This is a genomic window from Micromonospora ferruginea (assembly GCF_013694245.2).
Lineage (GTDB): Bacteria > Actinomycetota > Actinomycetes > Mycobacteriales > Micromonosporaceae > Micromonospora > Micromonospora robiginosa.
Genome location: NZ_CP059322.2, coordinates 3893723 through 3951393, shown reverse-complemented (window position 1 = coordinate 3951393; position 57671 = coordinate 3893723). Strand labels below are relative to the sequence as shown.

Here is a 57671-nt window from a genome sequence, read left to right as displayed (position 1 = left end):
TAGCCGGGCACCGTGGCCCTGATCCTCGATCTCATCGGCGCCTCACCCGTCGCGCCCGGTGGGGACGCGACGCAGCGGACGAGTCCACCGACAGGTCGTCGGCCGGGCAACCCGCCCAGGCAGCGAGCCCGAACATCCTGCGCGGCTGCTCCCGGCTCCCTGGCTGCCCGGATGCCCGGCTCTTGAGCTTCGGGCTGTCGGGCCTCGTGCTCTCGCGTGCTCGTGCTCTCGCGGGCTCGCGTGCTCGCCTGCTCGCCTGCTCGCCTGCTCGGCCCCTCGGCCCCTCGGCCCCTCGGCTCAGAGATCTTGGTACGAAATGGCCCCTCCGGGGGCACTTTCCTACCAAGATCTCCACCCCTCCCACCCATCGGAACGCTGCTCCCAAAAACACCCCGGGTCCCATGCCGATCTTGGAGTTGTGGCACCTCCGATAGGGGAGTGAATCCGGCAAACGGGGCGCCACAACTCCAAGATCGATGAAGCCGGGGCGAGCGGGCGGCGTGGCGATACAGGACGTGACGGGAGTTGCTCGACGGCCGAGTCGTCGGGGTCACGCCGGGGGTGCGACGGGGCGGTGGCGGTCGATCGGGTGGACGCCGATGACTCGGAGCGGGCTACCGCCCTGGGCCGGGTGCCGCTCGCTCCGGCCGGACGGCTCCTCAACGACGGAGTGATGCGGGAGCACGCGCTGGTGACCGTGCGTTACGCCGAACGGCACACCGGTCGGTGTGCCGTTCGGGTGGTGTTCACTCGGACTCGGCGAGGATGGCGTACAGCTTGCGTCGCGTCTCGTCGAGCACCTGGGCGGCGCGGGCGCGCTGGTCGTCCGTGCCGGTGGTCATGACCTGTCGCAGCGCGTTCATCGCCTGCGCGCCGGCGTCGCGGATGTCGTGCCAACTGTTGACGGTCTGCTCGGCGAACTCCGCCCAGGGCGGGGTCTGCGCCGCCTCGGTCGCCTCGGCGCGCCCCTGGTCGGTGAGGGCGAACCGCTTACGTCCGCCCTCGGAGTCGGGGGCGGTCGCGATGACGCCCTCGTCCTCCAGCAGTTGCAGGGTGGGGTAGATCGAGCCGGGGCTGGGGCGCCAGGCCCCGCCGGTGCGGGAGTCGATCTCCTGGATCATCTCGTAGCCGTGCATCGGCCGCTCGGTGAGCAGGGCCAGCACGGCGCCGCGGACGTTCGGCCGCCGGCCGCGCCCGCGACCTCCCCGGCCGCGCCCGTGGCCGTGTCCGAACGGCGGCGGACCCGGGGGTACGGGTGGGAAGCCGAAGCCGCCGTGGCGGTGCATCTCGTCGCGCAGGGCGTGTACGTGTCGGTGGAAACCCATCGGGCTCTCTCCTCCTGTTGGAGCATCGCTGATGCATCAACGATATATCGGCAATGCATCGGCGACAAGGTGTCGAGTCGGATCGTCCGGGTGCCCGGTCGGCCCGCGCGCGTCGGGGTGCATCTGGCAGGCTGGTAACCGTGCTCACGATGCCGGTACGCCAACTGGGGGAGTCGGAGCGTCGCGCGGTCGAGCGGCTGCTCGACCTCGACCCGTACGCCGGCGCGCAGGTCGCCGAGCGGGTGGCGGCGCGCGGGCTGGCCTGGTGGCGGGCCGAGGCGCGGATCCTCGGCTACGGCTCGCGCCGCAACCTGGAGTCGATCTGCTGGCTGGGTGGCAACCTGACCCCGGTGCTCGCCTCGGAGTCGGCGGTGGCCGCGTTCGCCGAGCAGTTGGGCGAGGAGGAGCGGCTCTGCTCCTCGATCGTGGGGCGCGCCGACGCGGTGCTCGGCCTCTGGGACCGCCTCTCCGGGCACTGGGGGCCCGCTCGGGACGTACGCCCGAACCAGCCGTTGCTGGCCACGGACGCGGTGCCGCCGGTGGCGCCCGACCCGCAGGTGCGTCGCGTGCGCGGCGGTGAGGTCGACCGGCTCTTCCCGGCGGCGGTGGCGATGTACACCGAGGAGGTCGGCGTCTCGCCGATGGCCGAGGACGGCGGGCGTGGCTACCGGCGGCGGGTGACCGAGCTGGTGCGCGCCGGCCGGGCCTACGCGCGGTTCGTCGACGGCCGGGTGGTCTTCAAGGCCGAGCTGGCCGTGGTGACCCGTCGCACGGCGCAGGTCCAGGGCGTCTGGGTGGCCCCCGAGTGGCGCGGGCGGGGGATCGCCGCCGCTGCCATGGCCGCGGTGGTCCGCGACGCGTTGTCCCGGGTCGCGCCCACGGTCAGCCTCTACGTCAACGACTTCAACCTGCCGGCCCGGCGGGTCTACGAGCGGTGCGGCTTCCGCCCGGTCGGCACGCTCGCCACCGTGCTGTTCTGAGGATCACCCTCTCCTCGCGTTGCGTCGAACCGGACACCCGGCGCTATGCTGGTCACGTTTTTGTACTGACCAGTCAGTCTAGAAGTCGGAGCGGGTGGGAATGAAGATCGTCGAGGCCAGCGGCCTGGGGCTGCGGACCCGGCGCGGCTGGGTCTACCGGGACGTCGACCTCACCGCCTCGGGCGGTGAGCTGCACGCGGTGACCGGGCCACCCGGCAGCGGGCGCACCTCGCTGCTGCTCGCCCTCGCCGGCCGCTTCCCGCACAGCCACGGCGAGCTGCGCCGGCGCGGCCCGGCCGCGCTCGGCCAGGTGGCCGGCGTGCACGAGCCGGACCCGACGCTGACCGTCGCCGAGCACATCACCGAACGCCTGCTGCTGCTCGGCCCGGTGCCGCGCCGCCGTCGTCAGCTCGTCCCGGTGGCCGCGCTGCGGGCCCGCCGGGCCTACCGCCGCGACGCCTACGCCGCCGCCATCGCCGGCGCCGGCTTCACCGACGCCCCGCTCGACCCCGACCGGTACGGCCGCGACCTCACCCCGGTCGACCGCCAGGTGCTCGGGCTGGTGCTGGCCAGCCTCGCCGGACCCAGCCTGATCGTCGCCGACGACGTGGACGCCGGCGCCGACCGCCCGGAACGGGAATGGATCTGGGCCGCGCTGCAACGCCTCGCCGGCCAGGGGTACGCGGTGATCGCCAGCGCCCGCGCCGTCGAGGACGGGGTGGCCGCCACCGTGCACCGCATCGGCGACCCCGCCCTGCCCGTCCCCGCCCTGCCCGCCGTGGAGGTGCCCGCGTGAGCGTGCTGCGACTCGCCCTGTTCGAGCTGCGCCGGATGACCCGGGGCCGGCTGCCGCGCGCCGCGCTCGCCGTGCTCACCGTGGTCCCGCTGCTCTACGGCGCGCTCTACCTGTACGCCTTCTGGGACCCGTACGGGAAGCTCGACCGGATCCCGGTCGCGTTGGTCGACGCCGACCGGCCGGCCACCGCGAGCGACGGCACCGAGGTGCACGCCGGCCGGGACCTCGCCGACGAACTGATCGACCGCAAGGTCTTCGGCTGGACCGTCACCGACCAGACCGACGCCACCGCCGGCCTGCGCGACGGCCGCTACCACCTGATCTTCTCCATCCCGGAGGACTTCTCGGCCACCCTGGCCGCCGGCCCGGAACCCGATCGGACCGCCCGGCAGGGCGAGCTGAAGGTGGTCAACGACGACGCCACCAACTACCTCTCCGGGCTGCTCGCCCGCTCGGCGTTCAGCGAGATCCGGGCCGCCGCCGCGGAGAGCACCGCCGCCTCGTACTTCGACAAGATGCTGATCGGCTTCACCGACGCCAAGGCCGAGACCGGCCGCGCCGCCGACGGGGCCGGCAGGATCTCCGACGGGCTCGGCACCTCGCAGCGCGGCGCCGGGCAGCTCGCCGACGGGCTCGGCGACGCCGAGAAGGGCGCCGGGCAGCTCGCCGGCGGGCTGAACCAGTCGGTCCAGGGCGCCGACAAGCTCGCCAAGGGGCTCGACCAGTTGCAGACCGGCGCGACCCAGCTCGCCGACGGCGCCGGCCGGGCCGCCACCGAGACGAAGGCCGCCGCCGCCAAGGTCGACGCCGCCGCCGACAGGTACGAACCGGTGCTGCGCCGCAACGCCGACCGGATCCAGCAGGCCGCCACCGCGGTTGCCACCGGCGCGCAACAGCTCGCCGACGGCCTGGACGCGCTGCCGGCCAAGGCGGACGAGGTGGTCGGCCTGGCCGAGGAGATCTCCGACCGGCTCGACGCGGTCGCGAAGGAACACCCCGAACTGGCCGACGACCCCGACTTCGCCGCCGCCCGCAAGGCCGCCGGCCAGGCCGTCACCCAGGCGAAGGCGCTGGGGACCGCGCTGGACAAGATCGACCTGGCCGCGTTGAAGAAGCAGATGACCGAGGTCGCGAAGACCGCCCGGGAGGTGGCCGCCGCCGCGCCGCACCTCGCCGACGACGTCGCCTCGGCCCGCGCCAAGGTCGACGAGCTGGCCGGCGGGCTCCAGACGCTGGCCCAGGGCAGCGCCAAGCTCCGCGACGGACTCGGCGACGCGTCCACCGGCGCCGACCAGCTCCGCGGCGGGCTCTACCGGCTCTCCACCGGCGCCCGGCAGCTCGACGGCGGCCTGAGCCAGCTCGGCACCGGCAGCACCAGGCTGGCCGACGGGCTGACCAAGCTGGAGGGCGGCGCCGGCGACCTCGCCGACGGGCTCGCCGCCGGGGAGAAGAAACTTCCCGGGTACGACGACGCGGCCAGTCGCGCCGACGTGCTCGCCGACCCGGTCGGCCTGATCCGCGACTCGCAGCACCCGGCCGGCTCGTACGGGGTGGGCTTCGCCCCGTACTTCCTGGCGCTGGCGCTCTGGGTCGGCGCGATGATCACGTACATGCTGTTGCGGCCGGTCAACCGGCGGCACGTGATGTCCGGCGCGCCCGGCTGGCGGGTGGTGCTCGCCGGTTGGCTGCCCGCCGCGGCGATCGGCCTGGCCCAGGTCGCCGTGCTCTACACCGTGGTGACGCTGGCCCTCGGGCTGGACCCGAAGCACGGCGCGGCGACGTTCGGGCTGCTCGCGCTCGCCTCGCTGGCGTTCACCGCGATCATGCAACTGCTCGGCGTGGCGCTGGGCCCGGCCGGCCGGCTCGCCGCGCTGGCGCTGCTGATGCTCCAGCTCACCTCGTCCGGTGGCACCTACCCGGTCGAGACCTCGCCCGGCTTCTTCCAGGCGATCCACCCCTGGCTGCCGATGACGTACGTGGTGGGCGGCCTGCGCCACACCATCAACGGCGGCCCGGCCGGACCGGTGGTCACCGGGGCGCTGGTGCTGCTCGCGTTCGGCCTGGGCGCGCTGGCGCTCACCGTCGGCTCGGCGCGCCGGTCCCGCCGGCTCACCCCGGCCAAGCTGCACCCCGAACTGACCATGTGAGGATGGGCCGGTGACGGACGGACGGACGCGCCGGCGGGAGGACACCCGCCAGCGCCTCTTCGTGGCGGCGGTGGACCTCATCGCCGAGCAGGGCTTCTCGGCGACCACGGTGGACGACATCGCGGCCCGGGCCGGGGTGGCGAAGGGGACGGTCTACTACAACTTCGAGTCCAAGACGGTCCTCTTCGAGGAGCTGCTGCGGCACGGCATCGGCCTGCTCACCGCCGAGTTCCGGGCCGCCGTCGACGGGCTGCCGCCCCGCGAGGCGCTCGCCGCGCTGGTCCGCGCCGAACTCGACTACATCCGCCGCTACCGGGCGTTCGCCCAGCTCCTGCTCTCCGAGATGTGGCGCACCAACCGGGAGTGGCAGCAGACGCTGCGGCTGCTGCGCGGCGAGGCGATCGAGGTGATCGCCGAAACCGTCCGGGCCGGGGTGGCCAGCGGCGACCTGCCGGACGACCTGGACGTGCGTACCGCCAGCTCGGCACTGTTCGGCGTCGGGCTGGTGGTGGCGGTGGACTGGCTGGTCTTCCAGCCCGACCGGCCGATCGCCGACGTGCAGGAGTCGCTGCTCGGCATCGTCCGCCGGGTCGCCCAGACCTGACCGGAACGCGGTAATTCGATTGAACCGTGCCGGCCGGACGGGAAGGCTGGGCTCACCGCCCCCACCCGTCCGAGTCCGGAGGACCGTCCTATGCGCCTGCTCCGAGACCTCTGGGCCACCGCACCCCGGCGGATGGCGGCCGTCCTGCTGCTCATCGTGCTGGGCGCCGGTGGCCAGGCCGCCGCGTCCGCGCTCGCCGGGCCGGTGCTCGTGCACCGCTCGTCCGGCTGGTTCGTCGCGCTGGCCGTGGCGCTGGTCGCCGCGGTCGTCACCGACCTGCTGATCGGGCTCATCATGGCCCGGCTCACCGCCGACTGGTCCGCCGACGTCCGCCGCCGGCTCTGCCGGGTCGCGCTCGGGCAGGAACTTCCGGCGCTGGAGACCACGCCGGTGGGCGAGCTGCTCGACCGGATCGACAACGACGTCTACCAGGTCGCCGCCGAGATGCGGAACACCGGCGTACGGCTGGCCCAGGGCATCGCCGTCTGCGTGCTCGCCACGGTCAGCGCGCTCGTCGTCTGGTGGCCGGCCGGCGTCGGGATGGTGCTGCTCACCGCCGTGCTCGCGGTCGCGCTGCGCCGCCCCACCGCCCGCATCGCCCCGGCCCGGATGGCCGAGGAGGAGGCCTGGTCCGACCTGGCGGCCGTGATGGAGGAGGCGGTGCACGGGCAGGACGACGTGCGGACGAGCCTCGCCCGGCCGTACGTGCTGCGCCTCTACGCGCGCCGGGCGGCCGAGGTGATCGCCCGGTGCGGCCGGGTGTTCCGGCTCTCCGCCCGGGTCACCGCGGTGGCCGCCGGCGGCGTCCGGGTCGGCATCGTCGGCGTGGTGCTGGCCGGCGCGTGGGCGCTTGCCACCGGGCGGGTCGACGCCGCCCGGCTCACCGCCGTCTGGCTGCTGGCGATCGCGTTCGGCGCGACCGTCGAGCACATCGCCCGCTGGGTGCCGCACCTGCAACAGGCGTTCGGCGCGTGGGCCCGGGTGCAACTGCTGGCCGGCTCGCGGCAGGAGCCGGTGGGCGGGGTCGCCCCGGTTGACGGCGACCTGACCGTGCGCGGGCTCACCTTCCGCTATCCGGCGGCCGGCGACGAACGCGGCCCGGCACTGCGCGACGTCCGGCTCGACTTCACCCGCGGGCGCTCGTACGCGCTGGTCGGGCGCACCGGCTCCGGCAAGTCGACGCTGGCCAAGGTGCTCACCCGGGCGGTGGAGGTGCCCCGCGGCACGGTGTTCCTCGGCGAGGTGGACCTGGTCGACCTGGACGTCGAGGAGCTGCGCCGGTGGATCGCCGTGGTGCCGCAGCGCACCGAGATCCTGGCCGGCACGCTCGCCGAGAACGTCGCATTGTTCGACCCGGAGCTGCTCGGCGCCGCCGAGCGGGCGCTGGCCGAGCTGGGCCTGGCCGGGTGGATCGCCGAGCTGCCCGACGGCGTGCACACCCGGCTCGGCGAGGGCGCCCACGTGCTCTCCGCCGGGCAGGAGCAACTGGTGGCGTTCGCCCGGATCCTGGTCCGGGACCCGCACGTGGTGATCCTCGACGAGGCCACCGCGCGGCTCGACCCGGTCACCGAGAACCGGGTCCGGCAGGCCACCGAACGGCTGCTCACCGACCGGATCGGCATCGTCATCGCGCACCGGCTCTCCTCGGTGCGCCGCTGCGACGAGGTGGTGGTGATGGCCGACGGGGCGGTGCTGGAGGCCGGTCCGCTGCGCGAGTCCGCCCGCTTCGCCGAACTGCTCGCCACCAGCCACGCCGGGGCGTACGCCGGCACCGGCGCCCGCCGCGGCGGCGTGGAACTGCTCGACGCGCCCGGCTGGGCCGACGAGCCGGTCGTCGCCGACGCTCCGCCGACCGGTACCGCCGCGTCACCTCGTGCCGCCGTGGCCCGGGTCGAGCCGCCGCCGGTGCCGCCGTCGCCGCGCGCGCGGACCATGCGGGAGATCCTCCGGCTGGGCGTCAACGACCCCCGGTTCGGCCTGGTCTCGGTCGCCCTGTTCGTCGTGATGACGCTGCTCGGGCTGGACGGCGCGGTGCTGCCGTGGCTGTGGGCCGACGTGGTCGGCGGCGGCGACCCGTGGCTGCCGGCGCTCGGCATCGCCGCCGCGCTGCTGCTGGTGCTGCCGCTGCCCTACCTGACCAACCTGTGGTTCCCGCAGTGGTGGATCCGGCAGATGCTGCGGATCAGCGCCCGGCTGGTGCACGGGCAGACCGGCGCGCGCCGGGTCAGCGGGCACACCCCGGCCGAGGTGGTGGCGCAGGGCGGCGACACCGACCGGGTGGTGCAGCTCGCCGACAACCTGATGGACCAGTTCATCTCGCTGGCCATCGTGCTCACCATGACGCTGGTGACCGGCAGCTTCGTCCCGGCGCTGTTCTTCGTCGGCACGATGGTGGTCTCCGGGTTGGCGGCGACGCTGTTCGGGCCCCGGCTGGAACGCACCGCCGCCGGCACGGTGAAGGCGCGGGCCGCGTTCGCCACCGCGCTGGTCTCCTCGCTGTCGGCCGCCCGCACGGTGAAGCTGGCCGGCGCCACCCGCCCGGTGCTCGACCATCTCGCCGGGCTCGACGTGGTGCGCAGCGAGCGGCAGCGCCGGGAGATCGCCATGCAGGTGTGGGCCCGCTCCACCCCGTCGATCGCCAGCGGGCTGCTGCCGATCGGCGCCTGGGCGCTCTACCTGGCCGGTGGGCTCTCCGCCGGCGCGACCCTGGTGGCGGTCTCCACGCTCGGCGCGGCCCGCTGGTTCGCCTGGACCACCGCTGCGCTGGTGTCGCAATATCCGTCGGCGCGGGTGTGGACCCGGCGGACCGTGGCGATGACCGGGATGAGCACCTACTCGGCGGCGGTGCCCGGGCTCGACCTGGCCGCCGGCACCGCGCCGGCGCCCGAGCCGCCGCCCCGGCACCCGCTGCGCCGGCTGGAGCTGGCCGGCTTCGGCGCGCTGCACTCCGACGGCACGCTCGCCGTCCGCGACGTCGACCTGGTGGTCGAACGCGGGCAACTCGTGCTGGTGGTCGGCCCGGTCGGCGCCGGCAAGTCGTCGCTGCTGCGGGCGCTCGCCGGGATCGTGCACCATGTCGGCGCGCTGCGCTGGAACGGCGAGCCGGTCACCGAGCCGGAGCTGTTCCTGCGCCCCAACCAGGTCGGCTACGTGGGCCAGCTACCCCGGGTGCTGTCCGGCACGGTGGCCGAGAACATCGCGCTCGGGCACCCGGTGGACGCCGCCGGTGCGGTGTCCACCGCCCAGCTCGACCACGACCTGGCCGCCGCCGGCGGCGGGCTCGGGCTGCTGATCGGGCACAAGGGCACCCGGCTCTCCGGCGGCCAACTCCAGCGGCTGGCGCTGGCCCGGGCGCTCGCGCCGCGTACCGAACTGCTGGTCGCCGACGACGTGTCGTCGGCGCTGGACGTGACCACGGAGCTGGCGCTCTGGGCGGCGCTGCGCGAGCACGGGGTGACCGTGGTCGGCTCGACCGCCAAGCGGGCCGCGCTGGTCCGCGCGGACCACGTGGTGGTGCTGGTCGACGGCCTGGTCGCCGACCAGGGCGCCTGGTCCGACCTGGAGCCCCGCTGGAACCACCTGGCCGGCTGACCTCCCGCCCCGCCCCGGAACAGGGCGGGGCGGGAGACCGTCAGAACGCGCGGGCGTACTGGTCCGGCCAGGACGGGGTGGCGCCCAGCTTCGCCGCCGCACGGCGCGGCCAGTACGGGTCGCGGAGCAGTTCCCGGCCCAGCAGCACCAGGTCGGCCTCGCCGCCGGCGACGATCTGCTCGGCCTGCTCGGGCTCGACGATCAGGCCCACCGCGCCGGTCGGCACGCCCGCCTCGCGGCGGATCCGGGCGGCCAGCGGCACCTGGTAGCCGGGGCCGACCGGCACCGACGCGTGGGCGGACGCGCCGCCGGAGGAGGCGTCGACCAGGTCCACGCCGGCCGCGGCCAGCTCCCCGGCGAGCACCACGCTGTCCTCGACCGTCCAGCCGCCGTCGGTCCAGTCGGTGGCGGAGATCCGGGTCAGCACCGGCACTGCCTCGCCGACCGTGGCGCGGACCGCGCGGGCCACCTCCAGGGTGAGGCGCATCCGGCCGGCCCGGTCGCCGCCGTAGCCGTCGGTGCGCCGGTTGGTCAGCGGGGACAGGAACTCGTGCAGCAGGTAGCCGTGCGCCGCGTGGATCTCCACCGCGGCGAAGCCGGCGTCCAGCGCCCGCCCGGCGGCGGCGGCGAACGCGTCCACCACCGCGGCGATGCCGGCCTCGTCGAGCGCGGCCGGCGTGCGGTAGTCGGGCACGAACGGGTCGCCGCCGGGGCCAACCGGCGTCCAGCCGCCCTCGGCGTCCGGCACGCCGCCGCGCCGCTCCGCCCACGGCCGGTACGTCGACGCCTTGAACCCGGCGTGCGCGAGCTGCACGGCCGGGACCGCGCCCTGACCGGCGACGAACGCGGTGACCGGCCGCCACGCGTCGACGTGCGCGCCGGACCAGAGGCCGACGTCCTGCGGGCTGATCCGCCCCTCGGGCACCACCGCGGTGGCCTCGGTGAGCACCAGCCCGGCCCCGCCGACCGCGCGGGAGCCGAGGTGCACGCGATGCCAGTCGGTGGGCAGCCCGTCGGGGCCGGCGCTGTACTGGCACATCGGGGCCAGCGCGATCCGGTTGGGCAGGGTGACGCCGCGCAGGGCGAGCGGGCCGAACAGTGCGCTCATGCGGTGTTCCTCCGGTCATGGCTCCGGGTGCGCCCGCCGACGACGGACGCACCCGGGATCCAGGTTGGTCAGGCGGGTACGGGGGCGAGGCGCTCGTGCTCGGCCGGCTCGACCGGCTCGATCAGATCACGCTTGCCGGCCGAGTCGTACGCGGCCCGGTCGAGCGTGCCCTCCCGGGCGGCCACGATGGTCGGCACGACGGCCTGCCCGGCCACGTTGGTGGCGGTGCGCATCATGTCCAGGATCGGGTCGATCGCCAGCAGCAGGCCGGCGCCGGCCAGCGGCAGGCCCAGCGTGCTCAGGGTCAGGGTGAGCATCACGATCGCGCCGGTCAGGCCGGCCGTGGCGGCCGAGCCGACCACCGAGACGAAGGCGATCAGCAGGTAGTCGGTGACGCCCAGGTCCACGCCGAACACCTGCGCCACGAAGATCGCGGCGAGCGCCGGGTAGATCGCGGCGCAGCCGTCCATCTTGGTGGTGGCGCCGAACGGCACCGCGAAGGAGGCGTACTCGCGGGGGACGCCGAGGCGCTCCACCGAACGCTGGGTCACCGGCATGGTGCCGACCGAGGAGCGGGACACGAAGGCCAGCTCGATGGCGGGCCAGGCGCCGGCGAAGAAGCGCAGCGGGTTGAGCCGGCCGGCGGCGACCAGCAGCACCGGGTAGACCACGAACATCACCAGGGCGCAGCCGACGTAGACGGCGGTGGTGAACTTGGCGAGCGGGGCGAGCAGGTCCCAGCCGTACGAGGCGACGGCGTTGCCGATCAGGCCCAGGGTGCCGATCGGGGCGAGCCGGATGACCCACCACAGCGCCTTCTGCACGATCGACAGCACCGAGCGGTTGAGCTGCACGAACGGCTCGGCGGGCTCGCCGACCAGCAGCGCGGCGGCGCCCACCACCAGGGCGAGGAAGACGATCTGCAGGACGTTGCCCTCGACGAACGCGCCGACCGGGTTGGTGGGCACGATGCCGGTGAGGAAGTCGATCCAGGAGCCGGTGGTCTTCGGCGCGCTGGCGCCGGCCGGGTTCAGGTTCACCCCGCGGCCGGGGTCGGTGAGCAGGCCGAGGCCGATGCCGATGCTCACCGCGATCAGCGCGGTGATGCCGAACCAGAGCAGCGTCTTGAGCGCCAGCCGGGCGGCGTTGGCCACGCCGCGCAGGCTGACCACGCTGACCACGATGGCGGTGAAGACCAGCGGCGGCACGGCCAGCTTGAGGAGCTGGACGAAGAGGCCGCCGACGGTGTCGAGGGTGCTGGTCAGCCAGGCGAGGTCGTTGGCGCGGGCGAGGAAGCCGAGCGCCACGCCGAGGACGAGGCCGAGCAGGATCTGCACGGAAAAGGGAATCTTGCGCAGGGCGGAAGCCATGAGAGCGGGTCCAAGGTCTGGGAGAGGGAGCGGGGGTCGTCGGCGGCGGAACTAGGCCGGACAGACGCCGCTTGCCTGCCGTCGGAGGTCGACGTACAGGCGCTCGGTGAGGCACCAGACATTGGTCATCGCCGGCCCACGCTACTCCGGCCCTCGCGTCACCGGAAGGACCGCTCCCCGTGACGCCCCTTACAGGTAAGGCGGGGCCCCTTATTAACACCCGTCTGTTAAAAGGGGGCCCCGCCTATCGCCCAGGCGTTAAGAGGGGCCCCCGCCTTACCAGCAGCACGGCGGTGGACAGCCCCCACGCGGCGGTCACCGTGAGCAGCACCCGCTCCAGCACCCCCACCAGCGCGCCCCGCCCCACCAGCACCATCGCCAGCCCGACCGCCCCGGCCAGCGGCAACGCCAACGCCGCGCCGACCGCGGCCACCCGCCGCAACGCCCCGCCCGCCGCCGGGCAGAACACCAGCGCCAGCATCGCGAACACCACGGCGGCGGTGGCCGCGATGCTGGCCCCGCCGTGCACCAGGTCGGCGACCGTGGCCGCCTCGAACGGCGGCAGCGGGCAGCCGGCGCTGCACGTCACCGTGCCGGAGAGCACGGTGGCGACCGCGCCGACCCCGAGCAGCACGGACGCCGCGCGCGCCGCCGCGGGCAGCGCCCCGGCGAGCAGCAGCAGCGCCGCCGCCAGCGTGAAGATCCCCATCCGGTACGCCCCGGCGTACCCGCTGTCGGTGACACCGGCCTCGCTGACGTACCCGGTCGGGCCGGGACCCGGACCGGCCACGACGGCGACCGTCACCGCGACCGCGCCGGCCACCACGCACCCGGCCGCCCCGGCCGCGGCGACCCGGCGCGCGAGGCGCTCAGCCACGCCCGTGCGGCGTGGTCCAGCCGGCGAGGTCCGGACCGAGCGGCACGATCCGGGTCGGGTTGATCATGTCGTGGGTGGCGTAGTAGTGCCGCTTGATGTGGTCGAAGTCCACCGTCTCGCCGAAGCCCGGCGTCTGGAACAGGTCCCGCGCGTACGCCCACAGCACCGGCATCTCGGTCAGCTTCTGCCGGTTGCACTTGAAGTGCCCGTGGTAGGCGACGTCGAAGCGGACCAGCGTGGTGAACAGCCGCACGTCCGCCTCGGTGATCGCGTCCCCCATCAGGTAGCGCCGCCCGGCGAGGCGCTCGCTCAACGCGTCCAGTCGGGCGAACAGCGCGGTGTACGCCTCGTCGTACGCCTCCGGCGAGGTGGCGAAGCCGCACCGGTAGACGCCGTTGTTCACGTCCCGGTGGACCTCCGCCATCAGCGCGTCCATCTCCGGGCGCAGCTCGACCGGGTAGAGGTCCGGCGCGTCGGGCGCGTGAAACCGTCGCCACTCGGTGGAGAGGTCGAGCGTGAGCTGCGGGTAGTCGTTGGTGACCACCCGCCCGGTGAGCGTGTCCACGAGCGCCGGCACGGTGACCCGGCCGGTGTAGTCGGCGTCGGTGGACAGGTAGGCCTCGGAGAGGAAGCCGATGCCCAGCACCGGGTCGAAGCCGTCCGGGTCGAGCGCGAACCGCCAGCCCCGCTCGTCGCGGATCGGGTCCACCGTGCCCAGCGAGATCACCTCGTCCAGGCCGAGCAGGCCGCGCACGATCCGCGCCCGATGCGCCCACGGGCAGGCCCGGCACCAGATCAGCCGGTAGCGGCCCGCCTCCAGCGGCCAGCGCCCCTGATCGTCGGGCCCGCCGCCGTCCGGGGAGGTGGAATGCGGGGTGACCCGCCCGGTGAACCGGTTGGGCTGGCGGACGAACGCGCCGCCGCCACTGGTCTCTGCGCTGAACTGGGCCCCGGCCATGCCGCCAACCTATCCGCTCCGGGCGCGGATATCCTGGCGCCGGGCGCCCCCGTGACCCGGCGGGCGGCCCGCCGACCGACCCCTTCCCACCCCCCGAAGGACGTGCGTTCGATGACCGTGGCCTACCTCGTTGCCGGAGTCCGCACCCCGATCGGCCGGTACGCCGGCGCCCTCGCCGGGGTCCGCCCCGACGACCTGGCCGCGCACGTGGTCCGGGAGTTGGTGGCGCGCCACCCGTCGGTCGACTGGGCCCGAACCGACGACGTCATCCTCGGCTGCGCCAACCAGGCCGGTGAGGACAACCGCAACGTGGCCCGGATGGCCGCCCTGCTCGGCGGGCTGCCGGCGGAGGTGCCGGGCACCACCGTCAACCGGCTCTGCGGCTCCGGCCTGGACGCGCTCGCCGCCGCCGCCCGCGCGATCGTGGCCGGCGACGCCGACCTGGTGGTGGCCGGCGGCGTGGAGAGCATGAGCCGGGCGCCGTTCGTCATGCCGAAGGCGACCACGCCGTTCGCCCGCACCGCCGAGGTCTACGACACCACCATCGGCTGGCGGCTGGTGAACCCGCTGATGAAGCGCGGCTGGGGGATCGACTCGATGCCGGAGACGGCGGAGAACGTGGCCGCCGAGTTCGGCGTGGACCGCGCCGCGCAGGACGAGTACGCGTACCGCTCGCAGCAGCGGGCCGCCAAGGCGCAGGCCGACGGCCGGCTGGCCGAGGAGATCGTCGGCGTGACCGTGCCGGCCGGCCGGCGGGAGACGAAGCTGGTCGAGGTCGACGAGCACCCCCGCGAGACGTCGCTGGAGAAGCTGGCCGCCCTGCCCACCCCGTTCCGCGAGGGCGGGACGGTGACGGCCGGCAACTCCTCCGGCGTCAACGACGGCGCGGTGGCGCTGCTGGTCGCCTCCGCGGCCGCCGTCGACCGCTACGGCCTCACCCCGCTGGCCCGGGTACGCGGCGCGGCGGCGGCCGGCGTCCCGCCACGGATCATGGGGATCGGGCCGGTGCCGGCCACCCGGAAGCTGCTCGACCGCCACGGCCTCGCGCTGGCCGACGTCGACGTGGTCGAGCTGAACGAGGCGTTCGCCGCGCAGTCCGTGGCGGTGCTGCGCGAGCTGGGCCTGCCGGTGGACGCCGAGCACGTCAACCCGAACGGCGGGGCGATCGCGCTGGGTCACCCGCTCGGCGCCAGCGGCGCCCGGCTGGCGCTGACCGCCGCGCTGGAGCTGCGTCGCCGGGGCGGCCGGCGGGCGCTCGCCACCATGTGCGTGGGCGTCGGGCAGGGCATCTCGCTGCTGCTGGAGTCCGCCGGCTGAGACCGGTCGGCGGCATCGTGAGAAGTGGATCTCCCGTACCTGGTCGTCCGCGCCTAGAGTGGGCTGGACCACATGATCCGCCCGCGCGGCGGACGACGACCTGGGAGACCGAGCGATGCAGACGCCGGACGGACTTCCCGCCGAGATCGACCTGACCCGGCCCAGCGCCGCCCGGGTCTACGACTACTTCCTCGGCGGGGCGCACAACTTCGAGATCGACCGGCAGCTCGCCGAGCAGATCGCGGCCATGACACCGAACCTGGCCGCCACCATGCGCTCCGGGCGGGAGTTCCTACGCCGGGCCGTCCGGGTGCTGCTCGACGCCGGCATCGACCAGTTCCTCGACATCGGCTCCGGCATCCCCACCGTCGGCAACGTGCACGAGGTCGCCCAGGCCGCGAACGCCCGGGCCCGGATCGTCTACGTCGACATCGACCCGGTCGCGGTGGCGCACAGCCACGAGCTGCTGGCCGGCAACGAGCACGCCACCGCGATCCTGGCCGACCTGCGGGAGCCGAAGCTGATCCTGGACCAGGCCCGGGCCAGCGGCCTGATCGACTTCGACCGGCCGCTGGGCATCCTGCTCGCCGGCGTGGTGCACTTCATCCCGGACGCCGACCGGCCGGCCGACGTCCTGGCCACCCTGCGGGCCGCCGCCGCGCCGGGCAGCTTCCTGGTGATCTCGCACTCCACGTTCGAGGACCAGCCGCAGGAGATGCTCGACGCGCAGCGGCTGTCGGCGCGCACCGCCACCGAGATCACGCTCCGCTCGCGGGCCGACATCACCGGCTTCTTCGGCGACTGGACGATCCTCGAACCGGGCGTGGTGCACATGCCGCTGTGGCGGCCCGACTCGCCGTCCGACGTGGACGAGCACCCGGAACGCTTCGGGGCGTTCGGCGGCGTCGCCCGGCACGACCGCGCCGCCGGGTGACCCGACGTGCGTGCCCCGCAGACCGACGGGGGTGACTTCAGCCGGCCCGGCGCGGTGACGTACGCCGGGGAGTGGGCCCGGGCGGTGCGGCGGATCGGGTTCGTGCCGATGAGCGCCGCCGAGACCGAGCGCCTGCTGGTGCCGCTCACCGAGCGACTGGCCCGGGCCCTGCTGGCGCCCGCGTTCTCCGCCGGCCCGGCGGAGGAGGTGGGGCGTGCCCTGGTGCAGGCGCACCTGACCGAGCCCGGCGTGCTCGACTGGTCGGTGCAGGCGCTCGGCGACCGGTTCCTGCCCTGGGTGCTGCCGGCCCGGCCGGAGGGCCCGGAGCTGCGCGAACGCGTCGCCCTGGTGCAGGGCGCGTTCGCGGCCGGGTTCACCCGGGCGCTGCGCGACCGGGTGTTCGCCCAGCAGGAGCGGATCGCCCGGTCGGCCTGGCAGGCCCGGGACACCGTCGAGCAGGCGTTGCGGGACAGTGAGGCGCGCTTCCGGGCGGTCTTCACCGGCGCGGCCATCGGCATCGGCATCGCCGGCGTGGACGGGCAGATCATCGAGGTCAACCAGTCCTTCGCCGACATGCTCGGCTACACCGTCGCCGAGATGCGCCGGATGAACGTGTCGGCGCTGGCCCACGCCGACGACGCGGCCGGCATGTGGGAGGTCTACCAGGAGCTGATCGAGGGCAAGCGGGACAGCGCCCGGGTGGAGAAGCGTTACTACCGCAAGGACGGCAGCGTCGTCTGGACCGACCTGGCCGTCTCGCTGATCCGGTACGACGACGGCCGGCCCCGGTTCACCGTGGCCATGATCGAGGACATCACCGAGCGGTACGAGCTTCAGCAGCGGCTGCGCTTCCAGGCGCTGCACGACCCGCTGACCGGCCTGCCCAACCGGACGCTGTTCTTCGAGAAGCTCGGTGACGTCTTCGACGCGGCCGACCCGGAGCAGCGCGTCGGGCTCTGCTTCATCGACCTGGACGGGTTCAAGGCGGTCAACGACAGCCTCGGGCACGATCTGGGCGACCGGCTGCTCCAGGTGATCGCCCGCCGGCTCAGCGACTGCGTGGCCGGGCGCGGGCACGTGGTGGCCCGGATGGGCGGCGACGAGTTCGTCATCCTGGTCGACTCCGGCGGCGGCCTCGACGACGCGGTGGAGGTGGCCGAGCTGGCCCTGGCCGCGGTCTCCGCCCCGATGCAGGTCGCCGACCAGCAGCTCGCGGTCTCGGCCAGCATCGGCATCGTGGACTGCCCGGCGGCGGAGACCAGCGTCGGCGAGCTGATGAAGGCGGCCGACACCACGCTCTACTGGGCCAAGGCGGAGGGGCGGGGCCGCTGGGCGGTGTACGACCCGGAGCGCAGTGCCGCCGACATCGCCCGCTCCGCGCTCGCCGCCAACCTGCCCGCCGCGCTGGACCGGGGCGAGTTCGTGCTGCACTACCAGCCGATCGTCTCGCTGCTGGACGGCAGCATGGTGGCGGTGGAGGCGCTGGTCCGCTGGCAGCACCCGGAGCTGGGCCTGCTCGGGCCGGACCGGTTCATCGGCCTGGCCGAGGAGACCGGCCTGATCGTGCGGCTCGGCGCCTGGGTGCTGCGTCAGGCGTGCCGGGACACCGAGTCGTGGCGGCGGGCCCACCCGGACACCACGCCCGTGGTGAGCGTGAACCTGGCCGCCCGGCAGGCCGACGACCCGGCGATCGTGGAGACCGTGGCCGAGGCGTTGCAGCACACCGGCCTTCCCGCCGAGCTGCTGCAACTGGAGTTGACCGAGAGCGCGGTGATGGGCAGCGCGGGCGAGCCGTTGCGCGCCCTGCACCAGCTCGCCGGCCTCGGGCTGCGGCTGGCCATCGACGACTTCGGCACCGGCTACTCCAACCTGGCGTACCTGCGCCGGTTGCCGATCCACTGCGTGAAGCTGGCCGGCCCGTTCGTGGAGGGGATCCGGGGTGACGGCGGGGACGAGGTCGCCGACCACCGCGACGAGCGGATCGTGGACGCGCTGGTCCGGCTGGCGCACGCGCTGGAGTTGTCGGTGACGGCCGAGGCGGTGGAGACCGAGGTGCAGGCCGAGCGGCTGCGCGCGCTGCGGTGCGACACCGGCCAGGGCCGCCTGTTCGGCGCCCCGATGCCCGCCGACGCCATCCGCGCCCGCCTGGCGGAGTAAGGAAGGGCCCCCGCTTAACGCCTCCGGTAGAGGCGGGGCCCCCGCTTAACACCTTCAGTAGAGAAGAGAGAGAACCCTTGAGTCTGACCGATTCGCAGGCCGTGGTGTCGGTGGTCGCCGCGCTCGCCATCCTGGCCGGGCTGGCCGGCGTGGTGGTGCCCGGCCTGCCGGCGCTGCCGCTGTGCTGGGGCGGGGTGCTGGTGTGGGCGCTGTTCGGCGACGCCGGCGCGGGCCGCTGGGCGGTGCTCGCCGCCGCCACCGTGGTCGCCGCCGGCGGCACCGTGGTCAAGTACCTCTGGCCGGGGCGGAACCTCAAGCGGACCGGCGTGCCCACCCGCTCGCTGCTGGCCGGCGCGCTGCTCGGCGTGGTCGGCTTCTTCGTGATCCCGGTGATCGGGCTGCCGATCGGTTTCGTCGCCGGGATCTGGGGCGCGGAGCTGCTGCGGCTGGGCAGCAACAAGCTGGCCTGGCCGGCCACCGTGCAGGCGCTCAAGGCGGCCGGCCTGTCCATGCTCGTCGAGTTCATGTCCGGCATGGTGATCGCCGCGCTCTGGGTGGCCGGCCTGCTGTTCGCCTGAGGTCCCCGTCGCGGGGGAGACCACTGACTCCCGAGCGTGAGGTGGCCGGCCGAGCCGCTGCCTAGCGTCGGCTGCATGGTCTTCCGCCACCCCGCCACCCACCGGCGAGCGGACCGGGCGTGGGCGCTGGTCCGTCTCACCCGACCGTGGTTCTGGCCGCTCGGCTGGGCCGCCGCGTACGCCGGGTCGGTGCTCGCCACCCGCGACTGGCTGCCGACGCCGGCGGCGCTGCCGCGGTCGCTGGCCGCGCTGGTCGTGCTCGGCCCGCTGGTGTGGGCGGCCGTGCTGGCCGTCAACGACCGGCACGACCTGCCCAGCGACCGTCGCAACCCGCGCAAGGCGACCGCGCCGCTGGTCACCGGCCTGCTCACCGAGGCCGACCTGGTCCGCTGCCAGGTCGGTGCCACGGTGGCGGCGCTCGCGCTCGCGGTCACCGCGATCGGGCCGGCGTTCGCCCTGGGCACGGCCGTGGTGCTGCTGCTCGGGTGGGCCTACAGCGCCCCACCGGTACGCCTCAAGAGCCGCCCCGGTCTGGACGTCGCCGCCAACGCGCTCGCGGTCGGGGTGCTCGCGCCGCTGGCCGGGTGGTCCCTGCACCGGCCGGTCACCGGGTACCCGGTGCTCGTCGCGGCGCTGGGCCTGCTCCTGGTGGCCGCGCTCTACCTGCCGACCACCGTGCTGGACGCCGACGCGGACCGCGCGGCCGGGGACACCACGGCCGCGGTGCGCTGGGGTACGCGCCGGTGCCGGCGGGCCGGCCTGACGCTGTGGGTGGCCGCGACCGGGGTGTGGTTGGTCGTCTGTCACCTCGGCGTACTGGTGCGGCGGGACTCGTGGACCCTGCAGGACCTGTGGGCGCCGGTGCTGATCCTCGGCTACGCGGTCGCCGTGCGCCGGCCGTCCATCGCCCGTCTGGCCGGGGTCTGCCTGCTCTTCGCGGTGCCGGCGGCGGACTTCCTGACCTCGTGGAGCGCCGCCGGACCCGGGTGAGGGTGCGGCGGCGCGGGCGTCCGGGGTACGGCGGAACGCCGTACATCAGTGAGAGAGAGGTGGACGCCGCGCGCCGCCACGGACCGGGCGTTGCCGAGCGCCCGGTGTCGGCCCGTCGGGTCGGGCCTGGTCACAGCGTCAAGCATGCGCCCGGCGGGTCGACGGGACAACGCATTTAACCGGCCTACGTATTGACCACCTTGATCAGCGGGAGCAGACTGCGAGCACTTGCCCGAGGAGGTGTGCAGTGGCCACGACGCCCGCGCCGACCGCCGAGCAGCCGATGGACGACGACGCCCGACGACTCGCCGAACTCGGCTACAAACAGGAGTTGCGCCGCAAGTGGAGCGGCTTCTCCAACTTCGCCATCTCGTTCTCCATCATCTCGATCCTGGCCGGCTGCTTCACCACGTTCGGCCAGGCGTGGAACAACGGCGGGCCGGTCGCGATCTCCTGGGGCTGGCCGCTGATCTCGATGTTCATCCTGATCATCGGGTTCTGCATGGCCGAGCTGGTCTCGGCGTACCCGACGGCGGGCGGGATCTACTGGTGGGCGGCCACGATGGGGCGGCCGGTGCACGGCTGGTTCACCGGGTGGCTCAACCTGATCGGGCTGGTCGCGGTGACCGCCTCGGTCGACTACGGCTGCGCCACGTTCCTCAACCTGACGCTGTCGGCGCTCTTCGACGGCTGGGCCGGCACCGGGCAGCAGACGTTCGGGCTGTTCGTGGTGATCCTCGCGCTGCACGGCCTGATCAACATCTACGGGCACCACGTCATCGACGTACTCCAGAACGTCTCGGTCTGGTGGCACGTGGCCGGCGCGACGGCGGTGGTGCTGATCCTGGTCCTGGTCCCGGACGACCACCAGAGCTTCCGGTTCGTGTTCACCCAACGGTTCGACAACTCCGGATTCGGTGACGGCGGCGGGTTGACGTTCTGGTTCTACGTGCTGCCGTTGGGCTTCCTGCTCACCCAGTACACGATCACCGGCTTCGACGCCTGCGCGCACGTCTCCGAGGAGACCCGCGGCGCGTCCAAGGCCGCCGCGCAGGGGCTGTGGCGGTCGATCTTCTATTCCGCCGTGGGCGGCTGGATCCTGCTGCTCGCGTTCCTGTTCGCGGCCACCGACGTGGAGGCGATCCACGAGGCGAGCGGGTTCTCCGGTGCGATCTTCGAGACCGCGCTGACCCCGTTCTTCTTCAAGGCGGTCATCATCATCTCCACCATCGGGCAGTTCTTCTGCGGGATGAGCTGCGTGACCTCGATGTCGCGGATGGCGTACGCGTTCAGCCGGGACCGGGCGGTGCCCGGCTGGCGGCTCTGGTCGAAGGTCAACCGCAACGGCACGCCGGTCAACGCCATCATCGGCGCCACGCTGGCCGGGCTGGTGCTCACCCTGCCCGCGCTCTACCAGCGCGAGGGCATCCCGATCGCGTTCTACGCGGTGGTGTCGGTGGCGGTGATCGGGCTCTACCTGTCGTTCATCATCCCGATCTTCCTACGGCTGCGGATGGGCGACCGGTTCGTGCCCGGCCCGTGGACGCTCGGCCGGCGCTACAAGCTGCTCGGCTGGATCGCGGTGGTGGAGATCGCGATCATCTCGGTCTACTTCGTGCTGCCGATCGTGCCCGCCGGCGTGCCGGGCCACCCCGACTTCTCCTGGACCGCGGTGAACTATGCCCCACTGGCCGTCGGTGGTGTGCTGCTCGGCGTCGCGATCTGGTGGTACGCCTCGGCCCGCACGTGGTTCACCGGCCCCCGCCGCACCGTCGAGGACCCCACCCCACCCCCACCCTCCTGACTGCGAGCCGTGGGCGCGTGGGTGGAGCGCTATGGCCGTCAAAACGCACATGAGACAGCCATGGCGCTCCACCGACCGGGCTGCGCGGCGGTCGGTGGAACACCATGGGTGTCAAAAGGGCCGCGAGACATCCATGGCGTTCCACCGACGGGGAGGCGGGGATCAGGGGACCGGGTCGAACTGCTTGGCCAGGGATACGAACGCGCGCCAGGAGGCCGGGGTGACGTGGAGGGTGCCGCCGTCGCGGTCCTTGGTGTCGCGGATCAGCACCACGCCCGGCAGGTTGTCGGCGACCTCCACGCAGTCGCCGCCGCTCGTTCCACTGCGGGTGGACTTCTTCCAGATCGCGTTACTGAGGTCCATGCCGACTCTCGACTTCCTTGATCAGAGCGATTGACAGGGCGTGCGGCAACGCTACGCTGCGCACCCCTTCCCACCGTGCCAGAAGCGTTGACGTCGCGTCCTCGCCGTCCACGGCCGAGCCGGCGAGCTGATTCTCCATGTGCCCCGCCCAGCCCCCCTCGGCCAGATGCGCCAGGGCCAGCGGCCCGGACAGGCCGACGTGCAGACCGGCATCGGCCGGAATGATGTGCAGTTGGACGTGGGGCAGCTCAGCCATCTGCACCAGGTGCGCGAGTTGCTCGGCCATGACGGCGTCTCGGCGGCGGAGCGAGGACTCGTCAGTGACTCGCGGGCGCGTGGGTGGAGCGCTATGGCCGTCAAGACGCACATGAGACAGCCATGGCGCTCCACTGACCGGGCTGCGCGGCGGTCGGTGGAACACCATGGGTGTCAAAAGGGCCGCGAGACATCCATGGCGTTCCACCGACGGGGAGGCGGGGATCAGGGGACCGGGTCGAACTGCTTGGCCAGGGATACGAACGCGCGCCAGGAGGCCGGGGTGACGTGGAGGGTGCCGCCGTCGCGGTCCTTGGTGTCGCGGATCAGCACCACGCCCGGCAGGTTGTCGGCGACCTCCACGCAGTCGGTGTTACCACTGCGGGTCGCCTTGTGCCAGGTCGCGTCGCTCAGGTCCATGACGTCACCACCTCTTTCAGAAGTTCGAGCGACTGCCGGCGGGACAACGCTTCGCTCCGGATCATCTCCCACCTCGACAGAAGGGTAGCCACGTCGGCGTCGCCGTCGATCACACTCGTGGTGAGCTGACATTCCATGCTGGCGACCCAGCCGCCCTCCTCGCCTCGGGCCAGGGTGAACGGACCGGACATGCCGATGTGCAGCCCGACATGCAGCGGAAGCACGTGGACGCTGACGTGGGGATGCTCCGCACACGCCACCAGGTGCTCGATCTGCTGGGCCAGCAGGCCACGGAAGCTCTCGTCGCGCCGGTGCAGCAGGCCTTCGTCGAACACGGCCACGAGCTGTGGTGGGTTCTCTTGCCGCAGGACGTCCTGGCGATCCATCCGAGCCGTCACCCGGCGCTCCATTTCGGCGTCGCTCAGCAGATCGTCGCAACGGATCACCGCGCGTGCGTAGTTCGCGGTCTGGAGCAGAGCCGGGATCAGCGTCGGATGGAAGCACCGAAGCTGTCGCGCGTTGCGCTCCGCCTCCAGCCACGGTCTGAGCCAGGACGGCAGACCGTCCCGCTCAGCCATCTTGAGCAGGGCCACCAACAGCCCGCCGGAGTTCAGAACCTCGTCGGCGCGCGCCAGGAAGAGGCGGTCGTACGGGCGACCACCGGTCTCGACGGCCGACACCATCGAGGCGGAGTAGTGGACCAGCCGACCGAACTCCTCCTGATTCAGACCTGCCGCATTCCGAAGCCGGCGGATCTGTGCGCGGATCAACTCCGCTGTCGGTTCTCCCACAACTCCTCCACAGATCCGCCCCGAACTTCGCTCGACATTCGCTGGCCGGCCCCTGCTCTGACAGGTGCGTCGTGACCAGGCTCGATGCCTTCCGACCGTAACGGTCTGCTCAGCAGACTGTCACGCATGCGGATCCGCTCGTCGCTGCCGAGCGCGGGCGGGTTCCAGCCCGGGGCCGCCCGGTCCCGACCAGGACCGGGCGGCCCTCTCCACCGACGACGAGGAGCCTGACGTGCAGGAGTGGCAAACGAACAGCGGCCTGGGCGGCGTGCTCACCGTCAGCGGACACCTCGGCTACCACCCGACATGGGACTGTGAACGCTGCGGCGAGCCCTGGCCCTGCCCGGCCCTGCGCGACATCCCCCGGCATCAGCTCCGGCCGGCGGCGCTCATCCCGGTGATGGCCTTCCTGCTGCGCGGCGCCATCCGGGACCTGCGGGGCCGCGCCGAGGGACCGGAGCCGCCCGAGATCGTCCGGAGGTTCCTCTGGTTCCTGCCGCTCACCGAGGTCGAGGCGCGGGCGATCGCCCGCCGGCTGCGGTGACGGGTCGCCGGCGGATTCCGCACGTGCCGACGCGTCCGCTGTGGCGGTGCCGCAACTGTGGCGCGGAGTGGCCCTGCCAGCCGGCGCGGCTGTCGCTGCTCGTCGAGTACCGGGGTGACCGCGTCGGGCTGCTGTTCCACCTCGGCGGGCTGATGGCCGAGGCGACCGAACACCTCGCCCGGTTGAACCCGGATCACGTGCCGGACCTGCACCGCCGCTTCCTGGCCTGGGCGCGGGCGCGTGGCTGACGCCGGGCCGGGCTGTCCGCGTATCCCTTCGGGTCAGGGCTGAGGTTGGCGGTGGGTGAGCGGGAAGCGGAGGATGCGGTCGTCGTCGGCCGCCGGCGGAACGCCGCGCGGCTCGCGGTTGCTGGTGGTCACCCAGAGCGCGCCGTCCGGGGCGACCGCGACGGTACGCAGGCGGCCGTACGTCCCGACCAGCTCCGCCACCGGTACGCCGACCTCGCCGGCGGCGTCGACGGGCACCGCCCAGAGCCGGGTGCCGCGCAGCGCCGCGACGTAGAGCGTGCCCCGGGCGAACGCGGCGCCGCTCGGGGAGGTCTGGGCGGGCGGCCAGACGACCACCGGGTCCCGGAACCGGGGGTCGCCGGCGACGCCCTCCACGACCGGCCAGCCGTAGTTGCCGCCGGGCAGGATCCGGTTCACCTCGTCCCAGGTGTTCTGGCCGAACTCGGTGGCGAACAGCCGGCCGTGCCGGTCCCAGGCGAGGCCCTGCACGTTGCGGTGGCCGTAGCTGTAGACCGGCGAGCCCGGGAACGGGTTGTCCGCCGGCACGCCGCCGTCCGGGCGGATCCGCAGGATCTTGCCGTTGCGGCTGGTCAGGTCCTGGGACCGGGCGGGCACCCCGGCGTCGCCGACGCCGGCGTAGAGCATGCCGTCGGGGCCGAACGCGATCCGTCCGCCGTCGTGCGAGGTTGCCCGGGGGATGCCGCCGAGCAGCACCTGCGGGACCGGCGTCGGGGCCAGCCGGAACCGGACCACGCGGATGTCGGTGGCGCTGGTGTACGCGGCGTAGACCCAGCCGTCCCGACGGTAGGTGGGGGAGACGGCGAGCCCGAGCAGGCCGGCCTCGCCGCCGGCGACCACGTCGGCGATGCGCGCCACCTGCCGGGTGGGCCGGCCGGGGCGGACCAGGAGGACGGTGCCGAGGTCCCGCTGGGCGACCAGGGCGCCGCCGTCGGGCAGGAAGGCGAGTCCCCAGGGCACCGCCAGCCCGGTCGCGACCACCCGCGGGTTCGCCAGGTCGTAGCCGGCCGTTGGCCGCCTGTCGACGTGCCGCTCGAAGCCGGCCGGGCGCAGGTCGACCAGGTCCGGCTGCGGCGCCGGGTCGGTGGCCGGTCGCGTCGGGCCGGGAACGGGCTGCCGGTCGGCGCGGGCGTCGGTGGCGCCCAGCCCGATCGCGAGGACGGCGGCGACGGCCGCGACGATCCGACGACGCATGTGCGCTCCTGGAGTTTCGCCGCCGGTCGCACCGGGGCATTGACGGTGATCCGGTTTGCCAGTAGACCTTGGTGATGGAGGCCCCCTGATGAGTAGAACGCCGTTCTCCCTGGAGCAGTTGCGGGTCGCCGTCGCCGAGGGCGAGATCGACACGGTGGTGCTCGCCCTCACCGACATGCAGGGCCGGTTGCAGGGCAAGCGGATCCACGCGCCGTTCTTCCTCGACCAGGTGGTGGAGAACGGCAGCGAGGGCTGCAACTACCTGCTCGCCGTGGACGTGGACATGAACACCGTCGACGGCTATGCGATGTCGAGCTGGGAACGCGGCTACGGCGACTTCGCCATGCGCCCCGACCTGGACACGTTGCGCCGGACGCCGTGGCAGCCCGGCTCCGCGATGGTGCTGGCCGACCTGGAGTGGCTGGACGGCTCCGGCCCGGTGGTCGCCTCGCCCCGGCAGATCCTGCGCCGGCAGCTCGACCGGCTGGCCGCGCACGGGCTGACCGCGTACGCGGGGACCGAGCTGGAGTTCGTGCTCTACCGCGACTCGTACGAGGAGGCGTGGCGGCGCGGCTACCGCGAGCTGACCCCGGCCAACCAGTACAACGTCGACTACTCGCTGCTCGGCACCGCCCGGGTCGAGCCGCTGCTGCGTCGCATCCGCACCGAGATGGCCGGCGCCGGGCTGACCCCGGAGAGCGCGAAGGGCGAGTGCAACCTCGGCCAGCACGAGATCGCGTTCCGCTACGACGAGGCGGTGGCCTGCGCCGACCACCACGTCGTCTACAAGAACGGGGCGAAGGAGATCGCCGCCCAGGAGGGCATGTCGATCACGTTCATGGCCAAGCCGAACGCGCGCGAGGGCAACTCGTGCCACATCCACTTCTCGCTGCGCGACGCCTCCGGCTCGTCGGCGATGCTGGGGGACGGGCCGGCGCACCTGAGCGTGACCGGGCAGCGGGTGCTGGCCGGCCTGCTCGCCACGATGCGCGAGTTCAGCCTGATGTTCGCGCCGAACATCAACTCCTACAAGCGTTACCAGCCCGGCTCGTTCGCGCCGACCGCGCTGCGCTGGGGCACCGACAACCGCACCTGCGCGCTGCGGCTGGTCGGGCACGGTCAGGGGATGCGGGTGGAGAACCGTGTCCCGGGCGCCGACGTGAATCCCTACCTGGCGATCGCCGCGCTGGTGGCCGGCGCGGTGCACGGCATCGAGCACGAGTTGGAGCTGGCGGACGAGTGCACCGGCAACGCGTACGACGACCCGGCCGCCGAGCGCGTCCCCGCCACGCTGCGCGACGCGCTCGACCTCTGGCAGGGCTCGCAGGTGGCCCGGGAGGCGTTCGGTGACGAGGTGGTCGCCCACTACGCCAACTACGCGACGGTCGAGCTGTCCGCCTTCGACGCCGCGGTCACGGACTGGGAGCTGGTGCGTGGCTTCGAGCGCCTCTGACCCCCCGAGTCCTCCGCGATCTTGCACTTGCGGCCCGCGAATCGCGGCATGAGTGGCTTTTGTCGGGGCAGTAACTGCAAGATCGCGGAGAGAGGGGGCGCGCGTGGGAGAGGTGATCTCGCCGGTTGACGGGGCGAGCCTGGGAGCGGTGGCGGGCGCGGGGGTGCGTGACGTGGACGCGGTGGTCTCGCGGGCGGCCGGCGCGTTCGAGGGGTGGCGGAAGGTGGCGCCGGGGGATCGGGGGCGGCTGCTGCGGCGGTTCGCCGCCGAGGTGGACGCGCACCTGGAGGAGCTGGCGCGGCTCGAGGTGCGCAACGCCGGACACACCATCGGCAACGCGCGCTGGGAAGCCGGCAACGTCCGCGACGTGCTCGACTACTACGCGGGCGCGCCGGAGCGGCTGACCGGGCGGCAGATCCCGGTGCCCGGCGGCCTCGACGTCACGTTCCACGAGCCGCTGGGCGTGGTCGGCGTGATCGTGCCGTGGAACTTCCCGATGCCGATCGCCGGCTGGGGGTTCGCCCCGGCGCTCGCCGCCGGCAACACGGTGGTGCTCAAACCGGCCGAGCTGACCCCGCTGACCGCGCTGCGCCTGGCCGAGCTGGCGCTCGACGCCGGCCTGCCCGAGGGCGTGTTCACCGTGCTGCCCGGGCGGGGCGCCGTGGTGGGCGAGCGGTTCGTCACCCACCCGGCGGTCCGCAAGATCTGCTTCACCGGCTCCACCGAGGTCGGCACCCGGATCATGGCCGGCTGCGCCGAGCAGGTGAAGCGGGTGACGCTGGAGCTGGGCGGCAAGTCGGCGAACATCGTCTTCGCCGACGCCGACCTGGCGAAGGCGGCGGCCACCGCGCCGTCGTCGGTCTTCGACAACGCCGGCCAGGACTGCTGCGCCCGCTCCCGCATCCTGGTCCAACGTCAGGTGTACGACCGCTTCCTGGAACTGCTCGAACCGGCCGTGCGGGCGTTCCGGGTGGAGGACCCGGCCCTTGAGACCGCCGAGATGGGCCCGCTGATCTCCGCCGCGCACCGGGACCGGGTCGGCGGGTACGTCGACGGCGCGGACGTGGCGTTCACCGGCTCCCGCCCCGACGGACCCGGCTTCTGGTACCCCCCGACCGTGCTGCTCGCCGGCTCGCCGGCGGACCGGCACTGGCGCGAGGAGATCTTCGGCCCGGTCGTCTCGGTGCTCCCCTTCGACGACGAGGCGGACGCGATCCGGCTCGCCAACGACACCGAGTACGGGCTCTCCGGCTCGATCTGGACCCGGGACGTGGGCCGGGCCGTCCGGGTGGCCCGCGCGGTCGAGGCGGGCAACCTCAGCGTCAACTCGCACTCCTCGGTGCGCTACTGGACCCCGTTCGGCGGGATGAAGCGCTCCGGCCTCGGCCGGGAGCTGGGTCCGGACGCGCTGCACGCCTTCACCGACGTCAAGAACGTGTTCATCGGCACCGAGGAGTGATCATCGTGCAGGGACGACTTACCGACCGGGTGGCGGTGGTGACCGGCGCGGGCAGCGGCATCGGGCTGGCCACCGTGCGACGCTTCGCCGCCGAGGGGGCCCGGGTGGTCTGCGTGGACATCGACGCCGACGCCGGCACGCGCGCGGCCGAGGAGGTCGGCGGGGAGTTCGTCGCCACCGACGTGGCCGACGAGGCGGCGGTCCGCGACCTCTTCGACGGCGTGGTGGCCCGCCACGGCCGGGTGGACGTCTCCTTCCACAACGCCGGCATCTCGCCCCCCGACGACGACTCCATCCTCGACACCGGGCTGGACGCCTGGGAGCGGGTGCTGCGGGTCAACACCACGAGCGTCTACCTGTGCTGCAAGCACGTCATCCCGCACATGCGCCGGCAGGGCAAGGGCTCGATCATCAACACCGCGTCGTTCGTGGCGCTGATGGGCGCCGCGACGTCGCAGATCGCGTACACGGCGAGCAAGGGCGGGGTGCTGGCGATGACCCGGGAGCTGGGGGTGCAGTTCGCCCGGGAGGGCATCCGGGTCAACGCGCTCTGCCCCGGCCCGGTCGCCACCCCGCTGCTGCTGGAGCTGTTCGCCAAGGACCCGGAGCGGGCCGCCCGGCGACTGGTGCACGTGCCGATGGGCCGGTTCGGCGAGCCGACCGAGATCGCCGCCGCGGTGGCGTTCCTGGCCAGCGACGACGCCTCCTTCATGACCGCCGCGCAGTTCGTCGTGGACGGCGGCATCACCGGCGCCTACGTGACACCCCTGTGAGGAAGCGGCCGGTGATCGGCATCACCGCGTACGTCGAGCCGGCCGGCTGGGCGGTGTGGCGGGACGTCCCAGCGACGCTCGTGCCGCAGGCGTACGTCCGGGCCGTCACCGCGGCCGGCGGCCGGGCCGTGGTGCTGCCCCCGGACGACACCGACGCCGACGTGCTGGAGGTGCTGGACGGGCTGCTGCTGGCCGGCGGCGCGGACGTCGGCCCGGAGCGGTACGGCCAGCCGCCCGACCCGCGCACCGAGGCCCGGCCGGACCGGGACGCCGGCGAGCTGGCGCTGCTGACCGCCGCGCTCGCGGCCGACCTGCCGGTGCTGGGCGTGTGCCGGGGCATGCAACTGCTCGCCGTCGCCTACGGCGGCACGCTGCACCAGCACCTGCCGGACGTGGTCGGCCACGACGGGCACCGCCCGGCGCCGGGCGTCTACGGGTCGCACCCGGTGCGCTTCACCGCCGGCAGCCTGGCCGGACACGTGATGGCCGGGGTGGACCGGGTCAACTCGTACCATCACCAGGCGGTGGCCGACCCCGGCGGCCTGGCGGTCACCGGCCGGGCCGACGACCAGGTGGTGGAGGCGGTGGAGGACCCGGCCCGAAGCTTCGTGCTCGGCGTGCAGTGGCACCCGGAGAACGAGGTCGATCCGCGACCGGTCGCCGCGCTGGTGCGGGCCGCGATGTCGCGCAGATCACAGGCCGTCGAGCCGACGTCCCGGCCGGCTCGACCCGGCCCGGCTCGCCCCCGCCCGCCGGTTACGACAGGATGAGGCGGAGGTAACCAGCGTCCGTCGGGCCGCGTGCGTTACGTTGCTCGTTCGCCGGGGTAGTAGGCGGGGACGGTCGGCGTGGTCGCGCCGGCCGTCGTGAACTTGGCCGGAGCGGGAGGCTGCATGGGCTCGGCCCAGGGGGGCGGGGACGTCGGTCGTTCGTCCCCGGCGGCCGGCGAGTCGTCACTGCCACCGTTGCTGACCGCCGCGTTCGCCGCGGGCGGGGAGATGGGCGAGCGGCTGCGCGGCTTCGACTGGTCGGCGACCCGCCTCGGCCACCCGCACGGCTGGCCGTCCGCGCTCCGCCACGCGGTGAGCACCATGCTGGCGTCCCGCGCCCAGATGGTGGTGTTCTGGGGCGAGGAGCACCTGGCGTTCTACAACGACGCCTACCGGCCGACCATCGGCGACAAGCACCCGGCCGTGATCGGGCAGTCCGCCCGGCTGCACTGGGCGGAGACCTGGGACGTGCTCGGCCCGCTGCTGGACGGGGTGCGCCGCACCGGCGTCCCCTACCGGGGCGAGAACCATCCGTTCGTGATCAACCGGCACGGCTTCCTGGAGGACGTCTACTTCGACGTCTCGTACGACCCGATCCGCGAGGCCGACGGCACCGTCAACGGGATCTTCTGCTTCGTCAACGAGACCACCGGCCGGGTGCTCGGCGAGCGCCGGCTGCGGACCCTGGCCGAGCTGGGCGACGAGCTGGGCGAGGTGCCGAGCACGCTGGAGCTGGGCCGGGCGGTGGCCCGGGTGCTCGACGCGCACCGCGCCGACGTGCCGTTCAACGCGATGTGGCTGCACGACTCCGACGGCGTTCCCGCGCTGGCCGGCTGCGCCGGCGTCGACCCGGCCGTGGTCGCCGGCTGGCCCGGCCTGCCCGCCGGCGAGCCGCTGACCGCGCCGCGCTGGGTCGCCACTTCCGACCTGCCCGGCCCGGTGCCGGCGGACGCCGCCGACCAGGCGCTGCTGCTGCCGCTGACCGCCACCAACGAGCCGGCCGGCGCGCTGCTGCTCGGGGTGTCCCGCCGGTTGCCCTTCGGTGACGACTACCGGGACTTCGTCGACCTGGTCGCCGCGCAGGTCTCCCGCGCGGTGAGCAAGCAGCGGGTGTACGAGCAGGAGCGCGCCCACGCCGCCGAGCTGGCCGCGCTGGACCGCGCCAAGACCAACTTCTTCGCCAACGTCAGCCACGAGTTCCGCACCCCGCTCACCCTGGTCCTCGGGCCGCTGGAGGACCTGCTCGCCGACCGGGAGCTGCCCGAGGGCTACCTCGACCGGCTGACCGTCATGCACCGCAACGGGCTGCGCCTGCTCAAGCTGGTCAACACCGTGCTCGACTTCTCCCGCCTGGAGTCCGGCCGGCTGGCCGCCCGCTTCCAGCCCACCGACCTGTCCGACTACACCGCCCGGCTGGCCAGCACGTTCCGCTCGGCCACCGAGCGGGCCGGGCTGCGCCTGGTGGTCGACTGCCCGCCGCTGCCCGCGCCGGTCTACGTCGACCGGGACATGTGGGAGAAGATCGTCCTCAACCTGGTGTCGAACGCGGTCAAGTTCACCTTCGACGGCGAGATCCGGGTCCGGGTGCGCCCCGGCGACGGAGCGGCGGTGCTGGAGGTGACCGACACCGGGGTCGGCATCGCACCGGAGGAACTGCCGCAGGTCTTCGAACGGTTCCACCGGGTGGCCGGCGCGCGCTCCCGCACCCACGAGGGGACCGGCATCGGGCTCGCCCTGGTGCGCGAGCTGGTCGAGATGCACGGCGGCGTGGTGACCGCGCGCAGCGTCGTCGAGCGGGGCACCACGTTCACCGTGACCGTGCCGTTCGGCTACGGTCACCTGCCCGCCGACCGGGTGTCCGCGCTCGCCCCGGTGCCGCTGACCGAGCCGGAGCAGGCCCGGCTCTACGTCGCCGAGACGGCGCTCTGGACCGACGAGGTGGCCCGCCCCACCGGGCTGCCCGAGCCGTCCGGCACGCCGGGTGGCTCCGGCCGCGTCCTGCTCGCCGACGACAACCCCGACCTGCGCGAGCACGTCAGCCGGTTGCTCGCCCCGGCGTACGAGGTGGTGGCCGTGCGCGACGGCGTGGAGGCGCTGCGGCTGGCCGTGGACAGCCCGTTCGACCTGGTGCTGACCGACGTGATGATGCCCCGGCTGGACGGCTTCGGGCTGGTCGCCGCGCTGCGCGGCAACCCGCTCACCCGGGGAGTGCCGATCGTGATGCTCTCCGCCCGCGCCGGCGCCGCGGAGGAGGTCGCCGGTCTCTCGGCCGGCGCGGACGACTACCTCACCAAGCCCTTCTCCAGCCAGGAGCTGGTGGCCCGGGTGCGGGCCAACGTCGAGTTGGGCCAGCTCCGCGGGCAGATCATCCGCCGGCTGCGGGCGCTCGCCGACGCCGCCGTGGCGATCAACACCGCCCGCTCCACGGTAGAGGTGGTGCGGGTGGCCGCGGAGCACGCGCTCAACCTGGCCGAGGCGGGCCGGGTGCTGGTCGTCGCCGGCGGCACCCGTCACCAGGAGGACGCCGGTGGAGACCTGCCGGCCGAGCCGTCCGCGGTGCTGCCGCTCACCGGCACCACCGGCGAGCAGCTCGGCGAGCTGCGGGTGTGGCGACGCGAGGGCGGCGGCGCCGAGCAGGCGGCGCTGACCGAGCTGGCCCGGCTGATCGGCGTACGGCTGGAGAACGCCCAGCTCTACGAGGTCGAGCACCGGATCGCCACCACGCTCCAGCACAGCCTGCTGCCGCGGACGCTGCCGCAGCTCCCCGGCGCGGTGGTGGCCAGCCGCTACCTGCCCGGCAGCGCCGACGTCGAGGTCGGCGGCGACTGGTACGACGTGATCGGCACGCCCGACGACGAGCTGGTGCTGGTCATCGGCGACGTGGTCGGCAAGGGCGTGCGGGCGGCCGCGGGGATGGGCCAGCTCCGCAACGCGCTGCGGGCGTACGTGCTGGAGGGCTACGACCCGGGCGAGGCGCTGACCCGGCTCAACCGGCTGGTCCACTCCACCGACAGCGGTTCCTTCGCCACCGTGGTCTGCCTCGACTTCTCCCCGCGCACCGGCCGGCTCCGGTACGCCAGCGCGGGTCACCCCTCGCCCCTGCTGATCCGAGGAGACGACGTGGCCTTCCTGCACGGTCGGGCCCTCGGGCCGCCGGTCGGGGCGATCCCGGGCACCGTCTACCGGACCGTCGAGGGCGAACTCGCCCCCGGCGGCCGGCTGCTGCTCTACACCGACGGCCTGATCGAGGACCGGGAGTCGGGCGTCGACGCCGGCCTCGGCCAGTTGCGGGCCGACGCGAGCGCGGGCGGCGAGCACGTGGCCGACCTGGTGGAGGCCGTGGTGGAGCGGGTCGCCGGGCGGGACCGGCACGACGACGTGGCGGTGCTGGCGCTGGAGGCGGCCGAGCTGAACCGGTTCGCGCTACGGCTGCCGGCCGACCCGACCCGACTCAGCGTGCTGCGCAAGCGACTGGAGGACTTCCTCGTCGCCCACCAGGTCGAGGAGACCGACCTGTTCGACCTGACGGTGGCGATCTCGGAGGCCGCGGCGAACGCGATCGAGCATCCGGTCGACCCGGTGGACCCGGTCATCGCGGTCGAGGTCACCATCGCCGACCGCACGGTCACCGCGACGATCCGGGACAGCGGCCGGTGGCGCGAGTCCAGCGGGTCGAGTTTCCGCGGGCGCGGGCTGGCCCTGATCCAGGCGCTCGGGGAGATGAGCGTGACCCGCACCGGGGACGGCACCGAACTGACGCTGCGGCGCCGACTGGCCGACTAGTCGTCCCGGGGCAGCCGGGCGGCGAGGTCGCGTACGGCCGCGCGGTAGGTGTCGTCGAAGCGGAACAGGTGACGTTCGATCGGCGGTGGCACGGTGTCGCCGGGCGCGACGGTCAGCCCGGCGGGGTCGCGCACCGGGTGGTCGACACCGGCGGCCGGATCGTCCGGTGACCCGCCGTCCGGAGGGAAGATCACCCCACCGACCGGGTCGGTCCGGCGCCACAGGTTGATCCAGCGCCATCCGATGTCCCCGCCGATGCGGCGCAGCATCGCGTCGTTGAGGTAGGCGGGGAACACCCGGGCGTAGAGTCGGCGCAGCGGGGACGCGAAGGTGAGCAACGCGACCCGGGAACGCGCGGACGCGGGAAGTTGCAGCGCGGCGACCGCGGCCAGCACGCTGCCGTGACTCTGGCCGGCCAGGACGACGGTGTGGCCGGCGTCGATGAGGTGGCGGACCCGGCGGGTGAGGTCGGGCACCGCCCGCTCCGAGTAGCAGGGCGCGGCGAGCGGGTGGGCGCCCCGGGGCCAGAAGGTCGCCAGTTCCCACAGGATGCCGATCAGGCGGATGCCTCTCGACCGGTAGGCGAACAGGCCGAAGACGCCCAACAGGAGGGCGAAGGTGCCGATCAGGTAGGCGCCGAGGTCGGTGACGAAGATGACGGGCCGGGCGAGTGACTCGCCGACGAGCCGGCGGGCCAGGTCGCCGGGACCGTCGTGCAGGATCGCCGATCCGGCGGCGCCGAGCGAGATCGTCGCCAGGGTGGCGTACGCAGCCGGCGCCAGCGGCCCGAGCTTGTCGGCGAGCTGCGCCGAGACGATCGCGTCGCGTGCGGCGTGGACCCGGGCGGGGGGCGCATGGCCCAGGTCGGCGTACTCGGCCCGCACGATCCGCATGGCCGAGGCCCGACGCGCAGACCGCCGCCACAGTCGGCGGGTCAGCACGACGGCCGCCGCGAGGATCACCGCCAGGAAGAACCCCAGGGCTGCCCAGCGGAAGGCCACCGGCGGGGTCAGGGGTGGCGCGCCCGGCGGCGTCGGACGCGCGGGCGTGGGGCTGGACCCTCGGTCCAGGTAGTCGGCGGAGAGGTAGACCACGCCCGAGGAGTAGGAGACCGCGAACCCGATCGCGATGAGGATGAGCACCGGCGCCGCGAGCCCGCGCAGGACGGCGGAACCGGTGACGTGGTGCCGGCGGGTCACGACGACCAGGGCGACCAGCGCGGTGAGCAGCACCATCTGGCTCACGTAGACGGCGGCGACGAGCACGTCGTAGCCGGGCAGGTTGTCCGCGGCGGCCCAGGATTTCCGGGGTACGAGCGAGTAGGCGAGAACCGCCACGGTCAGGACTCCTGACGAGCGGGCCAGCGTTCGGGTCGCGGTGGCGAAGCGCGGTTCGCTGGTGCGGCGCTCGATCGCGGGCAGGCAGCAGATGATCAATGCGGTCGTGGTGACGGCCACCACGGCCGCGAACAGGAGGTAGCCGGTGAGCCGGCGGTCGTGCGGCACCAGCGCGCTGAGCACCGCGATGTCGAGCGTCCCCAGGGCCGCCACCAGGTGCACGGCGCGCAGGTGCCGCACGAGGCTGCGGTTGTCCCAGAACGCCGGGTCGTCGAGGCCCTCGATCTCGGTGTCGCCGCCGTCGGGCGCCCGGGTCTCCGGAAGCTGCCACGTCCGGCGGCCCAGTCGCCACAGCCCGGCGATCGCCGCCAGCGGAAGCAGGGCGAGGATGGCGAGTTCCCAGCCGGCGGGCAGCCCGGCCAGCCAGGAGACGAAGCGGCGGTTCTCGTAGCAGCGTGGATAGCTCAGGCACTGCCAGGCGACCAGATCGAGTGCCACGCCGACCACCGCCAGCACGTACATCATGGTCAGCGAGACGGACAGCAGCCGGACGACCGCCCGGGCCGGTGCGCCGGCGCGGCCGGTCAGCGGCAGGGCCCAGAGCGCGACGTTGCCGAGCATGAAGGGCATCAGCAGCACCAGCGAGAACGTCCGTCCGGCCGTGCCGCCGGTCAGCCCGTTCCACCGGTACGCCTCCAGGCGCGCGGTCCCGGCCGGCTCCGGGTCCTCCGGTGCGGCTCCGGGCCGGTAGAAGCCCGCCTCGGCGTCACCGGCGACGCGGTGGGCGGAACGTTCACCGAGGATCCGGTCGGAGCTGCGACCGCCCACCCCGTGCACCCGCAACTCGATCATGGCCACCCGGTCACCGCTCCCGCTGTCGAGGACGCGGGTGCGTACCCCGTGCCGGCCGAGACATGTCGGGTCCGCGTTCGATCCCGCTTTTCGCCGGGATCAGAGGAACGCAAGCCGTAGCGTATCGGTGATGAGACGAGGATCGGGGTGAGCGCGAGCCGGCGTCGCACCCACGATCCGGTCGGCGCGGCCTGGGCCGCGGTCCGGCGTACCGGTTCCGCCACCGCCCACGACCGGCTGGTCCGTCTCCGGCTGAGCCTGCTCGTGGCCGTCCAGTCGGGGGTGGCCGCGGCCGGCGCGTGGTGGATCGCCAACGACGTCCTGGACAATCCGCAGCCTCTGTTCGCGCCGGCCGTGGCGGTCGGCACCATCGCCAGCTCGGTGGGGCAGCGCTTCCGCCGGACGCTGTTCCTGGTCGCCGGCGTGGCGGTCGGCATCACCCTGGGTGATCTGCTCGTTTCCTGGGTGGGGCAGGGGCACGTGCAGATCGGCGCCATCGTGGCCGTGTCGATCCTGTTCGCCGTGCTGCTGAGCGGCGAGGGCTCGTTCGTGACCCAGGTGGGCGGCAGCGCCATGGTGATCGCGGTGCTCTCGCCGGCCAACACGAGCCTCGCGCTGCCGCGCTTCGTCGACGGCCTCGTCGGCGGCGTGGTGGGCATCCTGGTCGCCCTGGTGGTGCTGCCCCTGCACCCGATCCACCGCATCCGGCGCGCCGGCCGGCCGCTGCTCGACCACATCGCCGGCCAACTGGAACGGCTGGCCGAGGCTGCCCGCAAGCGCGACGCCGAGGCGGCCAAAGAGGCCCTCGACACCCTGCGCGGCGTCGACACCTCGGACCTCCAGACGGCGTTGTCGGCGGCCGTCGAGGTCGTCCGCATCTCGCCGTTGCGGTGGCACAACCACAACTCGTTGGAGGGCTGGCGGCACGGCGCCGGTCTGATGATGCGGTCCCTGTTGCAGAGTCGCGACCTCGCCCTCAACCTGGAGACCGCGCTCCGCCACGACGAGCCGGTCCCCGCGCCGCTCGCGGCGGCCGTCGACGATCTCGCCGAGGCGGTCAGGCACGTCGGTGTGGAGTGGTCGCCGTCGTCCGACCGGCCGTCCCGCTCGCAACGCGCGGCGCTGACCGCGATCCGCCGGGCCCAGGAGGCGCTCAGCGCAGGCCTGCGCATCGGCGGCGTCAACGTGGCCAACGACGTCAGCATCATCGCCGTGAACACGATCCGGGCGAGTGGCGTGAGCAAGCAGGACGCCGAGGAGCTGCGGCGGAACCTCGCCCCCGACGCCACCAGAGACGCCGGTGAGCCGGAGTCGGAGCGGCGTCACCCGCCGGCTGCGCCGGGGCCGCCGCTCGCGCACGGCACGGGGGAGCAGCCCTGAGTCAGGCGTCGGCCAGCCAGTCCTGCTCGCCCAGGCCGGAGATCTCCAGCACCCGCCGGACCTGCCGGGACGGCAGCACGGTGAGCGCGGCCGGGAACTTCTGGGCGAGCCGGACCACCGCGTGGATGGCGGCCGAGTCGAAGAAGGTGACCGCCCGCAGGTCGAGCGTGAGCTGTTTGGCCGGCTCGCGCAGCGCGGTCTGGAACATGGTGTCGGCGGTCGCCATGTCGACCTCGCCGGTGACCTGGACGTGACGCCTGATCCCGTCGCCCTCCGCGCTCACGGAGAAGACGGGCGGTGCGCCCCCTTGATCCACGCAGCAACAATGGCACAGCGTTTGCGCCGCGGCAACAACCTGCCCGGCGGGGCCGTGGCGGGGGTCACGACGAGGGCCGACGATAGGCTGAGCACATGACCGTCCGTGCGCCGCTGACCCCCGGCACGCTCTCCCCGTGGCGAGCGGTTCCCGCCCACATCCCGCGCCCGGAGTACGTGGGCAAGAAGCGCCCGCAGGAGTGGCGTGGCTCGCACGTGCAGACGCAGGAGACCATCGAGAAGATGCGGGTGGCCGGGCGGCTCGCGGCCCGGGCCACCCAGCTCGCCGGCGAGCACTGCAAGCCGGGGGTGACCACCGACGAGATCGACCGGGTGGTGCACGAGTTCCTCTGCGACCACGGCGCCTACCCGTCGACCCTCGGCTACCGGGGCTTCCCCAAGTCGTGCTGCACCAGCCTCAACGAGGTGATCTGCCACGGCATCCCCGACTCGACCGTGCTGCACGACGGCGACATCATCAACGTCGACGTGACCGCCTACCTCGACGGGGTGCACGGCGACACCGACGCCACCTTCTGCGTCGGCGAGGTGAGCGAGGAGGCCCGGCTCCTGGTCGAGCGAACCCACACGGCGATGATGCGCGGCATCAAGGCGGTCGCGCCGGGCCGCCAGATCAACGTCATCGGCCGGGTCATCGAGTCGTACGCCAAGCGGTTCGGCTACGGGGTGGTCCGCGACTTCACCGGGCACGGCATCGGCGAGGCCTTCCACAGCGGCCTCTACGTGCCGCACTACGACAGCCCGCGTCCCACCGACGTGATGGAGCCCGGCATGACGTTCACCATCGAGCCGATGATCACCATCGGCACCTACCAGTACGACATGTGGGACGACGGCTGGACCGTGGTCACCAAGGACCGGAAGTGGACGGCGCAGTTCGAGCACACCATCGTCGTGACCGACGACGGCTACGAGATCCTGACGCTGCCGTGACCGAGACCCCGGCGGCGCTGCGCGAGGCGCACCACGCGGACGTGTCCGGCGGCTGGCTGCGGCCGGCGGTGTTCGGCGCGATGGACGGTCTGGTCACCAACATCGCGCTGATCGCCGGCGTCGGCGGCGGCGGGGTGTCCCCGCGCAGCGTGGTGCTGACCGGCACGGCCGGCCTGGTGGCCGGCGCCATCTCGATGGGGCTGGGCGAATACACCAGCGTCCGCTCCGCCAACGAGCAGGTGGCCGCCGAGGTGGCCAAGGAGCGGCGCGAGCTGGAGCGGCACCCGGAGGCGGAGGCCCGCGAGCTGGCCGACGCCTGGGTCGCCCGCGGCCTGCCCCGCGACCTGGCCACCCAGGTCGCCGAGGCGGTCCGGCGCAACCCGGAGGAGGCGCTGCGCGTCCACGTCCGCGAGGAGTTGGGCGTCGACCCGGACGACCAGCCCAGCCCGTGGGCGGCGGCGATCTCGTCGTTCGTCTGCTTCTCGGTCGGCGCGCTGGTGCCGCTGCTGCCCTACCTGCTCGGCTTCACCAGCCTGTGGCTGGCGCTCGGAGTCGGCGGGGTGGGGCTCTTCGTCGCCGGGGCGGTCGTCGCCCGGTTCACCTACCGGTCCTGGTTGACCAGCGGCCTGCGGCAGTTGCTGCTCGGCGCGCTGGCCGCCGGCGCCACCTATCTGATCGGCGCGCTGATCGGTGTCGGCGGCGGGCTGGGCTGACCCGCCTCAGCCGTCGAGCAGGTCGTCCACCGTGCCGTCGACCGGCCGCCCCCGGGCCGCCAGTTCCTCGGCCTGGCGGCCCAGCGCCGCACCCACCTCGGTCATGTCCGCCCCGGCCAGCCCGGTGCGCCGCACCGCGTCGCCGGGGTCGCGGAAGTAGGTGCGGCTGAACAGCCCCTGCACGGTGGCCGCCGCCAGCCGGGCCTCGCCGAGCATCAGCAGCGCCTGGTCGGTCTCGTACCACTCGGCCAGCCGCAGCGCGCGGGCGTGCGCGGCGCTGCCCCGGTACCAGGCCTGCCGGGCGGCGGTGGTGAACTCGGTCGGCCGGGCCCGGGCCAGCCGGGCCAGATGCTCGTCGCGCAGCCGCCGCAGCCAGCCGGTCGGGTCGTGCAGGGCGCAGGTGGTGACGTAGCGGTCGGCGGCCAGCGGCCACCCCGCTGTGATCGTCGTGGCCCGCCGCAGGTGGTCGTCCGCCCCGGTGACGGTCAGGTCGACCAGCACCCCGTCCACCCGGCGGGTGGACGGTGGCGGCCCGGCGCCCGGCCGGTAGGTGGCGACCAGCAGCCCCACCTCGTTGTCCCCGCCGCCGTCGTCGTCGCCGTGCGCCAACGGGCCGTGCACCGCGACCGCGAGCACGTCGGCCGGGAACCGGCGCAACACGGCGTCGCCGACCCGCTCGGCCACCCGCCAGCGCCTGTCGTCCAGCCGGTCGATCTCCCGCCCGACGACCACGTCCACCTCCGCGTGTGTTCCATGCTGTACGACACGTACGAGTTGTACAATTGGCGGATGAGTGAGCCTGCCGCTGAACTCCCGATTTCGGACGCGCGCGAGAGCCTTGCCGATGTCGTCTCGCGCGCCCACTACGCCGGACGCATCACCTATGTCACCCGTCGTGGGCAGCGCTTGGCCGCCATTGTGCCGGCCGATCTCGCCGAAGCGATCGAACGCGCCGAGGACGCTGTCGACGTCGCCGCCGCCCGGGAGGCCCTGGCTCGGATCGACGAGGGAGAGTCCCCGCTCCCGTTCACGGAACTGCGTAAAGAGCTGGACCTGTGAGCACGCCTGCGCCGACGCCGTACACGATTCACGTCGACCGAGCTGCCGCCAAGCTCCTCCGTAAGCTCGACCGCCCGGTGCAGGCCCGGCTCGTGACCGCGATCGCCGGCCTCGCCGTCGACCCGCGGCCCGCCGGGGTCAAGGCACTCGTCGGACATCCTGGCCTCCTACGCATCCGCGTCGGCTCCTACCGCGTCGTCTACGTCGTCCGCGACGACGAGCTGATCGTGCTGGTGGTGCAGCTCGGCCACCGCAGCGACGTCTACGACGCACTCTGAGGCATCCGAGGCTCAGGCGGTCGGGACGAGGCGGAAGACCTTGATCTCGCGGCCGCCGGCCCGCTCCACGTACGTGCGGTAGGCCGGCCACTCCTGCACCAGCCGGTCGAAGAGCCGCTCCCGGTCGGCGCCGACGACCTGCTCGGCGCGCACCCGGATCCGGCGCCCCCGCACGTCGACCTCGGCGGCCGGCTGGGCCAGCAGGTTGAACGTCCACGACGGCTGGTGCTGCTGCCCCCAGTTGGAGCCGATCACCACGTAGGCGTCGCCGTCGGGGACGTAGAGCAGGGGATTGCTGCGGGGCTTGCCGGAGCGGCGGCCGGTGGACGTGAGCACCAGCGTGGGTACCAGTCCGAAGGCGACCACCCGCCCCTTCGTCAGCCGGCCGACCAGCCGGTCGGCGGGGACGAGCAGGCGCATGGTGGTGGCGAACCACTGTTGGTGACCGAGGCGGCGGGTGAGGGATCCCAGAGCGGACACCCGCCCAGTGTGCCGCTCCCACCGCCGCCCGTCACCCCCTGAACTGGGCCGTTCAGTCGAGGCGGCGCTCGATCGGCAGGCGGGACCGGGTGAACATCGCCGCGCCGGCCATCGCCACCAGCGGCACCACCACCAGCACGGCCATGGTGAGACCGGGCACGGCCACCGGGTACGGCGGCTCCACCGGCCAGGAGTCCGCGTAGCGCTGGTTGAGCGACGCCAGGATGACGACCGCCGAGCCGAGCCCGGCCAGGGTGCCGAGCGCCGAGCCGAGCACCGCGATCACCCCGGCCTGGCAGAGCGACAGCATCCGGCGTACCCGGGGATCGGCGCCGACCGCGGCGAGCGTGGACAGGTCCCGGCGGCCCTCGGCGGCGGCCAGGCCGGTGGCGACCGCGGCCGCGCCCAGCGTGATGATCCCGGACGCGACGGCCAGCAGGAGCAGCACCGGTCGCTGGTCGGACGGCGGGCGGGCGGTCGACATGTCCACCGACACCCGCACCAGGTCGGACAGCTCGTCGGCCAGCCGCTCGCGCTGCCGGTCGCTGGGCGCGGCGGTGGTGTCCACCAGGTAGCCGATCGGCGTGCCGACCAGCCCGAGCGCCCGCGCGGCGGCGGGGGAGAGCACCAGTTGGTCCACCGGAAGCCCGCCGCGCAGCACGTACCCGGGCAGCAGCCGTCCCGTGCTCGCGCCGCCCGACCCGCGTTCGACCTCCACCCGCACCCGCCCGTCCACGAGTTTCCGGGGGTCGGTGACCACCACGCCGCCCGCGGCGAGCGTCCGGCGCGCGGCGCTCACCTCGTCGGGCGGGGCGTCGGTGAGGGCCACCAGCGCGTCGCCGTCGTCCACCAGCGCGGGCAGCGAGATGTCGTTCGGTTCACGGAACGTCTCGGTGCAGCGGCCGTCGCGCCGGGCGTCGACCGGGACGACCTCGGTCGGCTGGTACCGGCAACGCTGCTCGGGAGGGCGTACCGCCTGCGCGGCGCAGTAGTCGTCCGTTCCGCGCGGTCGGGCGCAGTCCGGGGTGGCGACGGTCACCACGGTGGCGCCCGGCAGCACCGCGCGGATCCGGTCGGCGATCGCGCCGGCGGTCGGCGGCGGCGTGACGTCGCGGTTGACGAGCTGGACCAGCAGGTGCCCCGGTGGCAGGCCCGGCTGCCACATGCTCTCCGAGCGGGCGTCGTCGCTGGCCAGGTAGACCCCGAGCGCCACGCTGCCGGCCACCGCCGCCATCACCGCCGAGATGGCCGGCGCGGCCGACGACCGGTTGCGGCTGGCGTCCCGCAACGCCAGCCGGGGGGTCAGCGGCAGCAGCCGGCCGGCGCGGGCGAGCGCCCCGACGAGCGTCGGGGTGCAGAACACCAGCCCCAGCTCGCCCAGCACGACACCGGCCAGCACGCCGGTCGGCGAGGTCCGGGTCGCGGCGAACGCGGCCAGCGCGGTGCCGGCGACGGTGAACAGCGCCCCGAGCAGCAACCAGCGGCGTCGCGGCCGGGGCGCGTCGCGCCGGCCGGCCAACCCGGCCACCACGTCCTGCCGGGCCGCGGCCCAGGCCGGCGCGAGCGCCGCCAGCACCCCCGCCAGCACCGCGACCGCGGCGATCGCGACCAGCGCGGCGGGAAAGACGCGGTACGCGCCGAAGCGTTGCTGGATCAGGTACTGCTCGACCAACGGCCGGCCGGCGAACGCGGCGCCGACGCCGAGCAGCAGCCCCAGGGCGGCCCCGCCCGCGCCGAGCACCACCCCGTCGGCGAGCACGATCCGGCGCAGGTGGACCGCGTCCCCGCCGGCCACCGCCACCAGCGCGAGGTCCCGCCGCCGGCGGCGGACGCCGACCGCGAAGGCCGGTCCGACCAGCAGCACCACCTCCAGCAGGCCCAGCCCACCGACCAGCACCGACACGCTCGTCTCCTCGGCGTCCGGCATCGGCACGCCGTCGGTGAACGTGTCCCGGCCCGGCAGCGGGTGCCGGGCGGCCACCTGGACGCCCTGGGCGTTGAGCCGGTCGGCCAGCGCACCGTCCATCCCCCCGGGGACGGAGACGAGCCAGGTCGCCTCGGTCGGTGGCCCTTCCGGGGCCACCCCGGCCAGCGTCACCGTCGGCCCCAGGTTGTCCGGGAACTCGATCACGCCGACCACCCGGTGACCGGCGCCGTCGGTGGTGCGTACCGGCTCGCCCAGCCGGGTGTGCAGCAGGCGCAGCGCCGCCGGGCTGACCGCGATCTCGTCCGGGCGGACCGGCGCCCGCCCCTCCCGGATCCGGGCCAGCGGCCGGGCGAGCGGGTCGGTCAGGTCGACGGCGCGCGCCTCGAGCGCCTCGATGTGCCGCCCGATCCGGGCCTCGAACGGCATCCACCACCTGATCCGGGTGACCCGGCTGCCGGCGGGCAGCAGCGCCCGCAGCTCGTCCGCGGTGACCGGCCGGGTCCGGGCCGTCGGCTCGCCCTCGACCGGCCAGGACGAGTCACCCCAGGCGTCCTGCGTCACCGGCCCCAGGTTCGTCCAGCGCAGCTCCGCGTCGGCCGCGCCGAGCCGACGGTCCTGCCGCTCCGACCGGGTCAGATCGGACATGTCGTAGCTCACCGCGGCGAAGCTCAGGCCGAGCACCGGCAGCGCGATCATCACCAGCACCAGCAGCGTGCGCCGCCGGGACCGGCGGGCCTCGCGGCGGGCGATCCGCAACGCGGTACGCCACGAGCCGCGCGCCGCGGCCAGCCGGCCGGAGGTCACCGGCCGCTGCCGCTGAGCAGGTGCTCGATGCCGACCAGCGGGGCGGTCGAGTCGACCAGCACGCCGTCGCGCAGGAAGACCACCCGGTCCGCCCAGCCGGCGTGCCGGGCCTCGTGGGTGACCAGCACCCCGGCCGCGCCGTCGTCCACCCGGCGGCGCAGCAGGTGCAGCACCGCCTCGCCGGCCTGGGAGTCCAACGCGCCGGTCGGCTCGTCGGCGAGGACCAGCCGGCGTTCGCCGACCAGCGCCCGGGCGATCGCCACCCGCTGCTGCTGGCCGCCGGACATCTGGTCGGGGAACCGGTCGGCCAGGCCGGCGACCTCCACCTCGCGCAGCGCGGCCAGGGCGAGCCGGCGGGCCGCCCGCACCCCGGTGCCGTCCAGCTCCAGCGGGAGCGCCACGTTCTCCACCGCGGTCAGGCTGCCGAGCAGGTTGAGGTCCTGGAAGACGTACCCGACCCGGCGGCGGCGCAGCCGGGCCAGCTCGCGGGCCGGCAGCCCGCCGAGCGCCTCGCCCTCGACCAGCACCTCGCCGCCGGTGGGCCGGTCCAGACCGCCGGCCAGGGCCAGCAGCGTCGACTTGCCGGAGCCGGACGGACCCATCACCGCCACCAGCTCGCCCGCCGTCACGGTGAGGCTCACGCCGCGCAGCGCGTGCACGGCGGCCTCGCCGGCGCCGTGCGTCCGGCGCACCTCGCGAAGTTCCAGCACTGCGCTCATCGTCGCCGACCTCCGTGTCGTGTCACCGACGGGCCTCGTCACCGGCCCGGTCCACCGCCTCGGGGTGGGTGGTGGGCCGGTGCGGCGCCGGCCGGTGGCGGACCAGGCTGGTCTCGCAGTGGTCCAGCCAGCGCACCTCGGCCTCGGCCTGGAAGATCATCGCGTCCAGCACCAGCCGCCAGGGCAGATCCTCCGGCTTGTCGCTGGCGTACTTCAACCGGGTGAACTCCTGGAGGGCACGCATGGTGGCGCTGCGCTGGGTCTGCACCACCGACCGGACGTCCACGCCGGGGGTGGTCAGCGCCAGCGCCAACTTGATCGACAGCTCGTCGCGGGGCCGGTCGGCGCGGCTGATCGGGGTGGCGAACCAGAGCGCCAGGTCCGCCCGCCCGGCGTCGGTGATCTCGTACGGCCGCTGCCCGCTCTCGTTCTCCGGCAGCGGGCGGACCAGGCCGTCGCGTTCCAGCCGGGCCAGCGTGGTGTACACCTGCCCGATGTTGAGCGGCCACGTCGACCCGGTCGACTCCTCGAACGCGGCTCGTAGCTGGTAGCCGTACATCTGGCCGCGTTCGAGAAGGGCGAGCAGGCCGTGGCGGATGGACATGGCCTGGAGTATGCATACCTGGTATGCGGGCCGCAACCGCAGGCCTGCCCTGCGTGACCGCCGCCGCGCTCAGACCGGCCGGCCCGGGAACGGCACGGTGACCGGCGTCACCCCGGCCGTACGCCGCCAGCGGGTGGCCCGCAGCGCGCAGTCGGTGAGCGCGGCGAGCGCGGTGTTCCGGTCGACGCCGTCGGTGTGCGGCAACGCGGCCCGCCAGTGGCCGGCGGTGCGCTCCTCGATCTCGACCGCCAGCCGCAGCGCGCTCGCCCGGTCGGTCACCGGATAGGGCAGCGCGTAACCGGCCCGGTCGGCGGGGACCTGTCCGGACCCCTCGGCGAGCTGGAGCACCAGCGCGTCGCGGCGGGACCGGTGGGCCGCCTCGGCGGCGCGGGCGGCCGAGCGGGCCGCGTCGCCGAGGTGCACACCGATCACCCCGTACGCCCAGACCGCCGCGTACTCGGCGGCGAGCGCGTCGGACATGGCCTTCGTCGGGTCGCTGCTCGGGCTCACGAGAGCGCCTCGGCGTGGGTGGCCCGGGCCGCGGCGATCGAACCGAGCAGCGCCGCCCGCTCGGCGGGCGCGCCCGCGCAGGCCTTGGCGGCGTTCGTCCGGCCCTGCTGCTCGGCCTTGCGCAATCCGGCGAGCACGGCGTCGGGGTCGGTGGCGGGCGGGTCCGACGGGGTCGCCGACGGCGTGCCGGACGGCGCCGGCCGGCCGATCACCCGGCGCAGCTCGTCAGCGTGCGCCCGGTGCGCGTCGGCGATCGGGGTGAGCCGCCCGGCCAACGCCGGCGTCGCGCCGGCCGCGGCCCGGTGCCGTGCCTCCAGCGCCAGCGCCTCGGTCACCAACGGCTCCAGCGTGTCCGGCGGCGACGGCTCGTCGTCACGGTCGAGAAGATCACAACCAGTCAGCGGCACCGCCGCGCCGCCGAGTGCCACGAGCGCTCCGGCGCGCAGCAGGCCACGCCGGGAATGCCCCGCTCTGCCCTGGTCGGATGGTGTTCTGCCGGTCCCCACCGGACAAGTCAACACCATCTCCGCCGCCCCGTGGGGCAGGGTCGTCGGTGCGCCGCCGGGCCCGCCGCCGGGCCCAGGCGTTACGCTCTGCGCAGCCACCGGGCGCGAACGCCCCGGTGGCGTGCCGGCATGGCGGTTCGACCGCCCGCTGTCGGCCCGGACAGCACGGCTCCCACGGACCGTGGCAACAGCAGAGAGGTGCGCGGAATGACGCAGCGTGGCCGTGCCACCCGGCCGTCGGGGCCCGCCGGGCGACCCCGTCGGTCCGACGGCCCCCGCGGCGCGGACCGCAGTGGCGCACCCCGTGGCGATCTCGCCGCCCGCCGGACCCGGCTGCGCGAGGTGATCGAGCCGGTGGTCACCGCCGCCGGCTACGACCTGGAGGACGTCTCCGTCTCCCGCGCCGGCCGCCGGCACGTCGTCCGGGTGATGGTGGACGCCGACGGCGGGATCAGCCTGGACGCGGTCGCCGACGTCTCCCGGGCGGTCTCCGCGGCGCTGGACGCCGCCGAGGAGGCCGGCGGCGACATCGTCGCCGGCGAATACCAGCTCGAGGTCAGCTCGCCCGGCGTGGACCGTCCGCTCAGCCTGCCCCGGCACTGGCGACGCAACGTCGGCCGGCTGGTCAAGGTCACCGTGCGTGGCGACGCCGGGGACCGGCAGCTCACCGGCCGGATCACCGCCGCCGACGACGAGCGCGTGACGCTGGAGACCGACACCGGTACGGCCGCGCACCCCTACCCCGAACTCGGGCCCGGCCGGGTCCAGGTGGAGTTCAACCGCCTGGACGACCTGGCCGACTCCGACCTCGGTGACGACACCGACATCGACGACGACGAAGAAGATCTGGAGGACGAGGAGAGGTGAACATCGACCTCGCGGCGCTGCGCGCCCTGGAGCGCGAGCGGGAGATCCCGTTCGACACGATCCTCGCGGCGATCGAGACCGCGCTGCTGACCGCCTACCGGCACACCGACGGCGCCGAGCCGCACGCCCGGGTGGAGATCGACCGCAAGAGCGGCGCCGCCTCGGTGTACGCCCAGGAGCTGGACGACGACGGCTCGGTGACCCGGGAGTGGGACGACACCCCGCACGACTTCGGCCGGATCGCCGCGATGACCGCCAAGCAGGTGATCCTCCAGCGGCTGCGGGAGGCCACCGACGAGGTGCACTTCGGCGAGTACGTCGGTCGCGACGGGGACCTGGTCACCGGCGTGGTGCAGGCCCACGAGACCCGCCGGGAAAAGGGCATCGTCAGCGTCGACCTGGGCAAGCTGGAGGGCGTGCTGCCCCAGTCCGAGCAGGTCCCCGGCGAGCGGTACGAGCACGGCGAGCGGATCCGCTGCGTGGTCGTGCACGTGGCCAAGGGGATGCGCGGCCCGCAGATCACGCTGTCCCGTTCGCACCCCGCGCTGGTGAAGAAGCTCTTCGCGCTGGAGGTGCCGGAGATCGCCGACGGCACGGTGGAGATCGGCGCCATCGCCCGTGAGGCAGGTCACCGCACGAAGATCGCCGTACGCTCCACCGCCTCCGGCGTCAACGCCAAGGGCGCCTGCATCGGCCCGATGGGGCAGCGGGTGCGCGCGGTGATGAGCGAGCTGCACGGCGAGAAGATCGACATCATCGACTGGTCGGACGACCCGGCCACCTTCGTCGGCAACGCGCTCTCGCCGGCCAAGGCGCTGCGGGTCGAGGTGGTCGACCTGGCCAGCCGTGCCGCCCGGGTCACCGTCCCGGACTTCCAGCTCTCGCTCGCGATCGGTCGGGAGGGGCAGAACGCCCGCCTCGCGGCCCGGCTGACCGGTTGGCGCATCGACATCCGGTCCGACGCGGAGCAGTCCGGCCCCGGCGGGCGGAGCGGAGCCGATCACGTCCCGGAGCCGGGCGGCGCGATCTCGAGCACCTAGGGGTAGACTTCTTCAGTGGTACGACGCGCGCTGCCGGAGCGCACCTGTGTGGGCTGCCGGAAACGGGCGCCGGCCAGCGAGTTGTTGCGGGTCGTCGCGATCGGTGACGAGGCTGGTCAGACCAGTCTCCGGCCCGATCCGGCCCGCAGACTGCCGGGTCGGGGAGCGAACATGCACCCCAATCCGGCCTGCTTCGCGCAGGCGGTGCGGCGCCGAGCCTTCGGGCGGGCGCTGCGCGTCGCCGGGGTCCCTGACCACGGCGCACTTGCCGAGCACGTCGACGCGCAACCCCCGACGACCGGTCAACCCGACCGGTCGAGGGTCGCTAGCAAGGTAGGACGACCGACATGAGCACACGATGAAGTCGCAGAAATGACCAGGCTTCAAGTGCACGAGTGAGGTCGCTGCGGGTGCTGCCCGCACGACCTCGGAGTGAGGAGTGCAGTGGCAGGAAAGGCCCGCGTACACGAGCTTGCCAAGGAGCTCGGGGTCGAAAGCAAGACCGTTCTCGCCAAGCTCAAGGAGATGGGCGAGTTCGTGAAGTCCGCCTCCAGCACCGTCGAGGCGCCAGTCGCCCGACGGTTGCGGAACGCGTTCGTGGCGTCCGCCGGTTCGCCGGCGCCCGCCGCCCCGCCGGCAGCCGCGCCCAGCGGCCCGGCATCGACCCCGACGCCCACCCCGACCCCGGGTGCCCCCGGGTCTCGGCCCGACCGATGCCGCCCCGGCGTCCGGCCGCGCCGACCCCTGGACCGAAGCCCAAGGGCCCGGTCCCCGGCCCGCCGCAGCCGGCGACCCCGGTCGCCAAGCCGGCGAGCGCGCACGACATCGAAGTGGCGGCCGCCGAAGCGCGTGCCGCCGCGCTGAAGGCTGAGCAGGAGGCCGCGGTCAAGGCCGCCCAGGCCGCCCGCCAGCAGCAGCGCGAGGCCCCGCGCCGGGAGCCTCCGGCCGAGGGCGGTCCCCGTCCCGGCCCGCGTCCCGGCCCGAACGCCATGCCGGCGCGTCCGGGCTCCCCGGCCGCCCGTCCCGGTGGTCCGGGTCAGGGTCCGGGTGCCCGTCCCGGCGGTCGTCCGCCGGCGCGCGGCGCCGGTAACAACCCGTTCGGCATCCAGGGTGGCCAGCAGCAGCGGCCCCCGGCGGCCGGCGCGGGCGGTCCCCGTCCCAGCCCGGCCGGCATGCCGCCGCGGCCCAGCCCGGCGTCCATGCCGCCGCGGCCGAGCCCGGCGTCGATGCCGAGCCAGCGTCCGACCACGGGCCGCCCCGGCGGTCCCGGCGGCGGTCGTGGCGGTCCCGGTGGCGGCGCGGGTCGCCCCGGTGGTGGCGGTGGCGGTGGCTACCGCGGCGGTCCCGGTGGCGGCGGCGGTGGCGGTGGCTACCGCGGTGGCCCCGGTGGCGGCGGCGGTGGCGGTGGCTTCCGTGGCGGTCCCGGTGGCGGCGGCGGTGGCGGCGCTCCCGGCGGCGGTTTCCGTCCGGGTGGCGGCGGTGGCCGTCCCGGTGGCGGCGGTCGCGGTCGTGGCGGCGGCGCCGCGGGTGCCTTCGGGCGTCCGGGCGGCCGGCCGACCCGTGGTCGCAAGTCCAAGAAGCAGCGCAGACAGGAGTTCGACAACCTGTCGGCCCCGACCATGTCCTCGGGTGCTCCCCGCGGTCAGGGTCAGGTCGTCCGGTTGTCCCGTGGCGCCTCGCTGTCGGACTTCGCCGACAAGATCAACGCCAACCCGGGTTCGCTGGTCCAGGAGATGTTCAACCTGGGCGAGATGGTGACGGCGACCCAGTCGTGCTCCGACGAGACCCTGCTGCTGCTGGGTGAGCACCTCGGCTTCGACGTGCAGATCGTCAGCCCGGAGGACGAGGACCGCGAGCTGCTCGCGCAGTTCAACATCGACCTCGACGCCGAGGTCGCGGCGGACCGCCTGGTCAGCCGTGCGCCGGTGGTGACCGTCATGGGTCACGTCGACCACGGTAAGACCAAGCTGCTCGACGCGATCCGCAAGGCGAACGTCGTGGCCGGCGAGGCGGGTGGCATCACCCAGCACATCGGCGCCTACCAGGTCCACGTCCCGCACGAGGGCGAGGACCGCGCGGTGACCTTCATCGACACCCCGGGTCACGAGGCGTTCACCGCCATGCGTGCCCGTGGTGCCCAGGTGACGGACATCGTGATCCTGGTGGTGGCGGCCGACGACGGCGTGATGCCGCAGACCATCGAGGCGCTCAACCACGCCAAGGCGGCGGACGTGCCGATCGTGGTCGCGGTCAACAAGGTCGACAAGCCGGAGGCGAACCCGGACAAGGTCCGCCAGCAGCTGACCGAGTACGGCCTGGTCGCCGAGGAGTACGGCGGCGACACCATGTTCGTCAACGTGGCCGCGAAGCCGGGCATCGGCATCGACGAGCTGCTGGAGGCGGTCCTGCTGACCGCCGACGCGTCGCTGGAGCTGACCGCTCCGATCGACGGGCCGGCGCAGGGTGTGGCCATCGAGGCGCACCTGGACAAGGGCCGTGGCGCGGTGGCGACCGTACTCGTGCAGAAGGGCACGCTGCGGGCGGGTGACTCCATCGTCGCCGGTGGGGCGCACGGCCGGGTCCGGGCCATGCTGGACGAGAACGGCACTCCGGTCGACGAGGCCGGGCCGGCGCGTCCGGTCATGGTGCTGGGTCTGACCACGGTGCCGGGTGCGGGTGACACCTTCCTGGCCGCCGAGGACGACCGCACCGTGCGGCAGATCGCCGAGCAGCGGCAGGCGCGGAGGCGGGCGGCGTCGTTCGCCAACTCCCGTGGCCGGGCCACTCTCGAGACGCTCATGGAGCAGCTCAAGGAGGGCGAGAAGACCTCGCTCAACCTGGTGCTCAAGGGCGACGGCTCCGGTTCCGTGGAGGCGCTCGAGGACGCGCTGTTCAACCTCGACATCCCGGAGGAGGTCCAGCTTCGGATCATCCACCGGGGCGTGGGTGCGATCACCGAGAGCGACGTCATGCTCGCGAGCGCCTCGAACGAGGCGGTCACGATCATCGGCTTCAACGTGCGGGCCGCCAACAAGGTCCGCGAGATCGCCGACCGCGAGGGCGTGGAGATCCGGTACTACACGGTCATCTACCAGGCCATCGAGGAGATCGACGCCGCGCTCAAGGGTCTGCTCAAGCCGGAGTACGAGGAGGTCGAGCTGGGCACCGCGGAGATCCGCGACGTCTTCCGCTCGTCCAAGATCGGCAACATCTCCGGCTGTATCGTCCGGTCCGGCCTCATCCGCCGCAACGCCAAGGCGCGGCTGCTGCGGGACGGCGCGGTCGTGGCGGACAACCTCACGATCAGCTCCCTGAAGCGATTCAAGGACGACGCGACCGAGGTCCGCGAAGGCTTCGAGTGTGGTCTGACGCTTGGCGGTTACAACAACGTCCAGGTCGGCGACATCATCGAGACCTTCGAGATGCGGGAGAAGCCGCGCGCCTGATCGGTGTGCACGACGGTCGACGGCCGGGACCCTCGGGTCCCGGCCGTCGCCGTTTCCGCAGGCTGCGACAATTTCCGGCGTGATCGGGTACGCACTGCTCCTCGCCCCCTCCGCCAACCGCGTCTACGCCGACGCGGCCGCCCGGCTGGCCCGCGCCGAACTGACCGTGTTCGCCGGCTCGGGCGTGCTCGACGTGACGCCGGCCGACGCCGAGGTCACCCGGATCGGCGGGGTGGACTACCTGACCTTCACCGCGCCGGAACCCGGCCTCGGCGCCCGGGACCTGGCCCACCTGGCGAACCTGTCGGCGGCGTACGCGCTCTTCGAGCGGGTCGGCGACGACCTGCTCCGGCCGGTGCCGCTGCACCCGCTGGCGCACTACGACTCGGACCTGATCACCATCCCCAAGTACGCCGGCAAGACCAACGAGCAGTTCACCCGGCTGCTGCTCAACGTCACGCTGCTCGCCTCCGCCGCCGCGCCGCGGATGCTGGACGGCCGGCTCGTGGTGCTGGACCCGCTCTGCGGCCGGGGCACCACGCTCAACCAGGCGCTCATGTACGGCCACGACGGCATCGGCGTCGAACGCGACAGCCAGGACGTGGAGGCGTACGCCGCGTTCCTGCGGACCTGGCTGCGCCGCAAGCGGCTCAAGCACACCGCGGAGACCACGTCGGTGCGCCGGGACCGCAAGCTGGTCGCCCGACGCTTCGAGGCGGTGCTCTCGCCGTCGAGGGACGCGCACCGGGCCGGCGCCACCCAGCGGGTCGTCGTGCTGAACACCGACACCACCCGGGCCCGCGAGGTGCTCCGTCCCCGCTGCGCCGACGTCATCGTCACCGACGCGCCGTACGGGGTGGCGCACGGCAGCCGCACCGGCCAGGGACTGTCCCGCAGCCCGCTGGAACTGCTCACCGCCGCCGTACCCGTGTGGCGTGAGCTGCTGCGCCCCGGCGGCGCGCTGGGGATGTCCTGGAACACGCACGTGGCGCCGCGCGCGGAGGCGGAGGCGGTGCTCACCGACGCCGGCCTGCGGGTGCTCGACGGGCCGGGCTGGCGGGACCTCGCCCACCGCGTCGACCAGGCCATCGAGCGGGACGTGCTGGTCGCGGTCGTACCGTAATCGGATGCCGTGGGTGGCGTCCGCGCGTACCGTTGCTCGCCGTGTATACCGGAACCGCGTTGTTCGACCTGTTGCTCCCGGGCGACTCCCGCTCCCTGAAGGCCAAGCGGTCCTACGTCCGGCCGATCGTCGCCGCGCTGCGCAAGTTCGAGGTCTCGGCCGCCGAGGTCGGCGCGCTCGACCTGCACGGGCGGGCCGAGATCGGGGTGGCCGTGGTGGCCGCCGAACCGGCCCACGTCCGTGAGGTGCTCGACTCCTGCGAGCGGATGGTGGCCGCCCGCCCGGAGACCGAGCTGCTGTCGGTGCGTCGCCGCCTGCACGGCGCGGACGACTGACCCCGTCGGCGCGTCGCGCGGCCGGCCCGGCCGTGCCGCGCGAGGCCCGGCGGGGCGCGGGTAATGTTCTCCGACGTTGGGCGCTCGGGCCCGGCGGCGCCTGGCGCGCCGGGGTCGTCGGAACAGTGAACGTGGAGGTGGGGGACATGTCGGATCCGGCCAAGGTACGCCGGCACGCGGAGCGCGTCCGTGAACTCGTCGCGTCGGTGGTGCGGAGCCAGATCAAGGACCCCCGGCTCGGTATGATCACGATCACCGACGCCCGGATCACCGCCGACCTGCGCGACGCCACCGTCTTCTACACGGTGCTCGGCGACGCGGCGGCCCAGGCCAGCACCGCCGCCGCGCTGGAGAGCGCCAAGGGCATGCTGCGCAGCACGGTCGGCAAGGCGCTCGGGCTGCGCCACTCGCCGACGCTGACCTTCGTCCTCGACGACGTGCAGAACCAGGTCAAGCACATCGACGACCTGCTCACCGCGGCCCGCTCCGCCGACGCCGAGGTGCAGCGGCTGGCCGCCGGCGCCGCGTACGCGGGCGACGCCCAGCCGTACCGGGTGGAGGAGGACGAGGACGGCGAGCCGGTCGAGGGCGAGTCGTCGGCCGACGACGAGCCGCGCGGCGGCGACCGTCGGTGACCGAGGCCGCCGGGTCAGGCGTGCCGGCCGCCGTGGCGGGTGGCGCGCCGGCCGCGATCGGGCGTGACGGCGAGCCGGTCGGTGGGCCCACCGACGCCGACTGGGCGGCCGCCGTCGAGGCGGTACGCGTGCTCCGCGCCGACGCGCGGGTGCTGCTCGTCTGCCACGTGAACCCGGACGGGGACGCGCTCGGGAGCATGCTCGGCTTCGCGTTGGGCCTGCGCCGACTCGGCGTACGCCACCTCCAGGCCACCTTTCCCGGCCCGGCCGGCGCGCCCGAGCCGTTCCGCTGGCTGCCCGGCGTCGAGCTGCTGGTGCCGCAGGACGACGCGTACCCGGCGCCGGACCTGATGATCTGCTTCGACGCGGCGAGCGAGTCCCGGCTGGGTGACCTGGCCGGCCGGCTGGCCACGGCGGGCACGTCGCTGGTGCTCGACCACCACGCCTCGAACACCGGTTTCGGCCGCGTCAACCTGGTGGACCCGCACGCCGCGGCCACCTCCGTGGTGGCGCTGGGGCTGCTGGACCGGCTCGGGGTGACGCTGGACGCCCCGATGGCGACCGGCCTCTACGTGGCGCTGACCACCGACACCGGCTCGTTCCGCTTCGAGGCGACCACCCCGGCCGTGCACGAGATGGCCGCGCGCCTGCTGGCCACCGGCATCCGGCCCGGAGACATCTCCCGGCGGGTCTTCGACACCCGCCCGTTCGGCGCCGTCCGCCTCTTCGGCGAGGTGCTCGGCCGGGCCACGCTCGAACCGGAGGCCGCCGCCGGGCACGGCCTGGTCTGGGCGTACGCGACCCGCGACGACCTGGCCCGCCACGGTCAACCGGCGTACGTGCTGGAGGCGCTGATCGACCCCGTCCGCTGCACCGCCGAGGCGGACGTGAGTTGCGTGGTCAAGCAGTCCGGCGAGGCCGAGTGGGCGGTGTCCCTGCGCAGCAAGGGCGCGGTCGACGTGAGCCGGGTGGCGGTGGGCCTCGGCGGCGGCGGTCACCGCTTCGCCGCCGGCTTCACCGGTCACGGCCCCCTCGACGAGGTCATAGCCACCATCCGCGCCGCCCTACCCCCGCCGTCCTACCCCCACCCCTAACCCCTCCCTCCCCGCCCGCCCTCCCTCCCCGCCCCGCCCCGCCCCTCCCGCCCCGCCCTCCCGCCCTGCCCCTTCCGCCGCGTCGATCTTGCACTTTCGGCCCGTCATATGTCGGCTTTGTGCACCTTTCGAAGGGCCGAAACTGCAAGATCGACGAAGGCTGCCCGAGCGGGCATGCGGGGCGTGGAGGCGCGCATGGTGTTTCGGTGGCGCTCGGGGGCCGCGAGGGTGGGACGCCGTGGCGGTCTGCGAGAGCTTGGGACATCCCTGGTGTTCCAGTGAGCCTCCGGTGGGGTGGTGGGTGGAACGTCATGGCTGTCTGCGGGGGCCTGATACATCCCTGGTGTTCCAGTGGCCCGGGGTGGGAGGCCATGGGGGTCTGCGATGGCCTGAGGCACCCATGGTGTTCCAGTGACGCTCCGGTGGGCCGGTGAGTGGAACGTCATGGGTGTCAACGGGAGGCTGAGGCACCCATGGTGTTCCAGTGACGCTTCGGGTGGGTTGGTGGGTGGAACGTCGTGGGTGTCTGGCGGGCCGGGATGCGCCCGTGGTGTTCCCTCGCGCGTCGGGTTGTGCGGGTGGGGCGGGTGGCACTCCGGTGGGATCTGACCGGATGTGTCGGGTGGGCGCGGTGTCCGGTTCGGTGGTGGTGGGTGGCACTCTGGTGGCGGAATCGGGGCGGGGCGCGGGGCGTTGTAACCCGGTGAACGACCGAGCCAGGCGACCGGGTGAACGACCCCGAGCCAGGCGACCGGGTGAACGACCCCGAGCCAAGCGACCGGGTAACGCCCCGAGTCAAGCGACCGGGTGAATGCCCCAAGCCGGGCAGCCGGGTGAATGCCCCGAGCCGGGCAACCGGGCGAACGACCCGAGCCAGGTGAGCGTCCCCGCGCCGCCCGCCCGGATCCCCGGGGTCAGCCGGCCCGTATCTATCGGGCTAGCCGACTGACCCGCAGCCTTCGCCCCACGATGGTGAGGGTCCCCGGGAATGGTGGTGGCCGGCCGGTCGTTACACACACTCCCGGCCCCCGCGACGAGCCCCGCGCTCCGCGCCCACGCCGGATCCCCCTGATCTTTCTGAGCGCCTGACGGTGCCCGCGCCCCCGCCCCCTGGGGTGTGTTGACCCCCGAATGGAGCCCCTGATGAACACGATCCTGCGTAAGAGCATCCTGGGTATTGCTGGTCTGGCCTTCACCGGTGGCGTGTTCGCCGGCCCGATCGCCGCGCACGCCGACACCGCGCATGCCGCCGCCAAGCCGGTGACGGCCGCCGTGCAGGGTGAGCAGTCGACCATCGCGCTCAACGGTGAGCAGACCGCCAACGTGAAGGCGATCATCGCCGCGACGAAGAAGGCCGGCCTGCCCGAGCGGGCCGCGGTCATCTCGATCGCGACAAGCTTGCAGGAGTCGAAGCTGGAGAACCTGGGCCACCTCGGCGACCGCAACGACCATGACTCGCTGGGCCTGTTCCAGCAGCGCCCCTCCAGTGGTTGGGGCACGCCGGAGCAGATCACCGACCCCGAGCACTCCACCCTCGCCTTCCTCAAGGGCCTCAAGCAGGTCGACGGCTGGCAGGACATGCCCCTGACCGACGCCGCGCAGACCGTGCAGGTCTCCGCCTACCCGGACGCCTACGCGCAGTGGGAGAAGCAGGCCACCGACCTCGTCGCCCAGCACTGGACCAAGTAAGCACACACGCGAAGGCCGGTACCCCGCACCACGGGGTGCCGGCCTTCGGCGTTTCGCGGCAATCACGAGGCGTGCCGGTCTTCCCGCGTTACGTCACGCTGGGGACAATCGGGTGATGGATCATCCCCCCGAGCTCACCGTCGAGGCGCCCCGGGTCTGGGACCGGCCGGTCGTCTCCGTACCGGTGCTGATCTGCCTCTCCCTGGTCGGTGGTCAACTGCCGTCGTTCTCGACCGCGGCGAACCTCTACATCCTCGGCACCGGTGGAGGGCTGATCTGGGTCGGCCTCAGCAACCGGGTGCCCCGACGTCCGGCGCCGCGCCGGCTGCCGTCGGCCGCACTGTGGTGGCTGCTGCCGGTCACCGTCTTCGGAGTCTTCGAGGGTGCGACCTTCGTGCTGTCCGTGGGCGACGACTTTCCCACCTTCTCCCGGTTGGCCGATCCGCTGCTCGAGGATCACCTCGCCCGCTCGGCGGGCTGGTTCGCCTGGCTGGCCGCGTTCTGGGGACTGGTGCGCCGATGATGCGCGCGCTGGCCATCGGCGGGTTCCTGACCGCGTTGCTGCTGTTCGCCGCCGTCGAGTGGGCCGCACGCCGGGAGGGTTCGCGGATCCCGTCGCTGGCCGACGTCTGTGCCTTCGTCATGCGGTACGAGGTCGGTCCGGTGCCGGTGGGCCGGATCGGTCTCTTCGGGTTCTGGTGGTGGCTCGGCTGGCACTTTCTCGCCCGTTGAGAAGCCACCCGGAAAGAGGTTGGCCTGTCCGCATCGCGGGAACTGTGCGCAGTATCTGGAAAGTGAACGTTAATTTGGGTGAGGGATCGGCGCTTCGCGGCGCTGGTCACGGGCGGTGGTGCCGCACCCGGCGCCGCCTCCCTCCAGGGTCAGACCGACCCGGGCTCACGCTGCCAGGCGAGCCGCTCCGGTGATCCCGGACCGCTGCCGGGCGCGCAGCAGGCCGACGACTCCGGTCGCGGCGCGACTGCCGTCGCGTCGCCGGACCACGGGGCGTCGGGCGCCCGCAGGGCTGCCGTGCGCGGTGGTCCGCACCCTGGAAGGACACAGTCATGTCGAGCAAGCGCAAGCCGCAGACCGAGACCACCACCGACGAGGCGCGCGAGCAGATGCGTCGCGCGCTGCAGACCTCGATGGACACCCGTCAGTGACGCAGGCCGTCCGGCGGTGACGCCGGCCGGGGCCGCCGCAGCAGCATGACCGGCCCCGCCGCCCGCGTCACCGCCGCACCGGTCGCCGGAGCTGGCTCCCACCGGACCGGGATCGCCCGTCACCCGGACGGCCTCGGCTCCACCGGGCCGGAGCAGGCTCCCACGAACCGGGGCGGCCATTCCGCCGGGCCGGAGCAGGCTTCCACGGGCCGGGGTGGCCATTCCGCCGGGCCG

At 73.8% G+C, this 57671-nt stretch carries 51 protein-coding genes and 2 pseudogenes; 34 read left to right on the top strand and 19 right to left on the bottom strand.

Annotated elements, in window-relative coordinates; genetic code table 11:
- Positions 1-746 precede the first annotated feature (746 nt).
- Entirely contained in the window at positions 747-1325 is a 579-nt protein-coding gene (locus H1D33_RS17020; protein WP_181572204.1) for a PadR family transcriptional regulator, read from the bottom strand.
- 140 nt (positions 1326-1465) lie between these two features.
- Between H1D33_RS17020 and H1D33_RS17015 the strand changes: the two genes are divergently transcribed.
- From H1D33_RS17015 to H1D33_RS16995, 5 genes are all read left to right on the top strand, one after another.
- Positions 1466-2305 carry a GNAT family N-acetyltransferase gene (locus H1D33_RS17015; protein ID WP_181572205.1) on the top strand — a complete coding sequence of 280 codons (840 nt, stop codon included), beginning with the start codon at positions 1466-1468 and terminating at the stop codon, positions 2303-2305.
- Between the two features lie 100 nt (positions 2306-2405).
- On the top strand, positions 2406-3101 hold the full coding sequence (locus tag H1D33_RS17010; RefSeq protein WP_181572206.1) for an ATP-binding cassette domain-containing protein: 696 nt from the start codon (positions 2406-2408) through the stop codon (positions 3099-3101).
- Entirely contained in the window at positions 3098-5248 is a 2151-nt protein-coding gene (locus H1D33_RS17005) for a YhgE/Pip domain-containing protein (RefSeq protein ID WP_181572207.1), read from the top strand. Before H1D33_RS17010 ends, H1D33_RS17005 begins: the two co-directional genes overlap by 4 nt.
- A gap of 10 nt (positions 5249-5258) precedes the next feature.
- Positions 5259-5852: a TetR/AcrR family transcriptional regulator gene (locus H1D33_RS17000; RefSeq protein WP_181572208.1), complete on the top strand. Its 594-nt coding sequence runs from the start codon at positions 5259-5261 to the stop codon at positions 5850-5852.
- Positions 5853-5942: 90 nt separating this feature from the next.
- Positions 5943-9443, top strand: coding sequence for an ABC transporter ATP-binding protein (locus H1D33_RS16995; protein ID WP_181572209.1), 3501 nt, complete (start codon positions 5943-5945; stop codon positions 9441-9443).
- A gap of 40 nt (positions 9444-9483) precedes the next feature.
- Here H1D33_RS16995 and H1D33_RS16990 read toward each other — a convergent pair whose 3' ends face one another.
- From H1D33_RS16990 to H1D33_RS16975, 4 genes are all read right to left on the bottom strand, one after another.
- Positions 9484-10551: an NADH:flavin oxidoreductase/NADH oxidase gene (locus H1D33_RS16990; protein WP_181572210.1), complete on the bottom strand. Its 1068-nt coding sequence runs from the start codon at positions 10549-10551 to the stop codon at positions 9484-9486.
- A 68-nt stretch (positions 10552-10619) separates the two neighbouring features.
- Positions 10620-11909: a dicarboxylate/amino acid:cation symporter gene (locus tag H1D33_RS16985; protein ID WP_181572696.1), complete on the bottom strand. Its 1290-nt coding sequence runs from the start codon at positions 11907-11909 to the stop codon at positions 10620-10622.
- Between the two features lie 256 nt (positions 11910-12165).
- The gene (locus tag H1D33_RS16980; protein ID WP_181572211.1) at positions 12166-12798 is read right to left on the bottom strand and encodes a DUF998 domain-containing protein; all 633 of its coding nucleotides are present in this window, start codon (positions 12796-12798) and stop codon (positions 12166-12168) included.
- Positions 12791-13756: a glutathione S-transferase family protein gene (locus H1D33_RS16975; RefSeq protein ID WP_181572212.1), complete on the bottom strand. Its 966-nt coding sequence runs from the start codon at positions 13754-13756 to the stop codon at positions 12791-12793. Before H1D33_RS16975 ends, H1D33_RS16980 begins: the two co-directional genes overlap by 8 nt.
- A 111-nt stretch (positions 13757-13867) precedes the next feature.
- Between H1D33_RS16975 and pcaF the strand changes: the two genes are divergently transcribed.
- From pcaF to H1D33_RS16945, 6 genes are all read left to right on the top strand, one after another.
- Entirely contained in the window at positions 13868-15073 is a 1206-nt protein-coding gene (pcaF, locus tag H1D33_RS16970; protein ID WP_181572213.1) for a 3-oxoadipyl-CoA thiolase, read from the top strand.
- A gap of 115 nt (positions 15074-15188) precedes the next feature.
- Positions 15189-16007, top strand: coding sequence for an SAM-dependent methyltransferase (locus tag H1D33_RS16965; RefSeq protein ID WP_181572214.1), 819 nt, complete (start codon positions 15189-15191; stop codon positions 16005-16007).
- 6 nt (positions 16008-16013) lie between these two features.
- A complete protein-coding gene (locus H1D33_RS16960; RefSeq protein WP_181572215.1) occupies positions 16014-18164 on the top strand; it encodes a putative bifunctional diguanylate cyclase/phosphodiesterase in 2151 nt (716 codons plus the stop codon).
- A 77-nt stretch (positions 18165-18241) separates the two neighbouring features.
- Positions 18242-18742, top strand: a complete 501-nt coding sequence (locus tag H1D33_RS16955; RefSeq protein ID WP_181572216.1) for a DUF456 domain-containing protein — start codon at positions 18242-18244, stop codon at positions 18740-18742.
- Between the two features lie 75 nt (positions 18743-18817).
- Positions 18818-19732 carry a UbiA family prenyltransferase gene (locus H1D33_RS16950; RefSeq protein ID WP_181572217.1) on the top strand — a complete coding sequence of 305 codons (915 nt, stop codon included), beginning with the start codon at positions 18818-18820 and terminating at the stop codon, positions 19730-19732.
- Between the two features lie 247 nt (positions 19733-19979).
- Positions 19980-21536 (top strand): amino acid permease, encoded by a 1557-nt coding sequence (locus H1D33_RS16945; RefSeq protein ID WP_307755206.1) that lies wholly within the window; start codon positions 19980-19982, stop codon positions 21534-21536.
- Between the two features lie 162 nt (positions 21537-21698).
- Here H1D33_RS16945 and H1D33_RS16940 read toward each other — a convergent pair whose 3' ends face one another.
- The 4 genes and pseudogenes from H1D33_RS16940 to H1D33_RS16925 form a co-directional block, all read right to left on the bottom strand.
- Positions 21699-21899, bottom strand: coding sequence for a DUF397 domain-containing protein (locus H1D33_RS16940; RefSeq protein ID WP_181572697.1), 201 nt, complete (start codon positions 21897-21899; stop codon positions 21699-21701).
- Positions 21886-22242: pseudogene (locus tag H1D33_RS16935) on the bottom strand (Scr1 family TA system antitoxin-like transcriptional regulator); the annotation flags it as partial. The pseudogene H1D33_RS16935 and the gene H1D33_RS16940, both read right to left, overlap by 14 nt.
- 137 nt (positions 22243-22379) lie before the next feature.
- The gene (locus H1D33_RS16930; protein WP_181572218.1) at positions 22380-22574 is read right to left on the bottom strand and encodes a DUF397 domain-containing protein; all 195 of its coding nucleotides are present in this window, start codon (positions 22572-22574) and stop codon (positions 22380-22382) included.
- Positions 22565-23365 (bottom strand): helix-turn-helix domain-containing protein, encoded by an 801-nt coding sequence (locus H1D33_RS16925; RefSeq protein ID WP_181572219.1) that lies wholly within the window; start codon positions 23363-23365, stop codon positions 22565-22567. The genes H1D33_RS16930 and H1D33_RS16925 overlap by 10 nt, the downstream gene beginning before the upstream one ends.
- A gap of 232 nt (positions 23366-23597) precedes the next feature.
- Between H1D33_RS16925 and H1D33_RS16920 the strand changes: the two genes are divergently transcribed.
- Positions 23598-23909, top strand: coding sequence for a hypothetical protein (locus H1D33_RS16920; protein ID WP_246412050.1), 312 nt, complete (start codon positions 23598-23600; stop codon positions 23907-23909).
- Positions 23910-23932: 23 nt separating this feature from the next.
- Positions 23933-24157, top strand: a complete 225-nt coding sequence (locus H1D33_RS16915; RefSeq protein WP_246412052.1) for a flavin reductase — start codon at positions 23933-23935, stop codon at positions 24155-24157.
- A 33-nt stretch (positions 24158-24190) separates the two neighbouring features.
- Here H1D33_RS16915 and H1D33_RS16910 read toward each other — a convergent pair whose 3' ends face one another.
- Positions 24191-25369, bottom strand: a complete 1179-nt coding sequence (locus H1D33_RS16910; protein ID WP_181572221.1) for a PQQ-dependent sugar dehydrogenase — start codon at positions 25367-25369, stop codon at positions 24191-24193.
- An 88-nt stretch (positions 25370-25457) separates the two neighbouring features.
- Here H1D33_RS16910 and H1D33_RS16905 point away from each other — a divergent pair, with 88 nt between their 5' ends.
- The 5 genes from H1D33_RS16905 to H1D33_RS16885 all read left to right on the top strand — a co-directional run bounded on the left by H1D33_RS16905 (position 25458) and on the right by H1D33_RS16885 (position 33607).
- Entirely contained in the window at positions 25458-26822 is a 1365-nt protein-coding gene (locus tag H1D33_RS16905) for a glutamine synthetase family protein (protein WP_181572222.1), read from the top strand.
- Between the two features lie 103 nt (positions 26823-26925).
- Positions 26926-28281 carry an aldehyde dehydrogenase family protein gene (locus H1D33_RS16900; RefSeq protein ID WP_181572223.1) on the top strand — a complete coding sequence of 452 codons (1356 nt, stop codon included), beginning with the start codon at positions 26926-26928 and terminating at the stop codon, positions 28279-28281.
- Positions 28282-28286: 5 nt separating this feature from the next.
- Entirely contained in the window at positions 28287-29054 is a 768-nt protein-coding gene (locus tag H1D33_RS16895) for a 3-oxoacyl-ACP reductase (protein WP_181572224.1), read from the top strand.
- Positions 29055-29065: 11 nt separating this feature from the next.
- Positions 29066-29824, top strand: coding sequence for a gamma-glutamyl-gamma-aminobutyrate hydrolase family protein (locus H1D33_RS16890; protein WP_246412054.1), 759 nt, complete (start codon positions 29066-29068; stop codon positions 29822-29824).
- A 123-nt stretch (positions 29825-29947) separates the two neighbouring features.
- Positions 29948-33607 carry a SpoIIE family protein phosphatase gene (locus H1D33_RS16885; RefSeq protein WP_181572225.1) on the top strand — a complete coding sequence of 1220 codons (3660 nt, stop codon included), beginning with the start codon at positions 29948-29950 and terminating at the stop codon, positions 33605-33607.
- Here H1D33_RS16885 and H1D33_RS16880 read toward each other — a convergent pair.
- Positions 33604-35802, bottom strand: coding sequence for a hypothetical protein (locus H1D33_RS16880; RefSeq protein ID WP_181572226.1), 2199 nt, complete (start codon positions 35800-35802; stop codon positions 33604-33606). The two genes, H1D33_RS16885 and H1D33_RS16880, sit on opposite strands and share 4 nt — an antisense overlap.
- Before the next feature lie 141 nt (positions 35803-35943).
- Between H1D33_RS16880 and H1D33_RS16875 the strand changes: the two genes are divergently transcribed.
- Positions 35944-37176 carry an FUSC family protein gene (locus H1D33_RS16875; protein WP_181572227.1) on the top strand — a complete coding sequence of 411 codons (1233 nt, stop codon included), beginning with the start codon at positions 35944-35946 and terminating at the stop codon, positions 37174-37176.
- Position 37177: 1 nt separating this feature from the next.
- Here H1D33_RS16875 and H1D33_RS16870 read toward each other — a convergent pair whose 3' ends face one another.
- Positions 37178-37492 (bottom strand): STAS domain-containing protein, encoded by a 315-nt coding sequence (locus H1D33_RS16870; protein ID WP_181572228.1) that lies wholly within the window; start codon positions 37490-37492, stop codon positions 37178-37180.
- Positions 37493-37587: 95 nt separating this feature from the next.
- Here H1D33_RS16870 and map point away from each other — a divergent pair, with 95 nt between their 5' ends.
- Positions 37588-38445, top strand: coding sequence for a type I methionyl aminopeptidase (map, locus tag H1D33_RS16865; protein ID WP_181572229.1), 858 nt, complete (start codon positions 37588-37590; stop codon positions 38443-38445).
- Positions 38442-39158 (top strand): VIT1/CCC1 transporter family protein, encoded by a 717-nt coding sequence (locus H1D33_RS16860; RefSeq protein ID WP_181572230.1) that lies wholly within the window; start codon positions 38442-38444, stop codon positions 39156-39158. The genes map and H1D33_RS16860 overlap by 4 nt, the downstream gene beginning before the upstream one ends.
- Before the next feature lie 6 nt (positions 39159-39164).
- Here H1D33_RS16860 and H1D33_RS16855 read toward each other — a convergent pair whose 3' ends face one another.
- Positions 39165-39896 (bottom strand): nucleotidyltransferase domain-containing protein, encoded by a 732-nt coding sequence (locus H1D33_RS16855; RefSeq protein ID WP_246412056.1) that lies wholly within the window; start codon positions 39894-39896, stop codon positions 39165-39167.
- A gap of 51 nt (positions 39897-39947) precedes the next feature.
- On the opposite strand from H1D33_RS16855, the gene H1D33_RS16850 reads away from it, so the two are divergent.
- Positions 39948-40217, top strand: a complete 270-nt coding sequence (locus tag H1D33_RS16850; RefSeq protein ID WP_181572231.1) for a type II toxin-antitoxin system prevent-host-death family antitoxin — start codon at positions 39948-39950, stop codon at positions 40215-40217.
- A 26-nt stretch (positions 40218-40243) separates the two neighbouring features.
- Entirely contained in the window at positions 40244-40495 is a 252-nt protein-coding gene (locus H1D33_RS16845; protein WP_181572700.1) for a type II toxin-antitoxin system RelE family toxin, read from the top strand.
- A 12-nt stretch (positions 40496-40507) separates the two neighbouring features.
- On the opposite strand, the gene H1D33_RS16840 is transcribed toward H1D33_RS16845, so the two are convergent.
- From H1D33_RS16840 to H1D33_RS16815, 6 genes are all read right to left on the bottom strand, one after another.
- The gene (locus H1D33_RS16840; RefSeq protein WP_181572232.1) at positions 40508-40975 is read right to left on the bottom strand and encodes a nitroreductase family deazaflavin-dependent oxidoreductase; all 468 of its coding nucleotides are present in this window, start codon (positions 40973-40975) and stop codon (positions 40508-40510) included.
- A gap of 52 nt (positions 40976-41027) precedes the next feature.
- Positions 41028-43706 carry an FtsX-like permease family protein gene (locus H1D33_RS16835; RefSeq protein ID WP_181572233.1) on the bottom strand — a complete coding sequence of 893 codons (2679 nt, stop codon included), beginning with the start codon at positions 43704-43706 and terminating at the stop codon, positions 41028-41030.
- Positions 43703-44425 carry an ABC transporter ATP-binding protein gene (locus H1D33_RS16830; protein WP_181572234.1) on the bottom strand — a complete coding sequence of 241 codons (723 nt, stop codon included), beginning with the start codon at positions 44423-44425 and terminating at the stop codon, positions 43703-43705. The genes H1D33_RS16835 and H1D33_RS16830 overlap by 4 nt, the downstream gene beginning before the upstream one ends.
- A gap of 22 nt (positions 44426-44447) precedes the next feature.
- Positions 44448-45029, bottom strand: a complete 582-nt coding sequence (locus tag H1D33_RS16825) for a PadR family transcriptional regulator (RefSeq protein ID WP_181572235.1) — start codon at positions 45027-45029, stop codon at positions 44448-44450.
- Positions 45030-45098: 69 nt separating this feature from the next.
- Complete coding sequence (locus H1D33_RS16820) at positions 45099-45509, bottom strand: ferritin-like domain-containing protein (RefSeq protein WP_181572701.1); 411 nt, start codon at positions 45507-45509, stop codon at positions 45099-45101.
- 26 nt (positions 45510-45535) lie between these two features.
- Positions 45536-45988 (bottom strand): hypothetical protein, encoded by a 453-nt coding sequence (locus H1D33_RS16815; RefSeq protein ID WP_181572702.1) that lies wholly within the window; start codon positions 45986-45988, stop codon positions 45536-45538.
- 264 nt (positions 45989-46252) lie between these two features.
- Here H1D33_RS16815 and rimP point away from each other — a divergent pair, with 264 nt between their 5' ends.
- The 11 genes and pseudogenes from rimP (at position 46253) to H1D33_RS16760 (ending at position 57006) form a co-directional block, all read left to right on the top strand.
- Positions 46253-46912, top strand: a complete 660-nt coding sequence (gene rimP / locus H1D33_RS16810) for a ribosome maturation factor RimP (protein WP_181572236.1) — start codon at positions 46253-46255, stop codon at positions 46910-46912.
- On the top strand, positions 46909-47952 hold the full coding sequence (gene nusA, locus H1D33_RS16805) for a transcription termination factor NusA (protein WP_181572237.1): 1044 nt from the start codon (positions 46909-46911) through the stop codon (positions 47950-47952). The genes rimP and nusA overlap by 4 nt, the downstream gene beginning before the upstream one ends.
- A gap of 15 nt (positions 47953-47967) precedes the next feature.
- Entirely contained in the window at positions 47968-48303 is a 336-nt protein-coding gene (locus H1D33_RS16800) for a YlxR family protein (RefSeq protein WP_181572238.1), read from the top strand.
- Between the two features lie 93 nt (positions 48304-48396).
- Positions 48397-51398, top strand: a pseudogene (gene infB, locus H1D33_RS16795) (translation initiation factor IF-2).
- Between the two features lie 79 nt (positions 51399-51477).
- Positions 51478-52521 (top strand): TRM11 family SAM-dependent methyltransferase, encoded by a 1044-nt coding sequence (locus H1D33_RS16790; RefSeq protein ID WP_181572240.1) that lies wholly within the window; start codon positions 51478-51480, stop codon positions 52519-52521.
- Between the two features lie 41 nt (positions 52522-52562).
- Complete coding sequence (locus tag H1D33_RS16785; protein WP_089157120.1) at positions 52563-52856, top strand: DUF503 domain-containing protein; 294 nt, start codon at positions 52563-52565, stop codon at positions 52854-52856.
- Between the two features lie 146 nt (positions 52857-53002).
- Positions 53003-53491, top strand: a complete 489-nt coding sequence (gene rbfA, locus H1D33_RS16780) for a 30S ribosome-binding factor RbfA (RefSeq protein ID WP_181572241.1) — start codon at positions 53003-53005, stop codon at positions 53489-53491.
- A 56-nt stretch (positions 53492-53547) separates the two neighbouring features.
- Positions 53548-54585 (top strand): DHH family phosphoesterase, encoded by a 1038-nt coding sequence (locus tag H1D33_RS16775; RefSeq protein WP_181572703.1) that lies wholly within the window; start codon positions 53548-53550, stop codon positions 54583-54585.
- 1143 nt (positions 54586-55728) lie between these two features.
- A complete protein-coding gene (locus H1D33_RS16770) occupies positions 55729-56274 on the top strand; it encodes a hypothetical protein (RefSeq protein ID WP_181572242.1) in 546 nt (181 codons plus the stop codon).
- 115 nt (positions 56275-56389) lie between these two features.
- Positions 56390-56797, top strand: coding sequence for a hypothetical protein (locus tag H1D33_RS16765; RefSeq protein WP_181572243.1), 408 nt, complete (start codon positions 56390-56392; stop codon positions 56795-56797).
- Positions 56797-57006, top strand: coding sequence for a DUF6186 family protein (locus H1D33_RS16760; RefSeq protein WP_181572704.1), 210 nt, complete (start codon positions 56797-56799; stop codon positions 57004-57006). The genes H1D33_RS16765 and H1D33_RS16760 overlap by 1 nt, the downstream gene beginning before the upstream one ends.
- Positions 57007-57671: the final 665 nt, after the last annotated feature.

Coding starts and splice junctions, on each gene's coding strand:
- H1D33_RS16950 (WP_181572217.1), top strand. CDS start 18,818: ATGGTCTTCCGCCACCCCGCCACCCACCGGCGAGCGGACCGGGCGTGG.
- H1D33_RS16990 (WP_181572210.1), bottom strand. CDS start 10,551: ATGAGCGCACTGTTCGGCCCGCTCGCCCTGCGCGGCGTCACCCTGCCC.
- H1D33_RS16850 (WP_181572231.1), top strand. CDS start 39,948: ATGAGTGAGCCTGCCGCTGAACTCCCGATTTCGGACGCGCGCGAGAGC.
- H1D33_RS16930 (WP_181572218.1), bottom strand. CDS start 22,574: ATGGACCTGAGCGACGCGACCTGGCACAAGGCGACCCGCAGTGGTAAC.
- map (WP_181572229.1), top strand. CDS start 37,588: ATGACCGTCCGTGCGCCGCTGACCCCCGGCACGCTCTCCCCGTGGCGA.
- H1D33_RS16820 (WP_181572701.1), bottom strand. CDS start 45,509: ATGTCCGACGCGCTCGCCGCCGAGTACGCGGCGGTCTGGGCGTACGGG.
- H1D33_RS16760 (WP_181572704.1), top strand. CDS start 56,797: ATGCGCGCGCTGGCCATCGGCGGGTTCCTGACCGCGTTGCTGCTGTTC.
- rbfA (WP_181572241.1), top strand. CDS start 53,003: ATGTCGGATCCGGCCAAGGTACGCCGGCACGCGGAGCGCGTCCGTGAA.
- H1D33_RS16825 (WP_181572235.1), bottom strand. CDS start 45,029: ATGTCCATCCGCCACGGCCTGCTCGCCCTTCTCGAACGCGGCCAGATG.
- pcaF (WP_181572213.1), top strand. CDS start 13,868: ATGACCGTGGCCTACCTCGTTGCCGGAGTCCGCACCCCGATCGGCCGG.
- rimP (WP_181572236.1), top strand. CDS start 46,253: ATGACGCAGCGTGGCCGTGCCACCCGGCCGTCGGGGCCCGCCGGGCGA.
- H1D33_RS16910 (WP_181572221.1), bottom strand. CDS start 25,369: ATGCGTCGTCGGATCGTCGCGGCCGTCGCCGCCGTCCTCGCGATCGGG.
- H1D33_RS16765 (WP_181572243.1), top strand. CDS start 56,390: ATGGATCATCCCCCCGAGCTCACCGTCGAGGCGCCCCGGGTCTGGGAC.
- H1D33_RS16905 (WP_181572222.1), top strand. CDS start 25,458: ATGAGTAGAACGCCGTTCTCCCTGGAGCAGTTGCGGGTCGCCGTCGCC.
- H1D33_RS16830 (WP_181572234.1), bottom strand. CDS start 44,425: ATGAGCGCAGTGCTGGAACTTCGCGAGGTGCGCCGGACGCACGGCGCC.
- H1D33_RS16770 (WP_181572242.1), top strand. CDS start 55,729: ATGAACACGATCCTGCGTAAGAGCATCCTGGGTATTGCTGGTCTGGCC.
- H1D33_RS17020 (WP_181572204.1), bottom strand. CDS start 1,325: ATGGGTTTCCACCGACACGTACACGCCCTGCGCGACGAGATGCACCGC.
- H1D33_RS17010 (WP_181572206.1), top strand. CDS start 2,406: ATGAAGATCGTCGAGGCCAGCGGCCTGGGGCTGCGGACCCGGCGCGGC.
- H1D33_RS16965 (WP_181572214.1), top strand. CDS start 15,189: ATGCAGACGCCGGACGGACTTCCCGCCGAGATCGACCTGACCCGGCCC.
- H1D33_RS16885 (WP_181572225.1), top strand. CDS start 29,948: ATGGGCTCGGCCCAGGGGGGCGGGGACGTCGGTCGTTCGTCCCCGGCG.
- H1D33_RS16975 (WP_181572212.1), bottom strand. CDS start 13,756: ATGGCCGGGGCCCAGTTCAGCGCAGAGACCAGTGGCGGCGGCGCGTTC.
- H1D33_RS16940 (WP_181572697.1), bottom strand. CDS start 21,899: ATGGACCTCAGTAACGCGATCTGGAAGAAGTCCACCCGCAGTGGAACG.
- H1D33_RS16995 (WP_181572209.1), top strand. CDS start 5,943: ATGCGCCTGCTCCGAGACCTCTGGGCCACCGCACCCCGGCGGATGGCG.